Source organism: Streptomyces sp. NPDC058880 (genome assembly GCF_042742535.1).
Lineage (GTDB): Bacteria > Actinomycetota > Actinomycetes > Streptomycetales > Streptomycetaceae > Streptomyces.
In genome coordinates this window covers 1-43,134 of the sequence record NZ_JBHYMC010000062.1, presented here as the reverse complement: position 1 = coordinate 43,134, position 43,134 = coordinate 1, and the positions used below count along the sequence as shown (strand labels likewise).

The 43,134-nt window shown below is 74.5% G+C and carries 19 protein-coding genes; 18 read left to right on the top strand and 1 reads right to left on the bottom strand.

The features are described from left to right. Window positions 1-230: 230 nt before the first annotated feature. The 16 genes from ACFW2G_RS27110 (at window position 231) to ACFW2G_RS27035 (ending at window position 37,073) form a co-directional block, all read left to right on the top strand. Window positions 231-1,469, top strand: coding sequence for a helix-turn-helix domain-containing protein (locus ACFW2G_RS27110; RefSeq protein ID WP_384583891.1), 1,239 nt, complete (start codon window positions 231-233; stop codon window positions 1,467-1,469). Window positions 1,470-1,651: 182 nt separating this feature from the next. Continuing rightward, window positions 1,652-2,146, top strand: a complete 495-nt coding sequence (locus tag ACFW2G_RS27105; protein WP_384453710.1) for a cobalamin B12-binding domain-containing protein — start codon at window positions 1,652-1,654, stop codon at window positions 2,144-2,146. Window positions 2,147-2,181: 35 nt separating this feature from the next. Continuing rightward, the gene (locus tag ACFW2G_RS27100) at window positions 2,182-3,597 is read left to right on the top strand and encodes a methylaspartate mutase (RefSeq protein WP_384453756.1); all 1,416 of its coding nucleotides are present in this window, start codon (window positions 2,182-2,184) and stop codon (window positions 3,595-3,597) included. Continuing rightward, a complete protein-coding gene (locus ACFW2G_RS27095; RefSeq protein ID WP_384583894.1) occupies window positions 3,594-4,622 on the top strand; it encodes an asparagine synthetase A in 1,029 nt (342 codons plus the stop codon). The genes ACFW2G_RS27100 and ACFW2G_RS27095 overlap by 4 nt, the downstream gene beginning before the upstream one ends. Then, window positions 4,619-5,893: a glutamate synthase-related protein gene (locus tag ACFW2G_RS27090; protein WP_384583897.1), complete on the top strand. Its 1,275-nt coding sequence runs from the start codon at window positions 4,619-4,621 to the stop codon at window positions 5,891-5,893. The genes ACFW2G_RS27095 and ACFW2G_RS27090 overlap by 4 nt, the downstream gene beginning before the upstream one ends. 207 nt (window positions 5,894-6,100) lie before the next feature. Next, window positions 6,101-10,915 (top strand): amino acid adenylation domain-containing protein, encoded by a 4,815-nt coding sequence (locus ACFW2G_RS27085; RefSeq protein ID WP_384583900.1) that lies wholly within the window; start codon window positions 6,101-6,103, stop codon window positions 10,913-10,915. Between the two features lie 82 nt (window positions 10,916-10,997). Beyond that, the gene (locus ACFW2G_RS27080; RefSeq protein ID WP_384583903.1) at window positions 10,998-15,509 is read left to right on the top strand and encodes an amino acid adenylation domain-containing protein; all 4,512 of its coding nucleotides are present in this window, start codon (window positions 10,998-11,000) and stop codon (window positions 15,507-15,509) included. A 243-nt stretch (window positions 15,510-15,752) separates the two neighbouring features. Then, window positions 15,753-17,555 (top strand): non-ribosomal peptide synthetase, encoded by a 1,803-nt coding sequence (locus ACFW2G_RS27075; protein ID WP_384583906.1) that lies wholly within the window; start codon window positions 15,753-15,755, stop codon window positions 17,553-17,555. After that, a complete protein-coding gene (locus tag ACFW2G_RS27070) occupies window positions 17,552-18,376 on the top strand; it encodes a thioesterase II family protein (RefSeq protein WP_384453728.1) in 825 nt (274 codons plus the stop codon). Before ACFW2G_RS27075 ends, ACFW2G_RS27070 begins: the two co-directional genes overlap by 4 nt. Further along, window positions 18,376-19,587, top strand: coding sequence for a cytochrome P450 (locus ACFW2G_RS27065; protein ID WP_037916265.1), 1,212 nt, complete (start codon window positions 18,376-18,378; stop codon window positions 19,585-19,587). The genes ACFW2G_RS27070 and ACFW2G_RS27065 overlap by 1 nt, the downstream gene beginning before the upstream one ends. 138 nt (window positions 19,588-19,725) lie before the next feature. Continuing rightward, the gene (locus ACFW2G_RS27060; protein WP_037916267.1) at window positions 19,726-19,938 is read left to right on the top strand and encodes an MbtH family protein; all 213 of its coding nucleotides are present in this window, start codon (window positions 19,726-19,728) and stop codon (window positions 19,936-19,938) included. 8 nt (window positions 19,939-19,946) lie between these two features. Then, window positions 19,947-20,945, top strand: a complete 999-nt coding sequence (locus ACFW2G_RS27055; protein ID WP_384583909.1) for a TauD/TfdA family dioxygenase — start codon at window positions 19,947-19,949, stop codon at window positions 20,943-20,945. Between the two features lie 49 nt (window positions 20,946-20,994). Beyond that, entirely contained in the window at window positions 20,995-34,473 is a 13,479-nt protein-coding gene (locus ACFW2G_RS27050) for an amino acid adenylation domain-containing protein (RefSeq protein WP_384583912.1), read from the top strand. Between the two features lie 6 nt (window positions 34,474-34,479). Beyond that, complete coding sequence (locus tag ACFW2G_RS27045; protein WP_384453741.1) at window positions 34,480-35,775, top strand: MFS transporter; 1,296 nt, start codon at window positions 34,480-34,482, stop codon at window positions 35,773-35,775. A 63-nt stretch (window positions 35,776-35,838) separates the two neighbouring features. Continuing rightward, window positions 35,839-36,651, top strand: coding sequence for a dimethylargininase (gene ddaH / locus ACFW2G_RS27040; protein ID WP_384453744.1), 813 nt, complete (start codon window positions 35,839-35,841; stop codon window positions 36,649-36,651). Window positions 36,652-36,854: 203 nt separating this feature from the next. Next, window positions 36,855-37,073, top strand: a complete 219-nt coding sequence (locus ACFW2G_RS27035; RefSeq protein WP_384583915.1) for a hypothetical protein — start codon at window positions 36,855-36,857, stop codon at window positions 37,071-37,073. A 37-nt stretch (window positions 37,074-37,110) separates the two neighbouring features. Here the strand turns inward: ACFW2G_RS27035 and ACFW2G_RS27030 are convergent, their stop codons facing one another. Continuing rightward, window positions 37,111-40,206 carry a BTAD domain-containing putative transcriptional regulator gene (locus ACFW2G_RS27030; RefSeq protein ID WP_384583918.1) on the bottom strand — a complete coding sequence of 1,032 codons (3,096 nt, stop codon included), beginning with the start codon at window positions 40,204-40,206 and terminating at the stop codon, window positions 37,111-37,113. A 341-nt stretch (window positions 40,207-40,547) separates the two neighbouring features. Between ACFW2G_RS27030 and ACFW2G_RS27025 the strand changes: the two genes are divergently transcribed. Together ACFW2G_RS27025 and ACFW2G_RS27020 are read left to right on the top strand one after the other, a co-directional pair. Further along, the gene (locus ACFW2G_RS27025) at window positions 40,548-41,591 is read left to right on the top strand and encodes a hypothetical protein (RefSeq protein WP_384453750.1); all 1,044 of its coding nucleotides are present in this window, start codon (window positions 40,548-40,550) and stop codon (window positions 41,589-41,591) included. A gap of 228 nt (window positions 41,592-41,819) precedes the next feature. Next, window positions 41,820-43,103: a phosphatase PAP2 family protein gene (locus tag ACFW2G_RS27020; RefSeq protein WP_384583921.1), complete on the top strand. Its 1,284-nt coding sequence runs from the start codon at window positions 41,820-41,822 to the stop codon at window positions 43,101-43,103. The last annotated feature ends 31 nt before the right edge of the window (window positions 43,104-43,134 follow it).

Below are 43,134 nucleotides of genomic sequence, written 5' to 3'. Positions count from 1 at the left end.
GGGGCCCCCACCGGAGCGATCCGGAGGCGGCCCCTCGGCCGTTCCCGGTCCCGGTGGGGCGGGTGGTGATCCGCCGTTGATCGGCCGTAGAGCCGGGGCGGGGACCATCGGCAGCAAGGGGAACAACGGCTCGAAGGTCACCACCGGTCGAAGCCGCTCCCGGCGGGCCGTACGGCCTCCGGGTCCCTCGGTCCCCGGTACTTGGCCAACCCACGGAAGGTGGACGACGCATGCACGGTGTTACGTCGCTGCAGTCGACGACGGGCTTCGGAGAGCTGCTCAGGGTCCGGCGCGAGCGCGTCGGCCTGACCCAGCAGGTGCTCGCCGATCACGCGACCCTGAGCGTCCGCGCGATCCGGGACATGGAGAGCGGGCGGGTGCAGCGGCCCCGGCAGGAGACGGTCCGGCTGCTGGCCGACGCACTGCGGCTGGAGGGCCAGCACCGGTCGAGCTTCGAGGCGGCGGCGCGCCGCCAGGGGCTCGTGGAGGAGCCGCGCGACGAACCGACCGCGCCGCCGGTCGCCCGCGGCGCGATCGTGGGCCGGGAGCTGGAGGTCGAGGTCCTGACCGACGCCCTCGCCGTCCACGGGGACCGGCTGGTGACCGTGGCGGGCCTCGGCGGGGTCGGCAAGACCCGGCTGGTCCTGGAGGTCGCGAGACGGCTGCACCTCGCCTCACGGTGGTCGGTGCGCTGGATCGACTGCGGCCGGCAGCCGGTGGTCGGGCTCGCCCGGACGGCAGGGGAGCGGCCCACCCTGCTCGTGCTCGACGGAGCCGACGCGGGCGTGGACACGGCCCTGCTGGACGAACTGTTCCACCGCTGCCCCGGCCTGCGGGTGCTGATCACCGCCCGGGTGGCGCAGCCGCTGCCCGGCGGGCAGGTGATCCCGCTCGCCCCGCTGCCCACCCCCGGGCCGGAGCTCGACCACGATCTGGTGGCGCTGACCGAGGTGGGCGCCGTACGGCTGCTGCTCTCGCACCTGCGCCGGCTGCGGCCCGGCTTCCGCCTGGAGCCGGAGGAGGCGCCCGCCGTGGCGTCGATCTGCCGCGAGCTCGACGGTCTGCCCGGGGCGCTGGAGCTGGTGGCGGGCTGGTCGACGGTGCTTTCCCCACGCCAGCTGGTGGCACGGCTCGCGGACGGCCCGTTCCATCTGGCGCCGCCCCCTGCGGGGTTCGGCGGCCGGGCGGACGTGGGGGCGGCGCTCGGGGCCGCGCTGGACCGGCTGACGCTCGGCCAGCGGGACCTGCTGGAGCGGCTCGCGGCCACACCGGGGGACTGGTCGGGCGAGGATGCCGTCGAGCTGAGCGGCCGCCCCCCGCAGGAGTGCCTGGCGGCGGTGCACGAGCTGCTGGCGAGCGGTCTCATCCGCAGCGTCCCGGCCCGCGACGGCGTCCGGTTCACCGTGCTGAACCTGTGTCGGCGCCTGTGCGGGACCGGCGTGTACGCGCAACTCGCGGCCGCGGGGTGAGACCCGGCCGACCGTCCCGTCCCGCGGACGCGTCCGCGTCCGCGGTCCGGCCTGGGCGGATACTGCCCGAATCCTGCCGGGCGAGCTGCCGGTCCGGTACCGGGATCCTTCCTAGCGTTCTGTCCACGGCCGGGCGGGCCCGCCCCCCGGACATCCACCCACCGACACAGAGGGTTTGCGCCGTGGAGCAGCATGCCGTGGAGCAGCACGGAAAGGCCGAGCCGGCCGGTCTGGAGGTCGTCGTGACGACCATGGCCTCGGACTCGCACACCTGGAACCTGGTCTTCCTCCAGCTGCTGCTGGAGGAACTCGGACACCGGGTCACCAACCTGGGCGCCTGTGTGCCGGACGAGCTGCTGGTCGCCGAGTGCCACCGGATCGGACCGGACCTCATCGTCCTGAGCAGTGTCAATGGGCACGGCTTCAACGACGGACTGCGGGTGATCGAGGCGTTGCGCGCCTGCCCCGAACTGGCCTGCACGCCCACCGTGATCGGAGGCAAGCTCGGGATATCCGGTTCCGGCACGTCCGCCCGGCAGCGGGCGCTGATGACGGCGGGTTTCGACGGGGTCTTCGAAGAGGGCGGCTCGGTACTGGACTTCCGGTCGTTCGTCGGCTCGCTGCCCACCGGATCGGGCTCCCGGGCCCTGCCCACCGGGTCGGGGGTGCTGCTGTGACCGGCGCCGCCGGCGCACCGGGCGGTGCCCCGGCCGTGCGCCCGGACGCCACCGCCGCGCTCGCCTCCGGCTTCGGTGCCTTCGTCGCCCGGGCCCGGGCCGCCGGCACCCTGGTGGTCCAGCCCCGGATGGGCATGGCCGATCCGCTGCGGATGCGCGACGGCCTGCGAGCCACCCGGGACGCGGACGCGGTCACGGTCGGCACCGTCACCCTGGACAGCTACACCCGCACCGGCGACCTCGAAGCCGCCCGGCGGGCCCTCGCCGACGGCGTCAGCCTGAACGGCTACCCGATCGCCACGCACCCCGCCGACACCACCCGCGCCGTCCTCAGGGGTGTCGCGGGGGCGCGCTTCCCGGTCCAGGTCCGGCACGGCTCGGCGATGCCGGAGCACATCGTCCGCGCGCTGCTTGCGGTGGGCCTGGACGCCACCGAAGGCGGACCGGTCTCGTACTGTCTGCCCTACAGCCGTACGCCGCTGCGCGAGGCGGTCGCCGCCTGGCAACGCGGCTGCGAGCTGCTGGCCTCGACCCGCGAACACGGTGCCGAGCCGCACCTGGAGACTTTCGGCGGCTGCCTGATGGGGCAGCTCTGTCCGCCGAGCCTGCTGATCGCGGTCAGTGTGCTGGAGGCGCTGTTCTTCCGGCAGCACGGCCTGACCTCCGTCTCGCTCAGCTACGCCCAGCAGGCCGATCCGCGGCAGGACGAGGAAGCGCTCACCGTCCTGGGGAGGCTGGCCGCGGAGTTGCTGCCGGACGTCGACCACCACGTCGTGCTGTACGCCTACATGGGCGTCTTCCCCCGCTCGGTCGGCGGCGCGCGGCTGTTGTTGGAGGACGCGGCCCGGCTGGCGGTGCGGGCCGGTGCCGCCCGGCTGATCGTCAAGACCGTCGCCGAGGCACACCGGATACCGACCGTGGGGGAGAACGTCCGGGCGCTGGAGACGGCCGCTGCGGCCGCTGCCGAAGAGCGCGCCCGCCCGGCGCGAACCGCTGCGGGGCCCGCCCCGCACGGGGCCGACACCGGCATCGAGGCGGAGGCGCGGGCGCTGATCGGGGCGGTGCTGGAGCTGGACGCGGACGTCGGCCGGGCGCTCGTGAGGGCCTTCGCCGCCGGATACCTGGACGTCCCCTACTGCCTGCACCCCGACAACGCCGGCCGGGCCCGGACCTCGCTGGCGCCGGACGGCCGGCTGCTCTGGTCGAGCGTCGGCTCGATGCCGATCGCCGGCCTCGCGGACGGCGGCCCGCGTCCGCCGATCCTCGGCTCAGCCGGGCTGATCTCGGCACTGTCCCACGTCCAGCGGACCTACGACGACCGCGCCGCGGAAGCGTACGCCGTCGGCCCGTCCGCCGCAGCCCGTGCCCCTGAGGCGCTTCGCGCGCCCCCGCCGTCCACTGCCGTACCGCCCCGCACGCCCGTACCGCCGCGTACGACGTCCACGCCATGACGAGAGTTGGGACCGACCACATGACCACCGACGGGCACACGGCCCCTGTCGCGCCGCTCCCCGACCCCGGGCGCCACCTGACCGCCCCGGCCACCCGCAGTGCGCTGCGGATCCAGCACCAACTGCTGTTTGCAGCCAGGGAGTTCCTGCGCGGACGCGGCTTCACCGAGCTGCTCCCGCCGATCATCGGACCGGTCACCGACCCCGGCTCGCGCGGCTCTAAGCAGGTCGACGTCGACTTCTACGGCCACCGCTACAAACTGATGACGAGCGCGATCCTCTACAAGCAGGCATCGCTGCTGGCTTTCGACAAGATCTTCTGCATCGCCCCCAACGTCAGACTGGAGCCGCTGGAGACCGCCGGCACCAGCCGCCACCTGGCCGAGTTCCACCAGCTCGACGTGGAGATGGCCGGCGCGAGCCGCGACGACGCCCTCCGGCTCGTCGAGGAGCTGGTGGTGTACATGGTCGACAGCACGGTCCGCGAGCTGCCGAAGGAGTTCGCGGAACTCGGCCGGGACACTGCCGCGTTCACCGAACTGCTCAAGGGGTCCTTCGGTCGGATGCGGCACGCCGAGGCCGTCTCCGAGCTGCGAGGACTCGGCCACCCGCAGAGCCCGGACGCGGAACTCGACTGGGGCGGCGAGGCGTTGCTCTCGGCGCAGCGGGACCGGCCGTTCTTCGTCACCGACTACCCCAAGGGCTCGCGCGGCTTCTACGACCGGGAGAACCCTGAGCAGCCCGGCCTCCTGAAGAACTTCGACCTGATCGCCGCCGAGGGCTATGGCGAGCTGTGCAGCGGCAGTCAGCGCACCAACGACTACGCGGAGATCGTCACCCGGATGCGGGAGACCGGCGAGAACCCGCAGAAGTACCGCTGGTACCTCGACCTGGTCCGCGAAGGCGTCCCCGGCAGCGCGGGCTTCGGTGTCGGCGTGGAGCGGCTGACTCGCTACGTCGCCGGACTGGACGCCGTCTGGCAGGCCAGCGCCTTCCCGAAGCTGGCCGGGGTGGTGTCACCGTGAGCGACCTCTGCGCGCCCGGCTTCCCCGAGGAGGAGGTGCGGCACCGCGCCCGGGCCGGAGCGGCGGCCGCCTTCCCGCCGCCCGGCGCGTACGGCCGGGTCCTGTTCGGCGCGGAGCACGGAGGGGGCCCCCGGGTGGACGCGGGGCGCGATCTGCTCGACGGGCTCCGGATCACCCCGCCGGTCCTCATGCCGCAGCGGCTCGCCCGGTTGATCGACCTCGGCCGTGAGCCCGACTACCGGGACGTCGAACTGACCACCGAGATAGGCGGGTTCACCTCGTCCCTGCCGGTGTACGTGTCGGCGCTCGGCTCCACACGGGCGGCCGGCGGCGACCTCGGCCTCGCGCTCAGCCGGCAGGCGGGCGCGCTCGGCCTCCCCATGGTGATCGGTGAGAACGTCGTGCCCGTGAACGGCTACGGCAGGCAGGGCGAGGCAGCCGACCGGGCGCTCCTCGGTCGCCTGCGCGCCTACACCGGGCAACTGCCCGACGGACGGGGCGGTGTCGCCGTCCAGCAGTCCACCGAGGACGCCGACGCCGAGGTGTGGAACCTCGTCTACAGCGACCCGGCTGCGTCGCCGCTCCTGGCGTCCGGCCGGCTGGCCTTCGAGCTGAAGCTCGGGCAGGGGGCCAAGCCTGGCCTCGGCGGGATGACCGTCCTGGACGCCGAAGCGGCCACGCGGGTCGGCGACCGGTACGGGCTGGACGACGTGTTCGGGGACGGCCGGGTCCTGCGCTCCAGTACTCCCGGCACCTTCACCGCGGAGATCCTGCGCCAGCAGATCCGGCTCATGCGCAACAACTTCCCCCGCGCCCGGGTGTGGGTGAAGTTGCATCCCGGCCGGGACGTCGCGGAGGCCGCCCGGGTGGCTGCCGAGGCGGGTGCGGACGCCGTCACCGTGGACGGTGCCGAGGGCGGCACCGGCTGGGCCCCCGGGGCCTTCCCGGACCAGGTCGGCCTGCCGCTCGCGGAGTGCCTGCGCCGGCTGGCGGCCGCCGGTCCGCCGCCGTGCCTGCTGGTCTCCGGTCGGATGTGGGAGGGCGGCAGGACGGTGAAGAGCCTGGCGCTCGGCGCCCGCGCGGTGGGCCTGGGACGGGCCGCCCTGCTCGCCACCGCCGAGGATCCGCAGGACGGGCTGATCCGTTTCGCGGAGTGCCTCGCACTGGAACTTCGGCTGCTGATCAGCGCCCTCGGAAAATACGCGCCGGAGGCGCTGGACCGCGACGACGTCTGGTCCCCGGATTTCCCCGGAAATCCTGCCGCCGGATAACCGAAAATGTTTTTCCCGCAGCCCGCCGGGGCGCCCGTGTGCGCTCCGGCGGGCCCTTCCGTCTGCGCATAATGCTGCCCATCGATCCCTCGTCCGGGCGGCAGTTGAAACTGCCGATCGCCTTCCGGGCAATCTGCCGATCGCCTCGGAAATGCGGCCCTATCGTCGAGACGACTACCCGCAGCGTCGTTAATTCATCGGGGTTGGATGATGGAATCTCGCGGTTTTCCCTTCATATCCGTCGCACGCCGGTTCCCGGACCGCCCGGCCCTGAGGCTCGGCGCCCGGACCGTCACCTACCGGGAGCTGGACGAGCTGAGCGGCGCCCTCGCCGCCCGGATCGCTGCCCGGACCGGGCCCGGCGCGACGGTGGCCGTCACCGGCCGGGACCGGCTCGACCACGTGGTCGGCCTGCTCGCCGCGCTCCGGGCCGGCGCCACCTACCTGCCGCTGGACCGGGAAGCGCCCGAGGAGCGCAACCGCTGGATCCGTACGGACGCGGGAGCCGCCCTCGCCTGGGCCGACGGCGAACTGGCCTGGGTCGACGGTGAACGGGGCGGGGCCGACGCCGACGCCGTCGCCGCAGCCGCAGCCGCAGCCGCAGTCGACCCCGATCCGGGGACGGGCGGCCTGCGTTCCGCCGCGGGTTACCTCATCTACACCTCCGGCACCACCGGCCGTCCCAAGGGCGTGCACGTACCCCTCGTCGCGCTGACCGCTCACCTGGCCGCCGCCGTCGAGTGCTTCGGCCTCACCGAGGACGACGTGGTGCTGCACCTCGCCCGCCCCACCGTGGACGTCGCCGTGGAACAGGTGCTCACCACTCTCTCGGCCGGCGCCTGCCTCGTCGTACCGGAGGAGCAACTCCTCGCCCCCGCCGCTCTGCTGGAGCTGCTGGACACCGAGGGGGTCACCGTGGCCAACGTCGCGGCCGGATACTTCCAGGAGGTGGTCGGCGCGCTGCGCGAGGGCGTCCGTCCGCCGCGCGGCCTCCGCCTGATGATCTCCGGCAGCGACCGGCTCCACCCGGCCGCCGCCGAGCGCTGGCGGACGGCCACCGCAGTCCCCCTGCTCAACGCCTACGGCCCGACCGAGACCGTCGTCACCGCCACCGTCCACGAACTGTCCGGCCCGGCCGGCAGCCCGGCCGCCGGCCCGGCCGGCACCGTGCCGATCGGTCGCCCGCTCGGCGGACGCCGCGCGTACGTCCTGGACGACCGGCTGCGGCCGGTGGCGCCCGGCGCCTCCGGTGAGCTGTACCTCGGCGGGCCGGTGCTGGCCTCCGGCTACCACGGCCGCCCCGGTCTGACGGCGGGCCGTTTCGTCGCGGATCCCTTCGCGCCGGAGCCGGGTGCCCGGATGTACCGCACCGGTGACGTGGTCCGGGCGTCCGGCACCTATGCCCCGCTGGAGTTCGTCGGCCGCACGGACCACCAGGTGAAGGTCCGCGGCTACCGGGTGGAGCCCGGGGAGGTCGAACGGGCGCTGGCCGGCCATCCCGCCGTCGCCGCGGCGATCGTCGTGGCCCATCAGGGCCGACTCGCCGCCTACGTGACCGGAACCGGCGCCACCGCTCCCGAACCGGCCGGGCTGCGCGCCCACCTCGCCGAGCTGCTCCCCGAGCACATGGTCCCCGCGACCGTCACGCCGCTGGAGGCCTTCCCGCTGACCGCCGGGGGCAAGGTGGACCGGGCGGCGCTGCCCGAGCCACAGGCCGAGCCGCCCGCCCCGGCCGCCGGCCGGCGCCCGCCCCGCACCCAGGCCGAGCAGCTGATCGCGGCCGTCTGGGCCGATGTGCTCGGCGTGCCCGAGGTCGCCGCCGACGACAACTTCTTCCACCTGGGCGGGGACTCCCTGACAGCGGTGCGCGTGGTCGGCCGCGTCTTCGATGTCTTCGGCATGATCTCCCCGTACACCATCTTCGACGCGCCGACCCTCTCCGAGTTCGCCGCCGCGGTCACCGCCGCCGCGGACGACGGCGAGCGCCCGGCCCTGGAGCGCACCGGCGTCACCGAGGCGCCCCTCGCGGACTTCCAGCGCGGGCTGTGGTTCCTGGACCAGTGGAACCCGGGTGCGCCCACCTACATCGTGCCCTGGGTGTTCCGCTTCGCCGGGCCGGTCGACCCGGAACTGCTTCGCCTCGCCCTGGCCGGCGTGGTCGATCGGCACGAAGCGCTGCGCACCACCTTCGCGCTGGGTGAGGACGGCCCCCGGCAGATCGTCCACCCCTCCGTGGAGCTGCCGTTCACCGTCGTGGAGACCCGCCCCGACGCCGTGGACGGCCTGCTGTCCGAGGCCGCGCTGGTGCCCTTCGACCTGGAGGTCGGCCCGCTGGTCCGCGCACACCTGTACCGCGCGGGCGACACGTCCACCCTGCTGCTGCTCTGCCACCACATCGTCTGGGACGAGGGGTCACTGCCCGTCCTGGAGGCCGAACTGGCCGCACTCTACGAGGCCTTCGCCGCCGGCCGACCCGCAGACCTTCCCGAACTCGCTGTCCAGTACGCCGACTACAGCGCCTGGCAGCACCGGGACGGCACCGGGGAACGGCATCTCGGCCACTGGCGCGAGCACCTGCGCGGCGCGCCCACCGAGCCAGTCCTCTCCACCGACCGGCCGCGTCCCGAACTCCAGTCGTTCCGCGGCGCGTTCCACCGCTTCGCGATGCCCCGGCCGGTCGCCGAGTCCGTGCGGGCCCTGGCCCGCAGCGAGGACGCGACACCGTTCATGGTGCTGCTCGCCGGGCTTGCCCTCACCCTGCACCGGCGGACCGGCCGGCGCGACCTGGTGCTCGGCTCCCCGGTGAGCGTCCGAGGACGAGCCGAACTCGACGCGCTGATTGGCTACTTCGTCAACCTACTGCCGCTGCGCGTGCGGGTCGACGAGGGGATGGACTTCCGCGACCTGGTCCGGCACGTCCGAGAGGTCGCGATCGACGGCTACCGCCACCAGGAGGCGCCGTTCGACGCCATCGCCGGCGCCGTCATGCAGGAGCGCCCCGATGACCGGACCGAGGACCGCAACCCGCTCTGCCAGGTCCTGCTGGAGCTGCACCCGCTGGACGCCCGTCCGCTCACCGTCGGCGGCATCCCCGTCACCCGTGAGCTGCACTCCAACCCGGTCTCCCGCTTCGACCTGTCGATCTCCGTCGACGACCGGGGCACCGACTTCACCGGCCGTTTCGAGTACGACTCCGACCTGTTCGACCCCGCGACGATGGCCGACCTGTGCGAGGCCTGGCTCGGTACCCTCGCCACCGCCGTCGAAGTCCCGGTACACGCGCTCTTCGAGGACCGGGCCGCCCGCGACCCGCAGGCCCTCGCGCTGGTCTGCGGCGAGGACCGCCTCGACTACGGCAGCCTCAACACACGGGCCAACCGCCTCGCCCACCACCTGACCGCTCTGGGCATCGGCCGCGGCGACACGGTCGCCGTCCTCGTCGAGCGCGGACCGGACCTGGTGGTCGCCCTGCTGGCCGCGCTGAAGGCCGGAGCCGCCTACACCCTGCTCGACCCCGATTTCCCGGCGGACCGGCTGGCCGGCGCGGTCGCCGACTGCGCTGCGGGTCTGCTCGTCACCCACCGCGCCGCGAGCCCGCCGTTCCCCGTCACCCGCCACCTCGACCTGGACACCGAGGCCGCCGCCGTCGCTGCCCGTCCCGGCCACGACCCGGACCCGACGGTCACCGGCACGGACCTCGCATGTGTGATGTTCACCTCGGGCTCCACCGGCCGGCCCAAGGGCGTTGCCGTCCCGCACCGCGCCCTGACCACCACCTACCTCGGCCAGGACTACGCCCGCTTCGGACCCGACGAGGTCTGGCTCCAGTGCTCCCCGGTCTCCTGGGACGCCTTCGCCCTGGAGCTGTACGGTGCGCTCGCCTTCGGCGGGGTGTGCGTGCTCCAGCCCGGCCAGCGGCCCGACCCGCAGGCCGTCACCGAGCTCACCCGCCGCCACGGCGTCACCCAGCTCCAGCTGTCCGCCAGCCTGTTCAACTTCCTGCTGGAGGAGTACCCGGAGACCTACGACGACCTCAAGGTGGCTTTCACCGCCGGTGAGCGGGCCTCGGTGACCCACGTCGGCAAGGCGCTCGACCAGTACCCGGACCTGGTCGTCGCCAACGGCTACGGCCCGGTCGAGAGCCTGGGCCTCACCACCTGCCACCGGGCCACCCCCGAGGACGCGGCGGGCGCCTCCATCCCGATCGGCCTCCCGCTGCACGGCAAGGTCGTCCACGTCCTCGACGGGCGGCTGCGTCCCGTCGAGGACGGCACCACCGGCGAGCTGTACGCGGCCGGCGGCGGGCTCGCCCTCGGATACGTCGGCCGACCCGGGCTGACCGCCGAGCGGTTCGTCGCCTCCCCGTTCGGCGCCCCCGGCGAACGCCTCTACCGCACCGGCGACCTGGGCCACCGAACCGCGGAAGGAGTCCTGGAGATCACCGGTCGGATCGACGACCAGGTGAAGATCCGCGGGTTCCGCGTCGAGCCCGGCGAGATCGAGGACGCGCTCACCCGCCATCCGGCCGTGGCGGAGGCCGCCGTCACCGTCCACGAGCCCGCCCCCGGCGACCGCCGGCTCGCCGCGTACGTCACCGTCACCGCCACCGCCACCGCCGCGGCGCATGCGCCCGACCCGGGCGCCCTGCTGGACCACCTCGCGGGGATGCTGCCCGAGCACATGGTGCCGGCCACCCTCGACGTCCTGGACGCGCTGCCGCTCAACCAGAACGGCAAGGTCGACCGCCGCGCCCTGCCGGCCCCGGCCGAGCGCCGCACCGACGCCCCTGGCGAACCACTCGACCCGGGCCAGCGGCTCGTCGCCGACGCCGTCCGCGACGTCCTCAAGCTGGCCGACGACCTCGGCCCGGACGCCGACTTCTTCCGGATCGGCGGCAACTCGCTGGCCGCCGTGCGGGTCGCCATGCGGCTCTCCCAGCAGACCGGCACCCGGGTCCCGCCCCAGGTGGTCTTCCGGGGCCGCACCGTCGCCGCCATCGCCGAACGGCTGGCCGCCCGATGACGCGCCGCCCGGCCCGCAGCCACGCCCGTCCACCCGCCCGTCCGTTCGCCCGTCCACCCGCCCGACCGAAGGGAACGAGGCCGTGAGCCCGTCCGCCGACCTGCCCGCCGCGCCGCCGACCCCCTCGCCGGACGGGCCGTCCGCCCCCACCCCCGCCGGTTCGCCCCGCAGTGCCCCGGTCACCGGACTCCAGCGCGGCCTGTGGTTCCTCGACCGCTGGAATCCGCAGGCCGCCACCTACACCACCCCCTGGACCTACGACGTCACCGGCCCGCTCGACCTCGTGCTGCTCCAGCGGGCCCTCGACGCCGTGAGCGCCCGACACGAGGTGCTGCGCACTGCCTTCGCCCTGCACGCGGACGGCCCGCGCCAGCACGTCCATCCCGCCCTTCCCGTGCACCTCGCCGTCACCGACCTCCGCGGACTGCCCGAACACCAACGCGCGGACCGGGCGAAGCAGTTGATCGCCGAGCGGGCGGGCGAGCCGTTCGACCTGGCCGCCGGGCCACTGCTGCGCGCCGAGGCCTTCCGGCTCGCCGACGACCGCACCACGCTCCTGTTCGTGGTCCACCACATCATCTGGGACGGCTGGTCGGCCGAGCTCTTCGACCACGAACTCGCCGAGCTGTACCGGGCGGCCGCCGAGCACCGGGCCCCCGTCCTGCCCGCGCTCACCACCCAGTACGCCGACTGGGCCGAAGAGGAGCGGCACACCTCCTACGAGGAGCACCTCGCCCACTGGAAGCGGAGCCTGGACGGCGCCCCCACCCTGCTGGAGCTGCCCGGCGACCGGCCCAGGCCCGCCGAGCGCAGCCAGCGCGGCGCCACCGATCCCTTCGACCTCGCCGACGGCACCGCCGCCCGGGTCAGGGAGCTCGCCGAGCAGGAGGGCGTCACCCCGTACACCGTCCAACTCGCGGCGTTCGCACTGCTGATGAGCCGCTGGACCGGGCAGGACGACCTGCTCGTCGGCACCCCGGTCACCATCCGCAACCGTCCCGAACTCGCTGACCTGCTCGGCTACTTCGTCAACCTGCTGCCGCTGCGCGTGCGCCTCGCACCCGACGCGACCTTCCGCGGCCTGCTCGCCGACCTGCAGGACACCGCCTTCGACGCCTTCGGCTATCTCGACGTCCCCTTCGACCAGCTCGTCGACCTGCTCGGTGCCCCGCGCACGCCGCAGCACCCGCCCCTGGTCCAGGTGGTGTTCGGTGCCCACACCGAGGACCCCGCGCCCCTCTCCCTCGGCGCCGGCGTCACCGCCCGCCGAACCGTACGCTCCAACGGCACCAGCAAATTCGACCTCACCTGGTCCGTCTTCGAGGACACCGGCGGCGGCCTGCGCGGCGAAGCCGAGTACAGCACCGACCTGTTCGACGCCGGTACCGTGCGCCGCCTCGCCGCCGACTACGCCGGCCTGCTGGACACCGCCCTCGCCGACCCGGACGCCACCGTGCGCCGGCTCACCTCCGTCGCACCGCCGCACCGCCCCGCACGGCTCGACCCCGGCAACTGCCTGCACCACCTCTTCGAGCGTGCCGCCGACGTCCACGGTGACCGGCCCGCCGTGACCGACGCGCACGGTACCGTCGACTACGCCGAACTCGACCGCCGTGCCAACCGGCTGGCCCACACCCTGCTCGCCCGCGGCGTCCGACCCGGCGACCGGGTCGGCCTGCTGCTGGAGCGCACCGCCGCCGTACCCGCCGCCATCCTGGCCGTCCTCAAGACCGGCGCAGCCTACGTACCGGTCGACCTGGCCGCCCCGGCCGACCGGGCGGCCCTGGTCTTCGGCGACACCGCGGTGACCCTTCTCGTCACCGACCGACCCGACCGGGCCCCGGACGGCCCCTGGCAGACCCTCGACCTGGCCGCGGACGCCGAGGAGATCGCCGGGCACCCGAGCGTCCGGCCTCCCGCGGCCGGCCGCCCCGGCGACCTCGCCTACCTCATCTTCACCTCCGGCTCCACCGGCCGCCCCAAGGGCGTCGCCGTCGCCCACGAGCACGTCAGCCGGCTCCTCGACTCCGGCCGCGACCACTTCGGCTTCGGCCCGGACACGGTCTGGACGCTCTTTCACAGCTACGCCTTCGACTGGACGGTCTGGGAGCTGTGGGGCGCCTTGCTGCACGGCGCCCGCCTGGTCGTCGTACCCCACCTCACCAGCCGCTCGCCCGAGGAGTTCGCCGGCCTGCTCGACGAGGAACGGGTCACGCACCTGTGCCTGACCCCGTCGGCGCTGCGCCAGCTCGAACCGGCCCTGCGCCGCCGCCCCCGCGCCCTGCCCGCCCTGCGGTGGATCATGCTCGGTGGCGAGGCTCTCGACCCCGGGGTGGTCCAGCGCTGGCACGACCTCGACCCGCTGCCGCCCGCCCGCCTCTGCAACCTCTACGGCATCACCGAGACCACCGTCCACGTCACCGTCCACGACGTCGCCGAGGGCGGCGCCGGCTTCGAGCGCAGCCTCGTCGGCGAACCGATGCCGCACCTGACCGCACTCGTCCTGGACGACTGGCTGCGCCCCAGCCCGCCCGGAGTCCCCGGCGAGCTGTACATCGGCGGCGGCAGCCTCGCGCACGGCTACTGGGGGCGCCCCGGCCTCACCGCCGGCCGTTTCGTCGCCGACCCGTACGGTCCGCCCGGCGCCCGCCTCTACCGAACGGGCGACGTCGCCAGGCGGCTGCCCGGCGGCGGGCTGGAGTACGTCGGCAGGGCCGACTTCCAGGTGAAGCTGCGGGGATTCCGCATCGAGCTCGGCGAGATCGAGAACGCCGTCAGCGCGCACCCCGGGGTGGACGCCTGCGTCGTCACCGTGCACGACGATCGGCTCGCCGCGTACCTCACCGGGCGCCCCCCGACCGAGCCCGCGGACCTGCGGGAATTCCTGGGCCGCTCACTGCCCGACTACATGATCCCGGCCAGCTTCACCGTCCTGGAGGGGCTGCCGCTCACCGTCAACGGCAAGGTCGACCGGGCCGTGCTGCCCGACCCCGACCGGGCCGTGCCCGCGGCGGCGGGCCGGCACGTCGAACCGCGCACGCCGGAGGAGGAGCTGTTCGCCGGAGTCTGGACGGAGGTCCTCGGCGTCGGCGGGATCGGCGTCCACGACGACTTCTTCCACCTCGGCGGAGACTCCATCCGCGCCGTCCAGCTCGCCGGCGCCCTGCACGACCGGGGCTGGCAGGTCACCCTGCGGGACGTCTTCAACGCGCCCACCGTCGCCGGACTGCTGCCGCTGGCCCGCCCGGTGGCCGCCGATCCGGCTGCCGGCCGGCCGTTCGCGCTCATCGCCGAGGAGGACCGGGACCTGCTGCCGCCCGGGATCGCCGACGCCTATCCGATGGTCTCGATGCAGCTGTCCATGGTCTTCCACATGGAGGTCGCGGGCGGCACCGACAGCTACCACAACGTCAACTCCTACCGGATCGCCGGCGACCTCGACGAGGGCGCGCTGCGCCGCTCGGTCGAGGAGGCCATGGCCCGGCACGCGGTCCTGCGCACCGGCCTCGACCTCTCCGGCTACGGCGAACCCCTCCAGCTGGTGCACGGCACGCTGCCCGTGCCCGTCGAGTTCGCGGACCTGCGGGCAGCGGCCGCGGCCGAGCAGGACGAACAGGTCCGGGCGGTCTTCGAGCACCACCGGGACCGGCCCTTCGACCTGGCCGAACCGCCGCTCTTCCGGGTCACCGTGCAGCGCCTGGCCGACGACGCCTTCCAGCTCACCATCTCCGAACACCACGCCATCCTCGACGGCTGGAGCTTCACCTCGCTGCTCACCGAGATCCTCGAACGGCACACCGCACTCGCCGCCGATCCGGCCTCCGCGCCGACGCCGCCGCCGCGCACCGCCTTCCGGGACTTCGTCGCCGTGGAACGCGAGGCCGCCGCCGACCCGGGCTCCCTGGCGTACTGGCGGAGCCGGCTCGACGGCGCCACCGGCCAGCTGTGGCCCGGCAGCGAGGACGTCCACGAACTGCCGCGCACCGTCGAGCGGGTGCTGCCCGACGCCCCCGGACAGCTGCGTACGGTCGCCGACGCGCTGGCCGTCCCGGTCAAGTCGGTCGCGCTCGCCGCCCACCTGTACGCGCTGGCCGAGATCACCGGACGTCGGCGGGTCACCACCGGACTGGCGATGAACGGCCGGCTGGAACGGCTCGGCGGGACCGAAGTGTACGGGCTGTTCCTCAACACCGTCCCGCTCGTCGCGGAGCCGGACGGGGAGGACCTGGCCGCGCTGGTACGGCACGTGCACCGCGAAGAGCTGGACATGATGCCGCACCGCCGGGTGCCGTTCGCCCGGCTGGCCCGGATGATGGCCGACACCGCGCTCGACAGCCAGTTCGGCTACCTGCGGTTCCATGCGCTCGGGCGGCTGAGCGCGGCCCGTATCGAGGACGGCCGGATCGGCTGCGAGCCGACGCTGCGGCACGAGCCCAACAGTTTCGCCTTCGGCGCTTCGCTGATCCAGGACCCGGTGTCGCAGCGCGTACTGCTCGCCGTGGACCACCAGCGGGCGGTGGTGGACGACGCCACCGCGAACCGCTTCATCGACGCCTACACCAAGGCCCTGGCCCGCCTGGCGGCTACCGCCTGAGCCCCGTGCCGGGCGGGGGTTCCCGGCCTGCGGCCCGACCCCGTGCCCGCCCGACCCCGTGCCCGCCCGACCCCGTGCCCGCCAGGGCCTCCCGCCCGCGCACCCGGACGTCCGGCTCCCGCCGGGTACCGCCCCGGCGCCGGCGGCTCCGCCCCGCCGGACCGTCCCCGCCCGCGGCGGGCACGGGCGACACCACAGCGCGCCCCATCCCTTTCGCAGCAACCGATCAAAGAGGAGCTCCGCATGACCACCTTCGCCGAGCCGTCCACCGCCACCGCCACTACCCCGGCAGCCGCCGACCTGTCGGCCCGGCTGCGCGCCGTGGTCGCCGCGTACCCCGGCCGGGTCGCCGTCCACGCCGTGGACGGGACTCTCGACTTCGCCGGCCTGGACCGCCGTACCGCAGGCCTGGCCCGTGCCCTGGCGGCGGCCGGGGTCCGGCGCGGCGACCGGGTCGGAGTGCACCTCGCCCGTACCGCCGACCTGCCGGTCGCGCTGCTCGCCGTCTGGCGGGCCGGCGCGGCGTACGTCCCGCTCGACCCCGCCTACCCGGCCGAGCGGATCGCCTTCATGGCCGCGGACGCCCGCCTCGCCGCCGTGGTGAGCACCGATGCCCGGCCTCCCGTACCGGCCGGCGTCCCGGTGCTCCGCCCGGACGCCGACGCCGCCGAGGGCTCCGAGGTTCCGTTCGCCCCGCACCCGCTCGACTCCGCCTACGTGATCTACACCTCCGGCTCCACCGGCCGCCCCAAGGGCGTCGAGGTCCCGCACGGCGCCGTCGCGGGACTCGTCGCCGCCTTGGAGGTCAGCGGCGCCTACCGCCCTGAGCCCGGCGTCGTCGCCTGGAACGCCAGCGTCTCCTTCGACGCCTCCGTCCAGCAGTGGGTCCGTATCTGCCGCGGCGACACCCTGGTCGTGATCGACGACACGCAGCGGGCCGAACCGGCCCGCCTCGCACGGCTCCTCGCCGAGCACGACGTCACCGACCTCGACCTGACCCCCTCGCACTGGCACCTGCTCCGCGAGCCGCTGTCCGGCTCCCGCATCCCGCGCCTGTTCATGGGCGGCGAGCCCGTGCCCGCCCGTACCTGGCGCGAACTGGCCGACGCCCGCACCGACGCCCTCAACCTGTACGGGCCCACCGAGTGCACCGTCGACGCGATCACCGCCCCGATCGCCGGCCCCGGCCCGCACCTGGGCGAGCCGCTCCCGGGCGTCCGCGCCTATCTGCTGGACGGCCGCCTCGCCCCGGTGACGGCCGCCGGCGCCGTCGGCGAGCTGTACCTGACCGGCCCCGGCCTCGCGCACGGCTACCCGGGCCACCCGGGCCTGACCGCGAGCCGGTTCACCGCCGACCCGTTCGCGACCGAGCCCGGAGCCCGGATGTACCGCACCGGAGACCAGGCGCGCCGCTCCGCCGACGGCCTGCTGGAGTACGTCGGCCGGGTGGACCGCCAGGTCAAGCTGCGCGGCTTCCGCGTCGAACTCGGCGAGGTCGAGCACGCACTGGGCGCCCTCGACGGAGTCACCGCTGCCGCCGCCTGCCTGCACGAGCCCGCCCCCGGGGACCACCGGCTGGCCGGATTCGTCACCGGTGTCGACCTCCGCCCCGCGGACCTGCTCACCGCGCTGCGCCGCACCCTGCCGGCGCACCTGGTGCCCTCCTCGGTGACCGTCCTGGACGCCCTGCCGCTCACCCCCAACGGCAAGGTCGACCACGCCGCCCTGCCCGCCCCGGCGGCACCCGCAGCCGAGCCGGCCGGGCGGGGCGGAGTGGACGAGCAGGTCGCCGAGGTCTGGCGCACCGTCCTCGGCGTGCCCGACGTCGAGCAGACCGACGACTTCCTCTCCCTCGGCGGCCACTCGCTCGCAGCCCTGCGCGTGGTCCACCTCCTGCGCCGCAAGCTCAACGTCGAGCTCCAGCTCCGCGACCTGCTGGACGCGGCCGACCTGGCCGGATTCACCGCCGCGGTCCGGCGCGCAGCCGAGGCCGGCCCGGCCGCCGCCCGGCCCGCCCTCACCGCCCGTCGGGAGGCCGTCCGATGACCACCGCCCTTCCCGCCGCGCGCACCGCCCGCCCCCGGGTCGAGGGCGACTGGCTCTTCGTCCCCGTGCCCCAACCCCACTGTCCCGTCCGGTTGTTCTGCTTCCCGCACGCCGGCGGCGACGCCACCGCCTACACTCCGCTCGCCCGCGCCCTGGCCCCCGCCGCCGAAGTCTGGGCGCTGCGCCCGCCGGCCCGCGGCGGCCGCAGCCGCCACCCGATGCCGGCCGACTTCGACGCCCTGGTGGCCGCCGTCACCGAGGCGCTGACCCCGCACCTGACGGGCGGAGACGGCGGACGGTTCGCGTTCTACGGCCAGAGCTTCGGCGCGCTGCTCGCCTACGAGGTCGCCCGCGCGCTCCCCGCCGACCGCCGGCCCGAACTGGTCGTCGCCGTGGGGGCGCCCAGCCCCGCCGAATGGAGCGGGCGGGCGTCCAGGGACCTGGACGCGTCCGAACTCCTGCGGCTGACCGGCCTGGAGGAGTCCGTCCGGGCCCATCCGGACCTGGCCGAGCTCGCCCTCGGCGCCATCCGCGCCGACCTCGCCGTCAGTGCCACCTATCGCCACCGGCCGCACGCGCCGATCGGCTCCGCCCTCCACGCGCTGGCCGGGGCCGACGACCCGATGCTCGCCACCACCGGTCTCGCAGGCTGGGCGGCCCACACCCGAGGCGCCTTCAGCCACCGTGTCGTCCCCGGCGGGCACCTGCTCGCCACCGTCGACCGGCCCGGACCGGCCGACCTCCTGATCTCTCTCCTGACCTCTCTCCCGGCGGACCCCCAGGTGCCCGCCGCGCCCCGCCACGCCTCCAGGGAGCAGTGATGCCGACGCCCACCGCCACCGCCGCCGCCACCACCAGTGGTGCCGTCGACCTCACCGACCCCGACCTGTGGGCCCGCCCCGACACCCCGGCCCTGATCGCCGAGCTGCGCCGGGAAGCCCCCGTCCACCGCACCGAGACCGTCGACGACGGCCCGGTCTGGTCGGTGCTCACCTACCGGGAGTCGGCGGACGTGCTGCGCAACGCGGCCGTGTTCAGCTCGGAGTCCGGTTCGTTGCTCGGCTCCGGAGAGGGCAACGTACCGGTCGGATCGGGCCGCATGATGGCCCTCACCGACCCGCCCCGCCATCGCGAACTGCGCGCCCCCGCCAACCCGTTCTTCTCCAAGGGGGGCGTGCGCGGCGCGGCCCGCTCGATCGCCGAACGGGCCGCCGAACTCTTCGACCGGGCCGTCGAGCAGGGCGAGGCGGACCTCGTCGACGTGGTCTCCGCGCTCCCGCTCGCGGTCATGTGCGACCTGCTGGACGTCCCCGAGAAGGACCGCGACATGGTGGTCCGGGTGTGCGACGTGGCTTTCCTCGGCCGCACACCGGAGGAACGGCGCGCCGGTCACCAGAAGCTCATCCCCTACCTGATGCACCAGGTGATGCTGCGCCGCTCCGACCCGCGCGACGACCTGATCTCCATGATGGCCACGTACAAGGTCGGCGGACGGCTGCTGCCGATCGAGGACGTGGTGCTCAACCTGGACAACATCGTGGTCGGCGGCGTCCAGACCGTCCGCCACACGGCCGCCATGGGCCTGCACACCCTCGTCCACCGCCCCGACCTGTGGCGCGCGCTGCAGCGGGGAGAGGTGTCCATGGACTCCGCCGTGGACGAGCTCCTGCGCTGGACCTCGGTGGGGCTGCACACGCTGCGCACCGCCACCCGGGACATCGAGCTGGGTGGCCGGCAGATCCGCCGGGGCGACCGGGTCGCGGTCTGGGTGTGGTCCGCCGACCGGGACCCGGAAGCCTTCGAACACCCCGAGGAGATCCGGCTCGACCGCTCGCCCAACAAACACCTCGCGCTGGGTCTGGGCGCCCACTACTGCATCGGCGCCCCGCTGGCCAAGGCCGAGCTGAGCGCCCTCTACACGGCCGCGCTGGAGAAGGCCGCCGTCATCGAGCCGACCGCGCCCGTCACCTACAACCGCTCGATCATCAACTTCGGCCTGGATCACTTCCCGGTCCGCCTCACCCCCCGCTGAGGGCAGTCCCGCCCCGCACGGGTCCGGCAGTGCCGCAACTGCCGCTCACCTGCCGGAGCTTGTGCCGCTCCCGCGCCTGCGGCGCCCCTACCTTCGACATCGCACCCCAGAGCACCCTCTCACTCTACGGAGACCACCATGAGCAACCCGTTCGAGGACGACAACTCCGGCTACCTGGTCCTGGTCAACGACGAGAACCAGCACTCGCTCTGGCCGGTCTGGATCGACGTGCCGGCCGGCTGGACCACCGTCCACGGCGAGGCCCCCCGCCAGGAGTGCCTCGACTGGATCGAGGCCCACTGGACCGACATCCGCCCGGCGAGCCTGCTGGCCGCCATCGACCAGCGGTGACCGCCGCCATGCCGAACTGGGAACTGAACCCCGGCCGCCCCGCCCTCGCCCATGTGCCCGCCACCGCCGGGCTCGCCGAGGCCTGCGAGTGGCTGCGCGAGAACGAGGCCGCGCTGACCGCCGCCCTCGACGAGCACGGCACGATCTTCCTGCGCGGCCTGCCGGTGGCGCAGGCCGCGGACGTCGCCGCCGTACGCGACGTGCTCATCCCCGAGCCCACCCCGTACCGGGAGAAGGCCACCCCGCGCAGCGACTTCGGCGACGGCGTCTTCTCCTCCACGGACCTGCCGCCCGCCCAGTCCATCCGGATGCACAACGAGAACAGCTACACGCTGACCTTTCCCGGCCGGCTGCTCTTCGCCTGCCTGACCGCCCCCGCGACCGGCGGCGCCACCCCGACCGCCGACGTCCGCAAGGTCCTCGCCGCGCTCCCCGACCACCTGGTCGAACGGGGCCGCAGCACCGGCTGGAGGCTCACCCGCACCTTCTCGGACTACATTTCGCTCGGCTGGCGCACCGCCTTCGGCACCGAGGACCGGGCCGACGTCGAGCGGTACTGCCGGGACAACGGCATTGCCTGGGAGTGGCAGCCGGACGGCAACCTGCGCACCAGCCAGCTGCGTTCGGCCACGATCCACCACCCGCGGACCGGCGAGGAGGTCTGGTTCAACCACCTGGCCTTCTGGAACGAGTGGTCCCTCGACCCGGACATCCGGGAGGCCATGGTCGAGGAGTTCGGACCCGAAGGCCTGCCCTTCAACACCGGCTTCGGCGATGGCGAACCCCTCTCCCGGGAGGACGCGGACGCCCTCAACGCGGCCTACGACGCCGCCACCGTCCGAGAGACCTGGCAGGTGGGCGACGTGATGCTGGTCGACAACGTGCTCTGTGCACACGGCCGCGACCCCTTCGGCGGCGACCGGAAGATCGCCGTCGCCATGGGCCGCCCCGTGGACCTCCTGGACTGCCGGCCCACGGTGCGCCCGACGACCGCAGTCCCCGCCTGAGGCACACCCCGCACACCATCCACGCCGTGACGTGAGCAGAGGAAGCACCGTGATCCCGGTTTCGTACGCACAACAGCGTCTCTGGCTGATCGACCAGATCGAAGGGCCGACCGCGCTCTACAACCTGCCGTTCGCGGTCCGCCTGCGCGGCACGCTCGACACCGAGGCGCTGCGCGCCGCGACGGGTGACGTGGTCGCCCGCCACGAGGCCCTGCGCACGGTGTTTCCGGCGGCCGGGGGAGTTCCGGTGCAGCACGTCCTGCCGTCCGCACAGGCACCGATCGCCTTCGAGACGGTGCACTGCGCACCCGGCGACTACCCCGCCCTGCGGGACCGGGCAGCCGCCCGCACCTTCGATCTGAGTACCGAACTGCCCATCCGGGTCACGGTCTTCTCGCTCGCCCCGGCTCGGCCCGGCGCGGACGAGCCGCCCGCCGAGCACGTGCTGCTCGTCGTCCTCCACCACATCGCCGGCGACGGCTGGTCCCTCGGCCCGCTGCTGCGCGACCTCGCGGACGCCTACGCCGCCCGCCTCGGCGGCGCCGCCCCCGACTGGGAGCCGCTGGCGATCCAGTACGCCGACTACACGCTCTGGCAGCGCGAACTGCTCGGCGACGAAAGCGACCCCGGCAGCATGATGAGCCGCCAGCTCGACCACTGGAGAGGCGTCCTGGCCGGCCTCCCGGAGGAGCTGGAGCTGCCGACGGACCGCCCCCGGCCGCCGGCCCCGACCGGAGCGGCCGACGCCGTGCCGTTCGGCTACGGCCCCGAACTGCACGCCGCACTGGCGGACCTGGCCATCCGGCACCGCGCCACCCTCTTCTCCGTCCTCCAAGCCGGACTCGCCGCACTGTTCACCCGGCTCGGCGCCGGTACGGACATCCCGCTCGGCACCGGTGTCGCCGGCCGCTCCGACGAGGCCCTGAACGACTTGGTCGGCTTCTTCGTCAACACCCTCGTTCTGCGTACCGACACCTCCGCGGACCCGTCCTTCGTCGAACTCCTGCGCCGGACCCGGGAGTCCCAGCTCGACGCCTTCGCCCACCAGGACGTGCCGTTCGAGCGTCTGGTCGAGGAGGTGAACCCGGCCCGAGCCCTCGGCCGCCACCCGCTCTTCCAGACCCTCCTCGTGCTCCAGAACCACGAGGAGGGCGAACTCGCCGGCCTCCCCGGCCTACGGACGCAGCCCGAGGAACTCGGCCTGCGCGTCGCCAAGTTCGACCTCAACATCGGCATCACCGAGCGGCACACCGCCGACGGCGCCCCCGCCGGCCTCACCGGCTCGGCCGAATACGCCACCGACCTCTACGACCGCACCACCGTCACCCTCCTGTTCGAACGCCTCGGCCGACTGCTGGCCGCCGCTGCCGCCGACCCCGAGGCGCCGATCGGCACCCTCGACATCCTCACCCCCGAGGAGCGGGCCCGGCTGCGCGACGAGTGGAACTCCACCGCCTCGCCCGTCCCGACCGGATCGCTGCCGGAACTGTTCGAGGCCCAGGCCGCCCGTACCCCCGACGCGGTCGCGCTCGCCCACGACGGCGGCACCGTCTCCTACGCCGAGCTCGACCACCGTGCCAACCGGCTCGCCCAGCACCTGGCCGCCTGCGGCGTCGGCCCGGAGTCCCCGGTCGCCCTGCTGATGGAACGCTCGGTCGACCTGGTCGTCGCCACCCTGGCCGTGCTCAAGGCCGGCGGCGTCTACGTCCCCATGCACGCGAGCCTGCCACCGGAGCGGATGGCCGCCCTCCTGGCCGACACCGCCGCCCCGGTCCTGCTCACCGACCGCGCCGACCCCGGCTTCCCGCACGAGGCCGTCGTGGTCCGCCCCGGGGACGAGGCCTCCGCCCCGGCCCATGCGCCCGGCGTCCGCGTCCACCCCGACCGGCTCGCCTACGTGATGTTCACCTCCGGCTCCACCGGCACCCCCAAGGGCGTCGCCGTGCGCCACCGCGACGTCGTCGACCTCGCCGCCGACCGTCGCTGGCAGGACGGCCGGCACCGGCGGGTCCTGCTGCACTCCCCGCACGCCTTCGACGCCGCCACCTACGAACTGTGGACGCCGCTGCTGTCCGGCGGCACCGTGGTCGTCGCGCCGCCCGGCAATCTGGACGCAGACACCCTGCACGCCGTCGCCACCCGTCACGGCGTCACCGCCGCCTTCCTCACCAAGGCCCTCTTCGACCTCGTTGCCGAGCAGGCCCCCGAAACCTTCCGCGCCCTGCGGACCGTCTGCACCGGCGGCGAGGCCGCCTCCGGCACCCTCATGCAGCGCGTCCTCGACCACTGCCCCGACCTGCTGCTCGCCCACGTCTACGGCCCGACCGAAGCCACCACCTTCGCCACCCACCACCCCCTCGGCCCCGCCGACCTGACCGGACCCCGGCCGCCGATCGGCGCCCCGCTCGACAACATGCGCGCCCACGTCCTCGACGCCCGGCTCCAGCCCGTCCCGCCCGGCGTCCCCGGAGAGCTGTACGTCGCCGGCGCGGGTCTCGCCCGCGGCTACTGGCGCAGGCCCGCGCTGACCGCCGAACGCTTCGTGGCCGACCCGTACGCACCGGGCGAGCGGATGTACCGCACCGGCGACCTGGTGCGCCGCCGCGCCGACGGCGCGATCGAGTTCCTCGGCCGGATCGACGGCCAGGTCAAGCTGCGCGGCTTCCGCATCGAGCCGGGCGAGATCGAGGCCGTGCTCTCCCGCCACCCCGCCGTCCGCCAGGTCATCGTGGTCCCCCGGGAGGACCGCCCCGGCGACACCCGGCTCGTCGGCTACTGCGCGGTGACCGCCGCCGCACTCGACGGGCAGCACGAACTGGCCGCCGAAATCAAGCAGTTCGCCGCCACCGTGCTGCCCGGCTACATGGTCCCCTCGGCGGTCGTCGTCCTGCCCGCCCTGCCGCTCAACGCCAACGGCAAGGTCGACCGGCGTGCCCTGCCCGCCCCCCGACTCGGAGCCGACACCGCCGGCCGCGCCCCCCGCGACGAGCGCGAACGCGCCCTGTGCACGCTCTTCGGCGACATCCTCGGCATCGACGACATCACCATCGACGACGACTTCTTCGAACTCGGCGGCCACTCCCTGCTGGCAACCCGCCTGGTCGGCCGGGCCCGCACCGAACTGGGCGCCGAACTCGCCATCGGCGACCTCTTCCAGGCCCCCACCGTCGCCGCCCTCGCCGACCGGCTCGCCGCCGACCCGGACCGGCCCGCGCTGTGCGCCGCACCTCGGCCCGAGCACCTGCCCGTCTCCTTCGCCCAGCGCCGGCTGTGGTTCCTGGGGCAGGCCGAAGGTCCCGCCGCCACCTACAACGTCACCCTCGCGCTCCGCCTCAGCGGACCGCTCGACACCGGCGCCCTCGACGGCGCCCTCCACGACGTCGTCGCCCGCCACGAGAGCCTCCGCACCGTCTTCGGCGAACACGACGGCGTCCCCCACCAGCGGATCCTGCCCGCCCCGCCGGCCCCGCTGCTCACCGTCACCGACCGCCCGGTACAGGAGCTCACCGGCCACACCTTCGACCTCGCCGCCGACGTCCCGCTGCACGCCTACCTGCGGCCCGAGGCTCCCGACGAGCACGTACTGCTCCTTGTGATGCACCACATCGCCAGCGACGGATGGTCCCTGAGACCCCTCTTCCGCGACCTCGCCGACGCCTACACCGCCCGGCTCGGCGGCCAGCCGCCCGCGTGGGAGCCGCTGCCGGTCCAGTACGCCGACTACACCCTGTGGCAGTACCGGCTGCTCGGCGCCGACACCGACCCGCAGTCCGCGCTCTCCCGCCAGCTCGACCACTGGCGGCAGGCGCTCGCCGGACTGCCGGACGAACTGCCGCTTCCGCTCGACCGCCCCCGCCCGGCCCTCCCGAGCCACCGCGGTGACGTCGTCCCGCTGGAACTCGACGCGGACCTGCACGCACGCCTGGCCGACCTCGCCACAGCCCACGGGGCCACCCTCTTCATGGTCCTCCAGGCCGCCTACGCCACCCTGCTGCACCGCTTCGGCGCCGGCGAGGACCTACCGATCGGCACGCCGCTGGCCGGCCGCCTCGACCCGGCCCTCGACGACCTGATCGGCTTCTTCGCCAACACCCTGGTGCTGCGCACCGACCTCACCGGCCGGCCCACCTTCGCCGAGCTGCTCGCCCGGGTCCGGGAGGCCGACCTGGCTGCCTACGCGCACCAGGACGTGCCGTTCGAACGGCTCGTCGAGGAGCTCAACCCGGCCCGCACCCTGGCCCGGCACCCCCTCTTCCAGGTGATGATCGCCTTCGACAACACCGCCGGCGGCGGACCCGAGTTCCCGGGCACCCGCACTGCGTACGAGCCGCTCGGCCTGCCCACGACCGCCTTCGACCTCACGCTCAACCTCTCCGAACGCCACCGCCCCGACGGCAGCCCCGGCGGTGTCGAGGGCGGCCTGGAGTTCGCCACCGACCTGTTCGACCGGGCCACCGCCGAACGCCTCGCCGACGCCCTGCTGCGGCTGCTCGCCCAGGCCGCCGAGGACCCGCACCGCCCCGTCGCGGAACTGGACGTCCTGGGCGAGGCCGGCCGCAGCGCGCTGGCCGCGTGGCACGACACCGCCCGGCCGGGCACCGCCGACATCCTCGTCCCCGAGGCGTTCGCCGCCCAGGCCACCGCGACTCCGGACGAGACAGCCCTCGTCTTCGGTGAGACCCGGCTGACCTACGCCGAGCTGGACGCCCGCGCGAACCGCCTCGCCCACGGCCTGGCCGCCGCCGGCGCCGGCCCGGAGGACGTGGTCGCCCTCGCGCTGCCCCGCTCCGCCGACTCCCTGGTCGCCGTACTGGCCGTGCTCAAGGCCGGCGCGGCCTTCCTCCCGCTGGATGCCGACTACCCGGCAGAGCGGATCGCCTACATGCTGGCCGACGCCCGGCCCGCGGCCGTCCTCACGGATGCCGCCTGGCCGCTGCCCGAGGTCCTCGACGGCCTCGCCGGAGCCACGGTCCTGGATGCGGGCGAACAGCACTGGGCCGACCGGCCCGATGACGCACCGCCCCTGCGCGTCACGCCGGCCAACGCCGCCTACGTGATCTACACCTCCGGTTCCACCGGCCGCCCCAAGGGCGTCGTGGTCCGTCACGGCGGTTTCGCCAACCTGTTCGCCTTCCACCGTGACGAGACCATCGCCGCCGCCCTGCGGGCCCACCCGGCGCGCAGGTTCCGCTTCGGCCAGGCCGCCTCGCTCTCCTTCGACACCGCGCTGGAGGCCCTGCTGTGGATGGTCGCCGGGCACGAACTCCACCTGCTCGACGACGACCTGCGTCGTGACGCCGCCGCCATCGTCCGCCACGCCGAACTTACCGGCACCGACGTCCTCGACGTCACCCCCGGCCAGGCCGAGCGCCTGGTCGAGGAGGGACTGCTCGACCGCTGCCCGCCGGCCCTGCTGATGGTCGGCGGCGAAGCCCTCGGCCACAGGCTCTCCGCCACCCTCACCGCCGCCGCGGACACCATCGTGCTCAACATGTACGGCCCCACCGAGTGCACCGTCGACGCCCTCCACCACCGGCTGGCAGGCGACCCGCGCCCGCTCATCGGCCGTCCGCTGCCCAACCTCCGCGCACACGTCCTGGACGCCGGACTGTGGCCCGTCCCGCCCGGCGTCCCCGGCGAGCTCTACCTGAGCGGCGCCGGCCTGGCCCGCGGCTACCTGGGCCGGCCCGCGCTCACCGCGGAGCGGTTCGTCGCCGACCCGTGCGCACCGGGGGAGCGGATGTACCGCACCGGCGACCTCGCCCGGCGCCGTCCGGACGGCAGCGTCGAGTACCTGGGCCGCACCGACCATCAGGTCAAGGTCCGCGGCTTCCGCATCGAGCCCGGCGAGATCGAGACCGTGCTCGCCGCCCACCCCGACGTCCTGCAGGCCGCGGTCCTGCCCCACCAGGACGCCACGGACGCCGCCGCGGGGACCCGGCTGGTCGCCTACGTCGTGACCCGCACCCCGCTGGACGCGGCCGTGCTGCGCGCCCACGCGGCGGCCGCCCTGCCGGGCCACATGGTCCCGGCCGCCTTCGTGGCGCTCGACACGCTCCCGCTCAACGTCAACGGCAAGCTCGACCGGTCCGCGCTGCCCGCCCCGGACTTCGCGGCGGCCGCCGGCGGCCGCTCCGCCCGTACGGCGCGCGAGGAGATCCTCTGCGGCCTGTTCGGCGACGTCCTCGGCCTCACCGGACCGGTCTCCGCCGACGACGACTTCTTCGCCCTCGGCGGCCACTCACTGCTTGCCACCAGACTGCTTAGCCGCGTCCGCGCGGTCCTCGGCGCCGAACTCGGCATCCGGGACGTCTTCGAGGCGCCGACGGTCGCCGGCCTCGCCCAGCGGCTGGACGGCGGCACGGCCCGACTCGCCCTGACCGCGGGCGAGCGCCCCGAACGTCTGCCGCTCTCCTTCGCCCAGCAGCGGCTCTGGCTGATCGACCGGATGGAGGGGCCGAGCGCGCTGTACAACATGCCGTTCGCCCTGCGGCTCGCCGGTCCGCTCGACGCGGACGCGCTCGGACTCGCCCTCGGCGACCTCGTCGCCCGGCACGAGATCCTGCGCACACTGATCGCCGAGCACGACGGCGAACCCCACCAGATCGTCCTCCCCCCGGCCACCGGGGCCCTCCCCGTCGAACGGCGCGACTGCGCACCGGAGTCGGTGGACGCAGAGGTGGACCGGGCCGCCCGCCGCCCCTTCGACCTGGCCGCCGAACCGCCCGTGCGCGTCACCCTGCTGGGGGTCGGCCCGGAAGAACACGTCCTGGTCGTCGCCCTCCACCACATCGTCGGCGACGGCTGGTCGATGGGCCCGCTGCTGCGCGACCTGGCCGACGCCTACGCCGCCCGGCGTGACGGCTCGGCGCCCGGCTGGCAGCCGCTGCCGGTGCAGTACGCGGACTACGCGCTCTGGCAGCGCGAGCTGCTCGGCGACGAGGACGACCCCGACAGCCTGGCCTTCCGCCAACTCGCCCACTGGCGCGCGCACCTCGCCGACCTGCCCGAGGAGCTCACCCTTCCCGTCGACCGGCCGCGCGGAGCCCGCGCCGACCACCGGGGCGACCGGATCGCCCTGCCGCTCGGCGCGGAGCTGCACCGGGCGTTGGCCGGGCTGGCCCGGGAGCACCGCGTCACGATGTTCATGACCTTCCAGGCCGCTCTGGCGGCGCTGCTGACCCGGCTCGGGGCCGGTACCGACGTGCCGATCGGCTCGGTGGTGGCCGGGCGTTCGGATGAGGCGCTGGACGACCTGGTCGGCTTCTTCGTCAACACCCTGGTCCTGCGCACCGACACCTCCGGCGATCCGACCTTCACCGAGCTCCTCGGCCGCGTCCGGGAGACCGGACTCGCCGCCTACGCCCACCAGGACGTGCCCTTCGAGCGTCTCGTGGAGGAACTCAACCCTTCCCGCTCCCTCGCCCGCCACCCGCTCTTCCAGGTGGCGATGGTCCTCCAGTCCAACACCGGCGGCGAGCCGGAACTGGCCGGCCTGCGCACCGAGGCGCTCCCCGCGGACACCGGGGTCGCCAAGTTCGACCTCAACGTCACGCTGGAGGAGTTCTTCGGACCGGACGGCGAGCCCGCCGGACTGGACTGCGCGATCGACTTCGCCACCGACCTCTTCGACCGGGAGACCGCGCAGTCGATCGCGGACCGCTTCGGACGGCTGCTGACCGCGATGGCGGCCCGGCCGGACCTGCGGATCGGCCGGGTGGACCTGCTGACCGAGGGCGAACGCGCCGCACTCCTCGGCGGCTGTCGCCCGCTCCCCGCCGACCAGCCCCTCGTGCCGGCCGCCTTCGCCGCCCAGGTGGCGGCCACACCGGACCTGACGGCCCTCGTCTTCGAGGGGACCCGGCTGACCTACGCCGAGCTGGATGCCCGCGCGAACCGCCTCGCCCACGGCCTGGCCGCCGCCGGGATCGGTCCGGAGGACGTGGTCGCGCTCGCCCTGCCCCGCTCGGCGCAGACGGTGGTCGCCCAGCTCGCCGTGCTCAAGGCCGGCGCGGCGTTCCTCCCGCTGGATGCCGGGTACCCGCTGGAGCGCACCGCCCACATGCTGGCCGACGCCCGCCCCGCGGCCGTCCTCACGAATGCTGCCTGGCCGCTGCCCGAGGCGCTGGACGGCCTCGCCGGAGCCACGGTCCTGGATGCGGGCGAACAGCACTGGGCCGACCGGCCCGACGAGGCACCGCCCCTGCGCGTCACGCCGGCCAACGCCGCCTACGTGATCTACACCTCCGGTTCCACCGGCCGCCCCAAGGGCGTCGTGGTCAGCCACGGTGCGATCGCCGGACTGCTGGCCGCCCACCGGGCGGAGACCTTCGCCGAGCCCGAGCGGACCCACGGCCGGCTGCGCACCGCATTGACGGCCTCGCTCTGCTTCGACGCCTCCTGGAACAGCCTGCTGTGGATGGTCGCCGGCCACGAACTGCACCTGATCGGCGAGGACCTGCGCCGAGACCCCGCCGCGCTGGTCCGTCACCTCCGCACCGAGGGCCTCGACGCCGTCCAGTTCACCCCCACCTACGCCGAACAGCTCATCGCCGAAGGCCTGCTGGATGCACCCGCCCCGCGCGTGGTCCTGCTCGGCGGCGAACCCATCGGCCAGGCCCTGTGGACCCGTCTGCGCGAGGCCCCGGCCACCACCGGCCACAACCTCTACGGACCCACCGAGTGCACCGTCGACACCCTGCTCCAGTCGTACGCCGACTCGGAGCGCCCCACCATGGGACACGCGGTCCTCGGAACCCGCGCACACGTCCTCGACGAGTACCTGAACCCCGTCCCCGCCGGCGTTCCCGGCGAGCTGTACCTGGCCGGGGACAGCCTGGCCCGCGGCTACCTGGGCCGGCCCGCGCTGACGGCGGAGCGGTTCGTCGCCGACCCGTCCGCGCCGGGGGAGCGGATGTACCGCACGGGCGACCTGGTGCGCCGCACCCGCGACGGAGACCTCGAATACCTCGGCCGCACCGACCACCAGGTCAAGATCCGCGGCTTCCGCATCGAACCCGGCGAGATCGAGGAGGAACTGACCCGGCACCCGGCCGTCCGCCAGGCCGTGGTCACCGCGCACGAGAGCGCCGACGGTGACCGCCGCCTGGTCGCCCACTGCGCGGTCACCGCACCCAGCCCCGAACTCGCCCTCGAAGTCAGGCGGTTCACCGCACAGGTGCTACCTGCCCACATGGTTCCGGCAGCGGTCGTCACCCTCGACGCGCTGCCGCTGACCGGCAGCGGCAAGGTCGACCGGCGCGCCCTGCCCGCCCCCGACTTCCAGCTTTTCACGGGCGGCCGGACCGCCCGTACGGCGCGCGAGGAACTCCTCTGCGGCCTGTTCGGCGACGTCCTCGGCGCGACCGGGCAGGTCTCGATCGACGACGACTTCTTCGTCCTCGGCGGGCACTCGCTGCTCGCCATGCAACTGGTCAGCCGAGTCCGCACGGTGTTCGCGGCGGAGATCGGCGTCCGGGACGTCTTCGAGGCGCCGACGGTCGCCGGCCTCGCCCAGCGGCTGGACGGCGGCACGGCCCGACTCGCCCTGACGGCCGGCGAGCGTCCGGACGACCTGCCGCTCTCCTTCGCCCAGCAGCGGCTCTGGCTGATCGACCGGATGGAGGGCCCCAGCGCCCTCTACAACCTCCCGCTCGCCCTGCGGCTCACCGGTCCGCTCGACCCGGACGCGCTCGAACTCGCCCTCGGCGACCTCGTCGCCCGGCACGAGATCCTGCGCACACTGATCGCCGAGCGGGACGGCGAACCCCGCCAGCGGATCCTCCCGCCCGCGGCGGCCCGGATTCCGTTCGACCGTCGCACCGCGCCGCCCGCCGACCCGGCGGCAGCCGTGGCCGAGTGCTCCGCCACCCCCTTCGACCTCTCCGCCGAACTCCCTGTCCGGGCACACCTGTTCCCCCTCACCGCCGAGGAGCACCTCTTCGTCCTCGTCCTCCACCACATCGCGGGCGACGGCTGGTCGATGGGCCCGCTGCTGCGCGACCTGGCCGACGCCTACGCCGCCCGGCGTGACGGCTCGGCGCCCGGCTGGCAGCCGCTGCCGGTGCAGTACGCGGACTACGCGCTCTGGCAGCGCGAGCTGCTCGGCGACGAGGACGACCCCGACAGCCTGGCCTCCCGCCAACTCGCCCACTGGCGCGATGCCCTGGCAGGGCTCCCCGAGGAGCTGGCGCTCCCCGTCGACCGGCCACGGCGCGCCGACAGCAGCCACCGCGGCGACCGCGTGGTCCTGCCGCTCGGCGCGGAGCTGCACCGGGCGTTGGCCGGGCTGGCCCGGGAGCACCGCGTCACGATGTTCATGACCCTGCAGGCCGCTCTGGCGGCGCTGCTGACCCGGCTCGGGGCCGGTACCGACGTGCCGATCGGCTCGGTGGTGGCCGGGCGTTCGGATGAGGCGCTGGACGACCTGGTCGGCTTCTTCGTCAACACCCTGGTCCTGCGCACCGACACCTCCGGCGATCCGACCTTCACCGAGCTCCTCGGCCGCGTCCGGGAGACCCAGCTCGACGCCCACGCCCACCAGGACGTGCCCTTCGAGCGTCTCGTGGAGGAACTCAACCCGGCCCGCTCCCTCGCCCGCCACCCGCTCTTCCAGGTCATGCTGCTGCTCCAGGGCACGGGCGGGGCCGGCGGCCCCGGCGACGGGACGCTCGACCTGGCCGGCCTGCCGGCCACCGTGGAGCCGGTCGGCGGCTGCGCGGCCAAATTCGACCTCTCCATCGCCGTGGGCGAGTCCTTCGGCGCCGACGGCGCGCCCGCCGGGCTGGAGTGCGCGATCGACTTCGCCACCGACCTGTTCGACCGGGAGACCGCAGCGTCCCTCGCCGTCCGCTTCGGCCGGCTACTGACAGCGGTCGCGGCCCGGCCCGACCTGCCCATCGGCGGGGCCGACCTGCTCTCCGCCGAAGAACGCGCCGCACTCGCCCCGACCGGAGCGAAGCTGCCGCCGGTGGTACCGCTGCTGCCCGCCGCCTTCGAGGCCCAGGCGGCCCGCACCCCGGACGAGACCGCCCTGGTCGCCGGCGACACCCGGCTCACCTGGGCCGAGCTGAACGCCCGCGCCAACCACCTCGCCCACCGCCTCGCGGCGGCGGGCGCCGGCCCGGAGACGGTCGTCGCCCTGGCCCTGCCGCGCTCGGCGGAGACCGTGATCGCGCTGCTCGCCGTACTCAAGACCGGAGCGGCCTCGCTCCCCCTGGACGCCGCGTACCCGGCCGACCGGACCGCCGCCATGCTCGCCGACGCCGCACCCGCACTGGCCGTGACCGCCGACGGCTGGCCGCTGCCCGGACTGCTCGCCGGCCTGCCCGTCCTGGCCGCCGTCCCGCAGGACGGGAACGACCACCCCGCCACGGAGAACCCGCAGCCCCGCGCGGCCGCCGCCGACGCCGCCTACGTGATCTACACCTCCGGTTCCACCGGCCGCCCCAAGGGCGTCGTGGTCAGCCACGGTGCGATCGCCGCCCTCCTCGCCTCGCACCGCTGCGCGACCGGCCCGATCGGCGCCACCGAGCGCGAGCACGGCCGCACCCGCGTCGCACTCACCGCCTCCCTCTGCTTCGACGCCTCCTGGGACGGCCTGCTCTGGCTGATCGCCGGCCATGAACTGCACCTGATCGGCGAGGACCTGCGTCGCGACGCCGCCGCCCTGGTCCGCCACCTCCGGGCGGAGTCCGTCGATGTCATCGAGGTGACCCCCTCCTACGCCGAACAGCTCCTGGACGAGGGCCTGCTGGACGCACCCGCCCCGCGCGTGGTCCTGCTCGGCGGCGAAGCCGTCGGCCCGCACCTGTGGACCCGTCTGCGCGAGGCGCCCGCCACCACCGCCCACAACCTCTACGGCCCCACCGAGTCCACCGTCGACGCGCTCACCCAGCCGTTCGCGGCCTCTTCTCGCCCGGCCCTCGGTCGCAGCGTCCTCGGCACCCGCGCGCACGTCCTCGACGAGCACCTGAACCCGGTACCGCCCGGGATTCCCGGCGAGCTGTACCTGGCCGGCACCGGCCTCGCCCGCGGATACCTCGGACGCCCGGCGCTCACCGCCGAACGGTTCGTCGCCGACCCGTCCACGCCGGGGGAGCGGATGTACCGCACCGGCGACCTGGTGCGCCGCACCCGCGACGGAGACCTCGAATACCTCGGCCGCACCGACCACCAGGTCAAGATCCGCGGCTTCCGCATCGAACCCGGCGAGATCGAGCACGCGCTCACCCGCCACCCGCGGATCCTCGCCGCCACGGTGACCGTCCACCACGACGGCGCCGCCGGCCCCCGGCTGGTCGCCCACGTGGTGCCGGACGGCCCCCTCGACCGGGCCGAACTGCGTTCCTTCGCCGCGGAGTCGCTGCCCGGTCACATGATCCCGGCCGCCTTCGTCCCGCTCGACGCGCTGCCCCTGACCGCGAGCGGCAAGGTCGACCGGCAGGCCCTGCCCGCCCCCGACTTCCCCGCCACCCCCACCGGACGGGCGCCCAGGACCCCGCACGAGGAACTGCTCTGCGGCCTCTTCGCCGAGATCCTGGGCCTGCCGGGCCCGGTCTCCATCGACGACGGGTTCTTCGATCTCGGCGGCCACTCCCTCCTCGCGATGAAGCTGCTCGGCCGGATCCGCACCGCACTCGGCGCCGACCCCGGAATGCGGGCGCTGTTCGAAGCCCCCACCGCGGCGGCCCTGGCCCGGCGCCTGGACCGGCACCCGGGCCCGACGGACCCGGCGGGCACCCCTGCCCCGTCCGCCGACGGCGCCTCCGGCTCCGGCAGCGCCCTCGACGTCCTGCTGCCGCTGCGCGCGGGCGGCACCACCGCCCCGCTGTTCTGCGTCCACCCCGCCGCCGGCATCAGCTGGGTCTACTCAGGACTGCTGCGCCACCTCGACCCGGACCGGCCCGTACACGGCCTTCAGGCGCGGGGTCTGCGCGGCGGCTCCCCGTCCTCCGTCACCGAGATCGCCGAGGACTACGTGCGGCAGATCCGGGCCGTCCAGCCGGAGGGGCCGTACCACCTGCTCGGCTGGTCCTTCGGCGCGGTCGTCGCCCAGGCCATGGCCGTCGCCCTCCAGGCGGCGGGCCAGGAGGTCGCCCTGCTCGCGCTCCTCGACGGCCTGCCCGCCGACCCCGCCCGCCGAGCCGCCGACGGCGATCCGTCCTCCGACGGCCCGGTCGACACCCTCGCCGCGCTGCTCGCCTCCCTCGGCCACGACCCGGCCGACGGCCGCGGCCAGGCAGAGCTCACCGCCCTGCTCGGCGAGGCGGCAGCCGTCCTGCCCGACGTCTTCGAGCAGAACGCCAAGCTGATGGCCGAGCACGTGCCCGGCCGCTACCGAGGGGACGCCGTCTTCTTCGGCGCCACCCTGGACAAGCCCGCCGACTGGCCCTACGGCGAGGCCTGGCACCCGTACGTCGACGGCCGCGTCGAGCAGCACCGCATCACCTGCACGCACGGCGCGATGACGCAGCCGGAGCCCGTCGCACGGATCGCCGCCGTGCTCGCCGAGAAGCTGGGAGAGTGACCCGCCATGACCACCGCCTCCGTGAAACCGCCGTCTCCCCCCGAGGGGGACGCGCCGCGGAAGAGCCGCTGGGGCCTCTGGGCGCAGAGCAATTTCCGCAAGCTCTGGATCGGTGAGACGACCAGCGGCCTCGGCACCGCCGTCGGCAACGTCGCGCTCGCCCTGGTGGCCGTCGTCACGCTGGAGGCCTCGCCGTTCATGGTCGGCCTGCTGACCGCCTCCGCCTGGCTGCCGTGGCTCTTCCTTGGACTGCTGGCCGGCGCCTGGGTGGACCGCTGGCCCCGATTGAAGGTCATGCTGGTATGCGACCTGCTGCTGTTCGTGCTGTTCGGCAGCGTGCCGGTGGCGGGCTGGCTGGGCATGCTGACCATGGCCCAGCTGGTGGTGGTGGCAACCCTGGCCGGCGCGGTCAAGGTCTTCCTGTCCACCGCGAACAGCGCCGTGCTGCCGCTGTTGGTCGCCAAGCCCGACCTGCTGGAGGCCAACGTCAAGCTGCGCTCCGGGGACGCGGCGGCGGAAATCGCCGGCCCCGGCCTGGCCGGCCTGATCTCCCAGGCGTTCGGCGCCGTCACCGGACTGCTCGCCGACGCGCTCACCTACTTGGTGGCGGCGGTCTGCGTGGGCTCCATCACGGCGGAGGAGAAGCCCCCGCCGGTCTCCGAACGGCGGGGCATCCTCCGCGAGATCAAAGAGGGCGTCCGCTTCCTGGTGCACGACCCCTACCTGCGCAGCCTGGCGAGCTTCGCGGCGGTCGGCAACCTCGGCCTCAACGGCATCCAGGCCGTGCAGACCGTCTTCCTGGTCCGGAGCGTGGGCGTGACGCCCGGCGGCGTGGGCGCCGTCTTCGCCGTGGTCTCCGTCGGCGGCCTGGCCGGTGCTGCGCTCGCCGGACGGATCGCCCGCCGCTTCGGGACGGCCCGGGGTCTGCTGCTCTGCGAGCTGGTCGGAGCGCCGTTCATCCTCCTGCTGCCGATGGCGGGGGAGCGGTTGCCACTGGCCGTGAGCGCCCTGGCCTGGTCGGTCGCGGTGTGCGGGGTGATCGCCGGAAACGTGATCGCCGGCAGCTTCTACCAGGCCTACTGCCCGCCCGCGATGATCGGCCGGATCCGGGCCAGCGCCTCCACCGTCAACTTCAGCGCCATCCCGGTGGGCGCCCTGCTCGGGGGCTGGCTGGGCGAGCTGCTCGGCGCCCGCACCACCCTCTGGATCATGGCTGGCGTGCTGCTCTCGGCCGGCCTGGTCCTACTGGCCGGCCCGCTCCGTGGCCTGCGCAGCTTCCCCGAGCGTCCCGAGCGGGCCTGACCGGCACCGCTCCCGCCCGCACCTCCCTGCCCCGCACCCCGCGCGTACCCTCCCGGAGCCCCCATGACCCGCACAGCCCGCCCGCGCCGCTTCCTGATGTGCCGTCCGACCCACTTCGAGGTCAGCTACGCGATCAATCCGTGGATGGACCCGACCAAGCCCGTCGACACCGGCCTGGCCGTCGCCCAGTGGGAGCGGCTGTACGGGCTGTACGTCGAACTCGGCCACCGCGTCGATCTGATCGCCCCGCTGCCCGGCCTTCCCGACATGGTCTACGCGGCCAACGGCGCCACCGTCGTCGACGGCCGCGTCCTCGGGGCCCGCTTCCGCAACGCCGAGCGGGCCGCCGAGGGCCCCGCGTACCTGGAGTGGTTCCGGGCGAACGGATTCGCCACCCACGACCCGGTGCACGTCAACGAGGGGGAGGGCGACCTGCTGCTGACCGGAGGCCACCTGCTCGCCGGGCGCGGCTTCCGCAGCGACAGCGCGGGGCATGCGGAGGCGCAGGAGTTCCTCGGCCGCCCGGTGGTCGGCCTGGACCTCGTCGACCCGCGCTTCTACCACCTCGACACCGCGCTCGCGGTGCTCGACGACGACGAAGTCGTCTACTACCCGGGCGCGTTCTCGGCGGGCAGCCGGGAGGTGCTGCGCCGGCTCTTCCCGGATGCGGTGCTCGTGGAGGAGGCGGACGCGGCGGTGTTCGGCCTCAACCTGATGAGCGACGGCCTCAACGTGGTGCTGCCGGCGGCCGCGACCGGCGTCGCGGCCCGGCTGCGCGAGCGGGGCTTCCGGCCGATCGGGGTGGACCTCTCCGAGCTGTTCAAGGGCGGCGGCAGCGTGAAGTGCTGCACCCTGCAGATCCGCGCGGCGGCCTGACCGGGGGCCTGACCGGGGCCCGACCGGCCTCCGTGCGACGCTCCGCCCGGCGCACCGGTCAACGAAGCCGATCGACGCACGGTGCTCCTGCGTCGATCGGCTGTTGAACGCGCCTTGCCATGCTCGTCCCATCAGCCCGGAACACGCCGGGAAGAACCGGAAACCACCTTCCCACCAGGGAAGACGTCCCCCAGGGAGCAGTCATGGCGAACCGCGCGAACAACCACGTTGCCACCTGGGTCTGCCTGGCCGTCGCGGGCCTCGGCCTCGGCACCCTGATCGCCCTGGGCGCGTCCGGCGCGGCGATGGCCGACGACACCAGCGGCAGCGGGCAGGGCGGCGGCACCGTCAGCACCCAGCAGGCCCCGGCGCCCTCCCCCTCCCCGTCCGACGACAAGGACTGGAACAGCACCGGCTCCTGACCCCGGCCACCGGCGGCCCCGCCCGACCGGGGGCCTCCTAGGCCTCCAGCCCACAGGGTTCGGCCAGGGCCGGCGCCGACTCCTCCAGCAGGCAGGCCACCTCGGCCGCCTCCGGAAGACCCAGCCGGCAGAAGATCTCGTACGCCTGCCGCAACCGCCGCCCGGCCTCCGCCCCGCGCCCCAGGTCCGCCAGCGAGCGGCCCAGCACCACCAGCGCCTGGGCCTGGTCCCGCTCCGCCCCCAGCTCCTCGCAGAGCAGCAGCGCCCGCCCGGCGTGGTCGAGTGCCTCGTCGGCCCGGCCGAGCGAGCGCAGACTGTCCGCCAGCCGGTAGCGCGCGTGCGCGGCCCGGTCCCGCAGCCCCGCTCCCGTCGCCACCGCCAGGCACTCCCGGAACCAGGTCACCGCCTCCTCGTGCCGCCCGAGCCCGTGCAGCGCCAGGCCCAGCACGTACAGGGTGTACGCACGCCCCGGATCGTCCTGCCGGGTCCGCAGCTCGGCGAGCACCTCGTGACAGATCTCCACTGCCTCGTCCGCCCGCCCGCTGCGCACCCGCGCCAGCGCGGCGTTCACGGTCGTCACCAGGGCGCCGGAGCGGTGGCCGAGTTCGTTGGCCAGCAGCAGCGCCTCGTCGTAGTGGTCGACCGCCTCGTCGTAGCGGCTGAGGAACTGGCAGATCAGTCCGAGGTCGTTGAGCGCCTGGCGGAGGATCACGGTGTCGCCGGCGGTCCGTGCCGCGTCCACCGCCCGGCGCGCGGCCGCCTCGGCGGCGTCCAGCCGGGTCGCCGCCAGGGCGACGTTCCCGCGCAGGAAGTGCGCACGTCCGGCGGCCCGTACGTCGCCGTGCCGCGTCGCCGCCTCGGCCAGCGCGTCGGCGGTGGCGGCGAGTTGCCGACTTGGTGGGGTGAGCACGAACGGGGTGAGCGCGATCAGCAGGTCGATCGCGGCGCGCAGCGCTGACGTGCGGAAGCCGTCCGGGGCCGTGCCCGCCGTGCCGTCCGCCGGTCCCGCGTCGGCTGCGACCTGGGCCGCCAGCGCCACCGCACCTGCACGCTCCGCCCCCGTCCACTCCCGGGCCGCGTCCCACCCGCTCAGCGGCACCCCCGGCGACCTTGCCGGTCCCAGCGCGCCCGCCGCCGGATCACCGGGAACCGCGTGCTGGAAAGCGGTGCAGGCCGTGGCCAGCAGGTGGTCCAACAACCGGTCGCGGGCCGCAACCGCCTCCCCGCAGTCCATCGCACCGCCCGCCGCGGCAGGGGGGTCCGCCTCCGGAACCGGGCGCCGCCGGGCGAAGGCGCGCAGCAGGTCGTGGTAGCGGTAGCGCCCGGGGAACGGCGACTCCACCATCGCCACGTCCACCAGAGCCTCCAGCAGGTCCTCGGCGTCGTACTCGTCGAGATCGAGGAGAGCGGCGGCGGCCGGCAGCCCGATGTCCGGCCCGTCGACGGACGCGACGAGCCGGAACGCCCGGGCCTGCTCGGCGGTGAGCTGCCGGTAGCCCAGTTCGAAGGCGGCGGCCACCGCGAGGTCGCCGATCCGCAGCTCGTCGATCCGCCGCCGTTCCACCTGGAGCCGGCGGCTGAGCGTCTCCACCGTCCACCCGGGGCGGGCCGCGAGCCGCGCGGCCACGATCCGGACCGCCAGCGGCAGGTGTCCGCAGGCCACCACCAACTCCAGCGCCGCGTCGCGTTCGGCGGCGAGCCGGTCCGCCCCGATGGTGCGGCCGAGCAGGTCCAGGGCCTCGGACGGGTGGAACACGTCCAGGTCGACGTGGACGGTGGCGGGTAGCCCGGCCGGCCGGGTCCGCCCGGTGGTGAGGACCGCGCAGCCGACCGCGCCCGGCAGGAGCGGGCGGATCTGCGCGGTGTCCTTGGCATTGTCGAGCACCACCAGCAGCCGCCGCCCGTCCACGACGGACCGGAACAGCGCCGAGCGGGCGTCCAGCCCGTCGGGCACCGCGTCGCCGGGCACCCCGAGTGCCACGAGGAAGCCGCTGAGCACCGCTTCGGGGTCGGCGGGCACCGGATCGGAGCCGCGCAGGTCGACGTAGAGCTGGCCGTCCGGATAGGACGCACGGACGCGGTGCGCCACGTGCAGGGCCAGCGCCGTCTTGCCGACGCCGCCCATCCCGACGACGGTGGCGATCACCAGTGCCTGTGCCGAGGGCGTGCCGAGTGCCTCGTCCAGCACCCGGACCGGCGCGGTGCGCCCGGTGAAGTCGGCGGCGTCCGGCGGGAGCTGGGCCGGTCTCGGAGGGGCGGGCGCCGGTCTGGGCGCAGCCTCCTGGGCCTTCTTCTCCTCGTGCCGGTCCGGTGCGGCCGCCCGGGGACCGGACCCGTGCCCGGCGCCGTCTTCGGCGCCGGCGCTCTCCCGGGCCGGCTCCGGCGATCGCCCGAGCTGTTCCCCGGGGGCCGCCGCGACCGGATCCGGGGCGGCCAGCGACGGATCGCCCTCCAGGATCCTGCGGTGCAGGTGCTCCAGCTCCGAGCCCGGTGCGACGCCCAGTTCCGCGAGGAAGAGCTGCCGCACCCCGCGGTACACCGCCAGCGCGTCGGCCTGCCGTCCGGCCTGGTACAGCGCCCGCATCAGCAGCTCGTACGCCCGCTCGTGCAGCGGGTGCTCCGTGGTCAGGGCGGTCAGCTCGGGGATGCAGCGTGCATAGCGGCCGAGCGTCAGGTCCAGCCCGATGCGCTCCTCCAGCAACGTCAGCCGCAGTTCCTCCAGCCGCTGCCGGTGCCGTTCCGCGAACGGGCCCGGTACGCCGGCCAACGGCTCGCCCTGCCACAGTTCCAGCGCCCGGTTGAGCAGGTCCCGGGCGCGCAGTGGATCGGTCCGCGCGGTGCGCTCCGCCTCGGCGGCCAGCGACTCCGCCTCCGCGGCGTCGACCGCGAGCTTCGGCAGCACCAGCCGGTAGCCGTCCCCCATCGACACCAGCACGCTCGACGCGGGCCGGTCGTTCCCGGCCGTGTCCCCCGCGCCGTCACCGGCCCCGGCGTCCAGCACCTTGCGCCACCGCCACGCGTAGGTGCGCACGGTGGTCATCGCCGCGCCCGGCGGTTCCTCGCCCCACAGCGCCGAGATGAGCTCGGTGGCGCTGGCCGAGTGCCCAGGCCGCAACAGGAGGACGGCCAGCATCGCCTGCTGCTGCGGACTGCCTGTCTTGAGTGCGGTACCGCCCCGGTGAGCCCGCAACAGACCGAGTAATGAGAAACGCAGATCGCCCAAGTCCTGCCCCCAGCCCCAGAACACGGTGCCCGCCCCCGCTCGGCGCCCATGTCTCGATTTGTGTCACCTATTAACCACAGCGTCGCCCACGGTGTCGAGAGTCCGTTGAGCCTGTGGTGATCAGGCGTTGAACCTTGCGATACAGAATCGCACCGTGCCGCGGGCACGCCGGAGACCGTCCGGGCACCGCGCCCGCCCCCCTAGGCCGCCGGTGGCGCCGGGCCCGACCCTACATTCGGAGGCGGACGTCCGTGAACACCCCATTGCTGTACAGATTGCTCGGCGCCGATCCCGAGGCCGGGCCGGCGGAACTGCTGCACCGTGCCCGAGCCGGCCGTCACCTTCCCCACCTGGTGCTCTCCGCCCTGGACCGCGAGGGGGTCCGGATGGGCGGGCCGGCCCGTGCAGAGCTGGGCCGGGCCCGCGACCGGGCCGACCACTACGTCCGGCTGGCCGAGGGCCTCGCCTGCTCCACGGGGGTGCGCGCCATCCGGGGCCTCCCGCTCGCCGGGTACTACCCGGCCGGTCTCCTGCGCCCGCTGGACACCCTCGACCTGGTCGCCCCCGACGAGGCCGCGCTCTGGCAGGCGGTCGTCCGCCTGGTCACCGACCACCCGGTGGAGCACATCGGCGTCTCCCTGCTCGGCGAGCGCCCCCACCACACCGCCGTCACGGTCCACTGGCCGGCCGAGGACCCCCTCGTCGATCCCTGGTACCGGGTGCACCTGTCCACCGCCGCGCTGCCGGGCGACGGCGACGCGGTGCCCGTACGGCCGTACCTGGTCGCCGACGCGCACGTGGAGTGCCTCATCGCCCTGGCCGAGTCCCGCCTCGGCGGGCCCGCGCTGCCGCCCGACCCCCTCACGCTTTTCGACGTCGCGGTCCTTGCCGGCCGGCCGTTCGAGGCGGCCGAGACCGCCGCCGTCCTTGCCGCCTACCGCCTGGCGCCCGAGGCCGCGGACCTCCTCGACCGCGCCGCCGAGCACCTACCGCTGGGCCCGCTCGCCACGGTCCGTGCCGCGCTCGTCCCCGCGCTGGCCGCCGAGCACCGGCGCCGCAGCGAGGACCCCGCCGGCTCCCGACCGGCCCGGACCCGGCACGGCGCGCTGCTCCGGCGCACCGTCATCCGGCACTCCTGGGCCGAGGCCCGACTCCTCACCCCCAGCCCCGGCACCTCCCTCCTGCTCACCCCCGTCGCGGACTACCTGCTCACGCCGGCCGCCGGAGCCGTGGCCGAGCCGGCCACCCGCAGCGCCGCCCTGGATGCCCTCCACTCCTGGGACACGCTCTGCTGAGGGTGGGGAATTCTGTATTCCGCATGGCGCGCGCCCGCACCCTCCGGGATTCCCACCTGTGGCCTTCCTTACTATTCCGAACAGATCCACCCGTTCCGCTAGCATGTTCGAGCGAACAATGATCAGGTTGACATGTGAACATCGGCTGAAAAATTGATATCTGCGGAAAAGCAAACGATTTCGCGAAAAGGCGGAGCCGAGTCCGCCGCACGGCGGCGGCCACATGTCGTGCTGTGGGGCGCGGTGGGTGCGGTGGCCCTCGCATTCCTCGTCGCACTGGAGATCGCCGCACGCCACTACGGCGTGCGGGGGCCGATCGCCGACCAGGCGCGGGAGGTGCTGTTCGCCCCGAAGTCGGGGACGGTGCTCTACGCAGGCATGGCCCTGATGCTGGTGGTGCTCACCTGGCGGCAGCGGTGGATCGCGATCGGGGCCGCGGTCGGCATCGACCTCGTCTTCTGGCTCGTGCGCCGGGCGGTCGACGCCGAGATGATGTACGGCAACGGCGCCCTCCTGGTCACCCTGGCCTGTGCCGTCGTCGCGCTCACGCGACGCACCGGCCGTGAACGGACGCTGCTGCTGCAGGGCGTCGGCCTGGCCCTGCTGCTGGTCACCGGCCGCAAGACGGGCTACACCTGGCTGCTGATCACCTCGAAGACCCGTCCGAGCGTGCTCGACCCGTACGTGGCGACCGCCGACCAGGCACTGGGCAACCCGTCCTGGGTGGCGGGCCGGATCGTCGAGGCCACCGGCGTCGTCGGCTTCCGCGTCCTCGAATTCGTCTACATCCAGCTGGCGGTGATGGCGGTCGTCGTCGCGCTCTACCAGCTGCGCAACGTGGCGGTCGAGCGCCGCTTCCCGCGCCACCACCTGGTGCGCACCTTCCTCGCCATCGGGCTGCTCGGACCGGGAATCTACATGGTCTTCCCGGTGGTCGGGCCGATCTTCGCGTACGGTGCCGACGGCGGCCCGTGGGCGCTGGCGGAACTCTGGCCCAACACTCCGCCGCCGATCACCGTCCCGCAGCCGATTCCGTTCGACGAGTTCACCCCGCGCAACTGCATGCCCAGCCTGCACACGGCCTGGGCCACGGCGATCTTCATCCACTCCCGCAAGGCCCCGCGGGCGCTCCGCTGGGCGGGAACGTTCTGGCTGATCGCGACGCTCGGCGCAACGCTGGGATTCGGCTACCACTACGGCGCGGACATCGTCGCCGGTGTCGTGTTCACCCTCACGATCGATGCCGGGCTGCGCACCCTCGACCACGGCCGGGACCGCAGGGGCGTCCGGCTGGTGGCCCACGGCGCCGCGGTCTTCGCCGGGCTCCTGCTGTCCTACCGCTTCCTGTCGACGGAGATGGCGGCGCACCCGTGGGTCTCCGGCCCGCTGGTCGTCCTGGCCATGGTCTCGGTGATCTACGCCTACGTCCGCACCACCGGGCGGTGGGACCGTCCGGCCGCGGAGGTGCACATGCCGCAGCAGCGCCGCGAATCGCAGCCCGAACTGGTCTGAGAGCGCCGAGCCGCGCCCCGCTCCTGCGGGG

What these genes read in the sequence shown, in the direction of transcription:
- ACFW2G_RS27110 (WP_384583891.1), top strand. Translation starts at nt 231, where the DNA reads ATGCACGGTGTTACGTCGCTGCAGTCGACGACGGGCTTCGGAGAGCTG.
- ACFW2G_RS27095 (WP_384583894.1), top strand. Translation starts at nt 3,594, where the DNA reads ATGACGAGAGTTGGGACCGACCACATGACCACCGACGGGCACACGGCC.
- ACFW2G_RS27085 (WP_384583900.1), top strand. Translation starts at nt 6,101, where the DNA reads ATGATGGAATCTCGCGGTTTTCCCTTCATATCCGTCGCACGCCGGTTC.
- ACFW2G_RS27075 (WP_384583906.1), top strand. Translation starts at nt 15,753, where the DNA reads ATGACCACCTTCGCCGAGCCGTCCACCGCCACCGCCACTACCCCGGCA.
- ACFW2G_RS27070 (WP_384453728.1), top strand. Translation starts at nt 17,552, where the DNA reads ATGACCACCGCCCTTCCCGCCGCGCGCACCGCCCGCCCCCGGGTCGAG.
- ACFW2G_RS27065 (WP_037916265.1), top strand. Translation starts at nt 18,376, where the DNA reads ATGCCGACGCCCACCGCCACCGCCGCCGCCACCACCAGTGGTGCCGTC.
- ACFW2G_RS27060 (WP_037916267.1), top strand. Translation starts at nt 19,726, where the DNA reads ATGAGCAACCCGTTCGAGGACGACAACTCCGGCTACCTGGTCCTGGTC.
- ACFW2G_RS27055 (WP_384583909.1), top strand. Translation starts at nt 19,947, where the DNA reads ATGCCGAACTGGGAACTGAACCCCGGCCGCCCCGCCCTCGCCCATGTG.
- ACFW2G_RS27045 (WP_384453741.1), top strand. Translation starts at nt 34,480, where the DNA reads ATGACCACCGCCTCCGTGAAACCGCCGTCTCCCCCCGAGGGGGACGCG.
- ddaH (WP_384453744.1), top strand. Translation starts at nt 35,839, where the DNA reads ATGACCCGCACAGCCCGCCCGCGCCGCTTCCTGATGTGCCGTCCGACC.
- ACFW2G_RS27035 (WP_384583915.1), top strand. Translation starts at nt 36,855, where the DNA reads ATGGCGAACCGCGCGAACAACCACGTTGCCACCTGGGTCTGCCTGGCC.
- ACFW2G_RS27030 (WP_384583918.1), bottom strand. Translation starts at nt 40,206, where the DNA reads ATGCTGGCCGTCCTCCTGTTGCGGCCTGGGCACTCGGCCAGCGCCACC.